Here is a 56,858-nt window from a genome sequence, read left to right as displayed (position 1 = left end):
GGCGGCCGGTCAGGGCCTGCTTCATATGGAACAGGTGGGACTGGAACTGGCCACGCCGGTGTTCACCTGGCCAACGCTGTCGTGGGCAGCGGTGTTCGGCATCGCCCTGCCCCTGTTCGTGGTCACCATGGCCTCGCAGAACATCCCGGGCGTCGCGGTGATCCGTGCCTCCGGGTATGACACGCCCGTCTCGCCCGTGATCGGCTGGATCGGCGTGGTCAATACGGTGCTCGCCCCCTTTGGTGCCTATGGGCTCAACCTGGCCGCGATCACCGCCGCGATCTGCATGGGGCGCGAAGCGCACGAGGATCCGGCCCGCCGTTACACCGCCGCCGTGGCCGCGGGCGCCTTCTATATCGTGGTCGGGCTGTTCGGGGCGACGGTGGCCGCCGTATTCGCTGCCTTCCCCAAGGAGCTGGTCGCCTGCGTGGCCGGCATCGCGCTGTTCGGGACGATCGCCAACAGCCTGGCCACGGCGCTGCGCGAGGAGGCCGATCGTGAAGCGGCGCTGGTGACGTTCCTGGTCACCGCCTCGGGCCTGTCGCTGGCCGGGATCGGTTCGGCGTTCTGGGGGTTGGTGGCTGGCGGGATCTGTCTGGTGGCATTGCGGCCGCGCCCGGCCGCACACTGACAGGTCACGCGCCTTACAGCCGCCTCAACACGACGGATGGCGGTCTTGCACCGCCACGGCGGCATCGATCTCGGCGTCGATGATCACCTCGTGCGTGGCGGCGCTGGGCGCGCGATCAGGATCCTCGGCCGTCTCGCCCGGCCGGGCCGGGGACGGAACCGTACTCATAGCGGGCGAACCGCCAGGGTCTGCTGCAGCACATGCTGCGCGCCCGGCGCCAGGGTCACCACGTCCGGACCGGCGTTGGCCGCCTCCAGGCACACATAGTTGCGCCAACCGGCCCCGACGTCGGCCATCTTGCTGGCACCGGCTTCACCCGGGTTCCACGCCACCAGCGAGCGGCTGCCGGTGGTGGTGATCTCGATGCGGCGCTTCAGGCCCGGGTCCTTGAGCAGGTAACGGCCGCCGGCCTGCGTATAGATGCGGTCGCTGCGGCCCGGATCGCGCGGGTCGCGCAGGCTCCACTCGCCCTGCTGCGGGCGGGGGGCGGCGTAATTCTCGAACTTGTCCAGGTAGGACAGTCCCTCCAGCCCTTCCACGCTGACCTGCATCGCATCGCTGACATGGAAGTAGTTGTGCAGGGCCTGGGTGAAGGCGACCGGTTGGCGGCCGGTGTTCTCGGTGATCAGGCGCTGCTCCAGCGTGCGGCCGATCCGCAGCTCCATGCGCAGGCGCAGGTCCAGGTTCTCCAGCACCGGTGGCGACAGGGTCAGCACCATGGTGCCATCGGCCTCGCGGCGGGCCTGCTGCAGCGTCCATGGCACGTTGCGGACGAAGCCATGCGAGGGCACGTCGTTGCCCTGCCCCTGGCGGCCGAAATACGGCCAGCACACGGGGGTGCCGCCACGGATCGGGGTCGGCAGTGGCTGGGCACTGGGCGAGAGCCACATCACGTCCTGCCCGCCCTTGGGCACATAGGACAGGAGCTGGCCGCCGAACACGCTGATCGCGGCGGTGGCGAACGGCGTCTCGACCTTCCAGGCAGGGAAGCCCTGGATGTCGGCCAGGCTGAGCCCGGGCACCTTGGGCAGGGCAGCGCGCGGCGCGGCCGGCGACTGGACGTACTGGGCGTGGTTGGGCGGCAGGGTGAACACGGTGGAGGTCGGCATGGTCGATGTTGATGAAAGAGGAGCACCGCGCAGGGCGGTGAGGATGCGCTGGCCGGCACGGCCATCGGCGGGGGTCCAGCCCAGGCGCTGCTGTTCGGCCTGGATGGCGCGCCGGGTGGCGGTGCCGATCATGCCGTCGGCTGTGCCGATATCGTGGCCGCGGGCCAGCAGCAGGGTCTGCAGTTCACGGCGTTCGGTACGGCCGATGCCGGGATCGTCGGTCGGCCAGGCGGCCACGATGCCCTGGCCACCGCGCAGGCGGTCGGCCAGGGTGGCGATCGCCAGGGCGTAGCTCTCGGCGGCGTTGTACGCGTAGATCGCGTCGTAGTTGCGGAACACCAGCCAGGCCGGGCCCTTGATCCCGGTGGGCAGCAGCAGCGCGGCACTGCTGTCGGCGGGCAGCCCGGCCGGGGCCAACGCGCCGCCGGCCACCGGGACGATGCCCTGTGCACGCCAGTCGGCCAGTGGCCTGCGCTGGGTGCGGCCGGCCTGGCCGGCGTTGAAGCCGGCCGGAACCGTCACTTCCATCCCCCAGGGCTGGCCGGTGCGCCACCCGGCCTTCTTCAGATAATTGGCGGTGGAGGCCAGCGCATCGGGAATCGAGGCGACCAGATCGCGACGGCCATCGCCGTCGCCATCCACCGCGATGCGCGCATAGGTGGAGGGCATGAACTGGGTATGGCCGAACGCGCCGGCCCACGAACCGGTCAGGCCTTCGGCGCGCAGGTCGCCGGCATCGATCAGCTTGAGCAGGGCGAGCAGTTCGCCGCGGAAGAAGGGCTGGCGGCGGCCTTCGCAGGAGAGCGTGGCCAGCGACTGCAGCAGCGGGCGCTTGCCGAACACGCGGCCGTAGTCGCTTTCCACGCCCCAGACCGCCACGATGGTGGCCGGATCAACCCCGTACTCGGCCGAGACCCGGGCCAGCAGGTCGCGGTGCTCGACCAGGCGGGCACGCCCGTCCTCGACGCGCTGGGTATCCACCAGCGCGGCAAGGTAGTCCCACAACGGGGTAGTGAATTCCGGCTGCGCGTCCAGCAGCGGCAGCACGCTGGGATCCGGGGTCAGCCCGGCGGTGAGCACATCGAAGCGCTCGGCGCCGATGCCCTGCTTGCCGGCCTGCGCCTTGAGCGTGGCCAGACAGGTGGAGAACGCATCCGGGGCGGCCACCGCCAACGACGGTGCGCCGAGCCACAGCCCGGCCAACAACAGGGGCGACCATCGCATTGGCGGAATCCTTGCAGCCAGTGGACCTGCATCATAGCGGCAATGCTGCGCAGGTCAGACCGGCTGCAGCAGGCGGAGGCCGAAGGCCGGATCGGTGGCGTTCCAGTGGGCCGTCACGCGCAGGCCCGCGGCCGCGGCCATCGTTGCGAACACCACGTCGGTGTACTTGTGGCTGTACTCCACCGTCATCGCCTCGCCTGCGGCGAAATCGAAGCTCTGCCCGTCCACCTGCACGCGCTGCTCGCGCTGGCTGACCAGTTCGGTTTCGATGCGCAGGCGCGGCACGCTGTACCGCGCGCGATGACGGAACCCGTCGAGATCGAAATCACTGCCGATGTCGCGGTTGAGCCGGCGCAGCAGATTGAGGGTGAAATCGGCCGTGACGCCGGCGGCATCGTTGTACGCGGCTTCGATCAGCCCCGCATCCTTGTGCAGGTCGATGCCGATCAGGGCCATGCCGTCGGGGCCCATGGTCTGGCGCATGGCCTTCAGCAGCGCAATGGCCTCGTCCTGCGCGAAGTTGCCCAGCGTCGAGCCCGGGAAGAACACCAGGTGGCGCGCCGGCTCGCGCTGCGGCGATGGCAGCTGCACCGGCTGGGTGAAATCCGCGCAGACCGGCAGCATTTCGATCTCCGGCAGCAACGGGGCCAACCGGGTGATGCTGTCCAGCAGTGCGGCACGGGAGATCTCGATCGGGGTGTACGCCACCGGGTCACGCAGTGCCTGCAGCAGCAGCTCGGTCTTGCGCCCACTGCCGCTGCCCAGCTCGACCACGTGCAGGCGGGGACCGACCACCTTGGCGATGTCACGCGCGCAGTCCTGCAGCAGCTGCAGCTCGGTGCGGGTCGGGTAGTACTCTGGCTGCTGGGTGATCTGCTCGAACAACGCCGAGCCGTGGGCATCGTAGAAATACTTGGACGGCAGCTGCCGCGGCGTGGCGGAGAGGCCACGCAGGATGTCGGCGGTGATCTGGTCGCGGTCCGGCTGCAGATCGGTCAGCGCCTGGAGTGCATCACGGACCGAACTCATGCGGCGTCCCGGGCCAGGCGCAGGCCGGCGAACTGCCACCGGGCCGACGGCGCGAAGAAATTGCGGTAGCTGGCGCGCAGGTGATCGGCAGGCGTGGCACAGCTGCCGCCGCGCAGGACCCATTGCCCGCACATGAACTTGCCGTTGTACTCGCCGAGATTGCCCGGGAAGGTGCGGAACCCCGGATACGGCCCGTAGGCGCTGCTGGTCCATTCCCAGACATCGCCGAACAGCTGGACGATATCGCCTGATTCTTCCGCCCCGCCGGGGTGAAGCTGATCGCAATCGGCAAAACGACCCCGCAGCGGGCGGCCCGCGGTGGCCGCCTCCCATTCGAATTCGGTGGGCAGGCGGGCCTCCTGCCAGCGCGCGTAGGCGTCGGCTTCGAAGTAACTGAGATGGCAGACCGGGGCGTGCGGATCGAGCGGGCGCCACCCGCCGAGGGTGAACTCGCGCTCCAGTGCGTCATCCCAATACAGCGGATGCTGCCAGCGCTGGTCCTGGCACAGGGTCCAGCCTTCGCTCATCCACCAGCGCGGCTCGCGGTAGCCGCCGGCCTGGACGAACCGGCGATACTCATCATTGCTGACCGGGCGATTGGCCAGCGCATGCGCCGGGACCAGGGCGCGGTGTACGGGCGATTCGTTGTCGTAGGCGAATGTCGGCTGGGTAGGCCAGACCGGCGCGCCGATCTCCACGATCTGCTCGGGACTGCTGAGCCACTGCAGGGGCAGCGCACAGGCCGGCGCCACCGCAAGATCCTCACGGTAGGCCGGCTGCAGCGGGTTGGACCAGAACGCATGCTTGATATCGGTCAGCAGCAGTTCCTGATGTTGCTGTTCATGGTGCAGGCCGAGCAGCAACTGGTGCCGGGCCTGCTCGCTGAGGCTGCCGGCCTGCAGGGCGGTGATCACGCGCTGGTCGATCCGGGCACGGAACTCCAGCACCTCCTCCAGCGACGGGCGCGAGAGCAGGCCACGCTGCGGACGTGCATGTGCCGGACCGATGCTCTGGTAATAGCTGTTGAACAGGTAATGCCAGTCCGCATCGATCGGTGCGTAACCGGGCCGGGTGGCCAGCACGAAGCGCTCGAAGAACCAGGTGGTGTGGGCCAGGTGCCATTTGGCCGGGCTGGCATCGGCCATGCTCTGCACCATGGCGTCTTCGGCGCTCAGCGGGGCGGCCAGTGCGACCGTGCGGGCCCGCACGCCGGCGTAGCGGGCGGCCAGCGACGACGGCGGGGCGGCAGTGAGCGGTGGTGCGGCAGCAACGGCGGTATTCATTGCGATCAGGATCGACCAGCCGGAGTGAGTGCCACGTCATGGCACGGCATCGGTCTGGTGACAGCGTTCAAGTTGAATACGCGATCCCCGTACGCGCCCGGGCGACGACGCTGCGGGAGTGCGTGCGGCCGCGCTGGGTCAGGGCAGCGCGTCGAGATAGAACCAGCGCCCCTCTTCGCGCACGAAGCGGCTGTGCTCGAGCATCTTCACCGCACTGCCGCCGCCCACCTTGTAACGGGCAAGGAACCGGACCTGGGCGTGGTCCGGATCCGACTGGGTGTGGGCCTGGATCGTCAGCCCCAGCCAGTGGGTGCGCTGGCCGGGCGCTTCCTCCAGCGACAGCTCGGCCGGGCGCGTGGACGGGTGCCAGCTGGCCAGCAGGTAGTCGGCCAGGTGGCGCACGTAGGCGCTGTAACGCGAACGCATCAGCGCTTCGGCATCCGGGGCGGGCGCGCCGGCGTGATAGCGGCCGCAGCAGGCGGTGTAGGCCAAGGGGCGGCCGCAGGGACAGGGATCGGAGTTGGCGGTGGTCATGGGGGTATTGTCGCGCGATGACCGGGCGTATGCTGGCGCGCCTTCTGCCGCGATGTCCCGCCGTGCTTGAGCTGGTTCCCCCTGAGCTGTTGTGGTTGGTGGCGATCGCCTTCATCGCCGGTCTGGTCGATGCCGCGGTCGGCGGCGGCGGGCTGGTGCAGTTGCCCGGGTTGTTCACCGTATTGCCGCAGCACACGCCGGCGATGCTGTTCGGCACCAACAAATTCAGTTCGATGTTCGGTACGGCAGCGGCGGCGTTCCGCTATGCACGCAATGTGCGCTTCCCGTGGCGGCCAGTGCTGTTCGCCGCGGGCACGGCCTTCGTGTTCTCCTTCGCCGGCGCCACGGCGGTCAGCCTGCTGCCCAAGGACGCGGTGCGCCCGCTGGTGCTGGTGCTGCTGGTGGCGATGCTCGGCTACACGCTGTGGAAGAAGGACTTCGGTGCCCTGCACCGCCCGCGCGAGATCGGCCGCAAGGAGCTGGTGACCGCGCTGGCGATCGGTGCGGTAATCGGGTTCTACGATGGCTTCTTCGGGCCGGGCACCGGCAGCTTCCTGATCTTCCTGTTCGTGCGTTTCTTCGGGCTGGACTTCCTGCGCGCCTCGGCCGCCTCCAAGGTGGTGAACCTGGCCACCAACGTGGCGGCGATCTCGTTCTTCGTGCCGACCGGCAACATCCTGTGGCTGTTCGCGCTGCCGATGGCCGTGGCCAACATCATCGGCTCGGTGGTCGGCACGCGGATGGCGCTGCGCGGTGGCACGCCCTTCATCCGCAAGCTGTTCGTCGGCCTGGTGGTGGTGCTGATCGCCCGGATGGGCTGGGATACCTTCGCCGGCTGACAGGACGGGCCAACCCTGGGGGCTGACCCGTCGATTGCTCAACGCTTGGGCTTGACCGGCTTCTTCGCGGCGGTCCTGGGTGCCGGCCTGGCCGCCGCCTTGCTGGCGGCCTTCCTGGCCGGCGCTTTGGCGGGTGCCTTGGCCGCGGCTTTCTTCGGGCGCGATGCCGGTGCCGGTGCATCCGGCGTCGCCGTGGCGGCGTCGGCCTGCCCGGCAGCCGGTTCGGCGATCACGGCATCGGCGGCCTGCCCTGGCACCTCGACCTCCGCCGGCGCTGCGATCACGGCCGCTGCCGATACCGGCGCCACCGCGGCCTCACCGCCGGCGCGGGCGCGTTCGGGCAGCTTCAGGCGCTTGCCTTCCTCGTCGTACTCGATCAGCAGCACGCCGGAGTCGTGGCGACCGCTGATCTCCACAAAGCACGCACCGCCGATGAACGGCTCCAGCGTCATCACCGACTTCAGCGGCGTGGCCACGACCATCTGGAACCCGAAGTTGTCGAAGATGTTCATCGCCAGCGCGGTGAACTCGTTGTCGGCCTTGTCGAAGGCTTCATCGAGCACGACTGCCGCGTAGCTGGGCAGCTGGCCGTCGGCACCGCCGAGCTGGTAGCGCAGCGCGGCCGCCAGGCAGGTGGTGGCCAGCTTCTGGCGCTGGCCGCCGGATTTGCCCGCGCCGCTGCGGTAGATCTCGACCTGCTGGCGGGTGGCGGCATCGAGCTCGACGCCGACAAATTCCACATGCAGGCGCACGTCGAGTACCAGCTCGCGCCAGCGCTTGTCCTCGCCTTCCTGCGAGCCGAGCTTGGCGACCAGTTCACGCAGCACCGCGAACTGCGCTTCGGCCAGTTCGCGCTGCTCGGTCTGCTGCTGGGACAGGACATCGCGCAGGCGCTGGTGGAAATCCAGCACCTCGGGCAGGCGGCGGTCGGTGAGTTCAATGGTCAGCAGCGTGCCGCGGTTGAACGGCACCTGCTCCAGCGAGGCATTGACCTCGTCCAGGCGCTGGGCGATCGACTTGCGCGCCTCGGCGGTGTGGCGCTGCAGGGCCAGCAGGTTGTTCTTGCTCTGGCTCTGCAGCAGATCGAAGAAGCGTGCCTCGTGCTGCGGCAGGCCATCGTTCTCCAGCCGCTGCAGGCGGGCCAGGAAATCGTCGGCGCTGGACAGGCTGACGGTGAAGTCGCCGCTGTCTTCCGGCCAGGCCTGGCAGTAGCGGCGGAAGCAGCCCAGCAGCAGGTTCTCCAGCCGGTTGTGTTCGGCCTGGGAGCCGCCGAGCTGTTCGTTGAGCGTGTTGCTGATCTGCCGGAAGTGCGCTTCCAGGTTTTCCAGGCTGAGCACGCCGAGCGCTTTGAGGCGTTCGTCCAGGCCCTGCTGCTGCAGGGGCGTGACCACGCGCTTGGCCAGCGGCGCGCACTGCTCGTGCAGGCGCGCCAGGCGTTCGTGCTCACGGCCGAGCTGGCCGCGCTCCACGCGCACGTCTTCATAGGTGCGCTTGGCCTGGGCCACATCGGCCCGGGTCTTTTCGATCTGTTCGCCGAGCCTGCGCAGGTCGGCATTGCCTTCGCGCAGGTCGTGCAGGGCCTGGGCGATGTCGTCCAGGCGCTGCAGCGGCGCGGCCACATCGATCTCGTCCCAGCCCAGCGTGCACAGTTGATGGCAGGCCAGGCGGGCCTTGCCATCCTGTTCGCGCTGCGCGCGCAGCCCGGCCACGTCGCTGTCGCAGGCGGCGATGCGCTGCGCCAGTTCGATCGCTTCGCTCTCGTACAGGTCCAGTTTGTCGCGGTTGTTGAAGCCGAGCAGCCAGCGGCGGCGGTCGCTGATGTTGTGGCGATCGTCCTTCTCGAAACGCTCGCCCGGGTGCTTGACCTGGCCTTCCTTGGTGATGCCGCGGTCGGTATCGCGCAGGTGGCGCGCATCGACGCATTCGTAGTCGAAGCGCTTGCCCAGCTCGCGGCGCAGCCAGCCGGCATAGCCGTGCTCGCGCAGCACCAGCTTGTGCAGCAGCGAGCGTGCACCGGGCTCGCGGCCATGCAGCGCATCATCGTTGCGGCGCACGCGGTAATACACCAGGCGGGTACCGAGGTGGGTCTGGTTGATCCACTCCGAGACCTGGGCATGGTGGCGCTCATCGACCAGCAGCGACTGCGCGAAGCCGTGCAGCACACGCTCGATCGCGCCCTGCCATGCGGCGTCTTCATCGCGGACCTGCAGCAGTTCACCCACGAACGGCAGCGCCGCCTCGGGAATGCCGGTGTCGCTGCTCAGGCGCGCGCGCAGCTGCTGCATCGGCGCCGGAATGCTGGACGGGGTGCGCTTGAGCGCCTCCAGTTCCGAACGCACCTCGGCAAAGCGGCGCTCGTCGTCGCGCTTGCCGCCCATGCGCTCGGCGATGGCTTCATCCAGCTCGGCCGCGGCACGCTGGCCGTCGTCCAGTCTGGCCTGGGCGCGGGCCAGCTGTTCGGCGAAGCCGTGCGCGGTCTCGGCCAGGGTTTCGCCGAGCTCGCGGCTGGCATGGTTGGCCTGGTTGCGCTTGGCCAGGCGGCGGTCGCGTTCCTGGGCGACACGGCCCTGTTCGCGCTCCAGCTCTTCGATGCGCTCGCCGCCCTGCTGGCGACGCTGCGCCTCCAGTTCGGCGAGGTGGCTTTCATGGTTCTCCAGCGCGCTGCGGCGCTGGCCTTCTTCACCGGACAGGCCGCGGTCGCGGGTGTCCAGTTCCAGCAGGCGCGCCTCGAGCAGGGCCAGGCGACGCTGCTCGCGCACACCGTCGATGCCCAGCTTCATCTCGTCCAGGTCTTCACGCTGGCGGCGCAGTGCCTGCAGATCGGCGTAGTGACCGCGCGCCGGCAGCAGGGTTTCGACCTGGCGGCGCGCGGTGACCACGGCCTGGTGGGCGCCATCGAGTTCGGCGAAATCATCGACCAGGCGCTCGGCGGCATCGAAGGTGCGCGGCGCATCGAGCATGAAGTCGCGCAGGAACACGTTCAGATCGCCGAGGTTCTTCGCCGACTGCGTCTTGTGCAGCAGGCGCAGCGCCATTTCGTTCTCTATCCCGAGCACGTGGCGGAACCGTTCGGCATAGCTGGCGAAGCTGTCGAAGTGATGCACATCGCCCAGGCGCTGCTTGAGCTTGCGCAGGTCCAGGTCGAAGCCGCCGAGGTCGCGCGCGATGTCGAAGCTGCGCTCTGCGACCATGTAGTGCTTGCGCACATCGGCCGCGGCGGCGCCGTTGCCGGCGATCCAGAACAGCCGCACCAGGCTGACGATGCGGCCGTCGTTGCTGCGGTACTCCAGCACCAGCGCGGTCCAGGTGGCGCCCTTGCGCAGGTACTGGGTGGCGATCTCGCCGGTGCCGCTGTCCTGCTGATCAGCCCACGCGCCACGCACATAGGAGACCAGGTTGCGGTCGCGGCCACTGCGTTCGGCTTCGCGCGCGGCGGCGTTGAAGTCGACCAGGGCCGGCGGCACCAGCAGCGCGGACATCGCATCGAGCAGGGTCGACTTGCCCGAGCCGGAGCGGCCGACGAACAGGAAGCCACGTTCGGCGATCGGCACTTCGGTCAGGCCGGAGAAGGTGCCCCAGTTGTGGACCTGCAGGCGGCGCATGCGGAACTGCTGCGCGCGCGGGTCGGGCTGGTCGCCGGGGAACAGGGCGGGTGCGGGAATGTGGACGGTCATGGCAGGGCTAGCAATCCAGGCAGGGCAGCGGCGCGCGGGCGCGCGCTCAGGCGTCGAGGTCGGCCGGCGCTTCGCGCAGGCGGCGGTACACCTGGGCCAGGGCGGCGACATCTTCGGCGGAGAACATCAGTTTCAGTGCCGGCGAGACTTCATGACGCGCATCGTCACCGCCAAGGCGGGTGAGGATGTGGTTGTCCTTCATCTTCTGCACGGCACTGGCGACGCGGCGGTTGAAGCCGGCGCGGTCGGTGGACAGGTGGCGCTCGTACACGGCCAGTGCTTCGGCCAGCTCGCCATCTTCGACCACCGCGCGCACGCCGCGTGCATCGGCTTCGGCCAGCTGCTGGCGCAGGTGCAGCAGCAGCACCGAGTCGATGAAGGTCAGCGGCGAGGTACGCAGCAGCACCGGCGCGTCGATATCTTCGGTATCGGCCTGGCGGGTGAAGGCCACCCCGCTCTCGCGGTCCAGCACCAGCTCCAGGAACAGGTCCGAGAGCGCTGAGCGGATCGCCGCTTCACTGCGGATCAGCGCCGGCCACAGCTTGGCGTGGCGCAGCTGGTCGATGCTGGGGCCGATCAGCAGCTGGCACAGCGCACGGCGGCCATCGAGCGGCAGCCGGCCGGTATCGCCCATGTAGAAGACATCGTTGCTGCGTCGCAGGACCGGCGTCACCACGACCGGCTCGTCGTCATGCTCGTCGGCGCCGCCGTCGATCGGGGTGTCGGTGGATTGTTCATGCCAGCTCATGGCGTTTCTCCTGGGTGAACCAGATCAGCGGAATGCGGGCGCGACGCCATTGGCCATCGCCGCCGCGCCATTGCGCGATCTCCTGTTGATCGGTGGCGACCTCGCCATGGCGGGTGCCGAGGGAGAGGTAACCGATGATGCTGCCCAGCCCCTGCGGGGCCTCACGGTGGTCGAGCACCTGCGCGATCGACAGCCGCGGCTGCTCGCCAAGCAGGTCGTGCAGATCGCGGCGCAGGGTGCGGAAGTCGATTTCCGAGGCGGCGACGAGATCGCCGACGCTTTCCAGCGAGATCGCGGCGGTGTCGTTGCGCTGCACGCTGCCATCGACCTGCGCCTGGCGCGGGTCGTGCAGCTTCCACTGCGACAGCGAGCGCAGGCGGCTGGTGGTCAGCTGCAGGTCGCGGCCGATGCTGCGCTGGGCCGGGATGTGGTCGCGAAGGCCCAGCGCCTCGCCCTGGGCCTGCTTGAGCAGCTGGTTGAGGCGGCGCTGTTCCAGGTAGCCGCGGCTCTGCACGAAGCCACGCAGGCTGCGCGCGAAGTGCTGCAGCACATCGTGGACCTGGCCACCGCGCTCGAGCATGGTGGTGGTGAAGCCGCGCAGGAAGGTGCGTTCGTTGCGGTCCAGCTTGCGGGCAAAGCCACGGGCAAGCACGGTCTCCAGCGCGGCGTCGAGCTGGGCGCTCTGTTCGGCATCGTTGAGCAGGCGCCAGAACGCCTCGAAGCTGCGCCCGGCATCGCTGTCGCCGATCACGTCCACGCCTTCGAACAGCTTGGAGAGCACGTCGCCGCGCTCGCCTTCGTCATCGATGATGCGTTCGCGGAATTCGCGGTTGAGGCGTTCGAAGTCGTCACGCACGCGGCGGAAATCTTCGGTCAGTTCGTCGGCCAGGCCGATGATCTGGCGGGTCCGTTCCAGCGCGCGCTTGCCATCCAGCGAGGACACCTTGCCGCCGCTGACGCGGGCGATCTCGGCATCGATGCGGTCGCGCTCGTCGCGCAGCGCGGACAGGCGTGCGTCCGGATTGGATTCGGTCAGCGCAGCCAGCTGCGAGAGCTGCTCGATCACCAGTGCCAGGCGGCTCTCGGTGGCGGCAGCGCGCGCCTGCTCCAGGCTGTCGGCGAAGCGGATCGCCTGCGCGGCCTGGGTGGACAGTTCGTACTGTTCCTGGTCGGCACCCTCGGGCAGGCGGCGTTCCAGCCAGCCCTGGGCCAGCCAGTGGGCGATGTAGGCCTGCGCGGTGCGCGGCAGATCGCGCGACAGTTCATCGGCCTTCAGATCATCCAGCGCGCGCTGCAGGCGTTCGTGCAGCACCGCGGTGGACAGGGTGCGCTCGTCCTGCATCAGCAGGCTCTGCAGCAGGCCGATGATCTCCGGCGCGTGATCGGCCGCCAACAGCTTCCACTGCGACTGTTCGCGCAGGTGGCGGTAACGGGTAATGCGCTCGCGATGCTTCATTCGAGACCGGGGACAGGAAGACGGGCCGCGCGGGTCGCAGCGGCCGGGAGGGAAACGGGACGCGCACGCACCCGCAGGGCCGGGCCGAAGCCCAGCACCTGCCGGCCGCGCGCGACGGCGCGGGGAATCAGCGCTTGCCGCCCACTTCGATGAAACGCAGGAATTCGGCGCGGGTACGCGCGTCCTCGCGGAAGCTGCCCAGCATCTTGGAGGTGACCATGCTGACGCCACGCTTGTGGATGCCGCGGGTGGTCATGCACTCGTGCGCACCTTCCACCACCACGCCCACGCCGACCGGCTGCAGCACGTCCTGGATGCACTGGGCGATCTGCGCGGTCATCTTTTCCTGGACCTGGAAGCGGCGTGCGTACGCCTCGACCACGCGGGCCAGCTTGCTGATGCCCACCACCTTGCCGGCCGGCAGGTAGCCGACGTGCACGCGGCCGATGATCGGCGCCATGTGGTGTTCGCAGTGGCTTTCGTACTCGATGTCGCGCAGCACGATCAGTTCATCGTAGCCGGCCACTTCCTCGAAGGTCCGCTCCATGTAGGCGCGCGGGTCATCGCGGTAGCCGCTGAACCAGTCGCCATAGGCTTCGGCGACGCGGCGCGGGGTATCCAGCAGGCCTTCACGGGTCGGATCTTCACCGGCCCAGCGCAGCAGGGTGCGCACCGCCGATTCGGCCTCGGCCTGGGTGACGGGGTTGGCGTCGTTGTCTTGCTTGCTCATTACATACAGCACCCGAAGGGGGGCGAGCATCGTACCCGACAGACCCCTCGGGCGTCCTGCGCTGGGGCTCGGTGGCCCTGCCCGCGCAGGCCCTCGTTGGGCGACGGTTGTGCCGGAGGTATTGATAGGAGGGAAATTAGTAGTATCCTATCTATTCTGATGAACCGATCCTTCGACGAACGCACCCAGCTGCAGATGCAGCTCAGCTCCGGCCTGCTGTACGCAGGGCGGCAGTGGCAGCGCCTGGCCGACCAGGCCCTGGGCAGCTACGGCATCTCCGCCGCGTGCACCATGCCGCTGCTGATGATCGGGCGCGCCGGCGGGGGTATCCGCCAGGTGGCGCTGGCCCATCAGCTGGGCATGGAAGGCCCCTCGCTGGTGCGCCTGCTGGACAAGCTGGCCGCCAGCGACCTGGTCCGCCGCGAATGCGACGCCAGCGACCGCCGCGCCAACCTGCTGTGGCTGACCGACAAGGGCGAGGCCCTGGTCAGCGAGCTGGAAACCCAGTTGATCGGCCTGCGCCAGGACGTGTTCGGCGAGCTGTCCATGGATGAACTGCGCACCGTGCTGAAGCTGTGGCAGCTGCTGGCCGACGCTGCCGACCGCGTGACGTAAGCCTGTCCCCCCGTTGTGCCGCCCGGTGTCGTCCCTCGACGCCGGGCGATCCCCTTTCCGCTCCCCTGCGAATCCTTTGCCTCGATGTACGGTGAATTCAGTCTCTATGGTGTGTTCGTCCCGACCCTGCTCGGGCTGATGCTGCTTGCCTACCTGCTCAAGAGCGGGTTGCGCGTGGTCCTGCAGCGCACCGGCGCCTACCGCCACATCTGGCACCCCGCCCTGTTCAACCTGGCCGTGTACGTGATCGTGCTCGGCGGGTTGTTTTCCCTGATGCGTTGGATGCAATCGTGAACAAGATCCTCAAGCAGACATTCCCGGTCGTGTTGACCGTCGTGGCCGTGGTGGCCGCCGTGCTGGTGCTGCGCCACCTGTGGGCGTACTACATGGACGAACCGTGGACGCGCGATGCGCACGTCAGCGCCGACGTGGTGCAGGTGGCGCCGGATGTGTCCGGGCTGGTGGAGGCGGTGAAGGTGGCCGACAACCAGCCGGTCAAGCGCGGTGAGGTGCTGTTCGTGGTCGACCGGGCGCGCTATGAGATCGCGCTGGAGCAGGCCCAGGCCGCCCTGGGCGAGCGCCGCGCCACGCTGGACCAGCTGCGCCGCGAGATCGCGCGTGACCGCAGCCTGCAGGATCTGGTCGCCGCCGAGGATGCCGAAGTGCGCCGCGCCAAGCTGCTCGCCGCGCAGGCCTCGATGGCGACCGCACAGGCCGCGGTGGATCTGGCCAAGCTCAACCTGGCGCGCACTGAAGTGCGCAGCCCCAGCGATGGCCACGTCAACGACCGCACCGTGCGTGCCGGTGACTATGTGACTGCCGGGCGCCCGGTGATGGCCGTGCTCGATACCGGCTCGTTCCGCGTGGACGGCTACTTCGAGGAAACCCGCCTGCAGGGCGTGCATGCGGGCCAGAAGGTCGACATCCGCCTGATGGGCGAGGCGCAGCCGCTGCAGGGCCACGTGCAGAGCATCGCCGCCGGCATCGAAGACCGTTACCGCAGCGAAGGCAGCAGCCTGCTGCCGAACGTGACCCCGGCCTTCGACTGGGTGCGGCTGGCCCAGCGCATCCCGGTGCGCATCCATATCGACCGCGTGCCGGCCGGGGTCAACCTGATCGCCGGGCGCACCGCCACCGTTACCATCCAGCCGGACACCGCGCCGGCCACGCCGGCACAACCGGCACGGACGGCGCTGTGAACCGCCCGGCGCTGCACCGCATCGCGCTGGGGCTGGCGCTGACCACGCTGGCCGCGTGCCGCACCGTCGGCCCGGACTACGCGGTGCCGGCCGGCTCCGCGTTCCAGCGGCCGGAGGCCAATGCCGCCTTCCTCGACACCGGCAACCCGCAGGTCGCCGCTGGCGCCACGCTGCCCGCACGCTGGTGGGAGCTGTACCAGGACGACACCCTCAACGCGCTGGTGCAGCAGGCGCTGCGCGACAACGTGGAACTCAAGGTGGCCGATGCCAACCTGCGTCGCGCTGCTGCCGTGTACGAGCAGGCGCTGGATGCCGGTGGGTTCGAATACGAGGCCGAGGCCGGGGTGAGCCGCGCGCAGCTGTCGGCCGAATCATTCCTGCTTGAACACGAACTGCCGCCGATCAACCTGGCCGACGGCAAGTTCGCGGTGTCCTATCAGTTCGATCTGTTCGGCAAGCTCAAGCGCGCCTCCGAAGCCGCGCATGCCGACGAGCAGGCCACCGCCGCCGCGATGGACCTGGCGCGCGTGTCGCTGGTGGCGCAGGTGGCCGGCAGTTACGTCGACATCTGCCACGCCAACCACGAACTGCATGTGGCCGAGCACTCGCTGCAGCTGCAGCAGCGCAGCCGCGAGGTCACTCAGCGCTTGATCACCGCCGGCCGCGGCACCCCGCCGGAGCTGGCGCGTGCCAACGCCCAGGTGGCGATGCTGCAGGCCGCGTTGCCGCCGCTGCGCGCGCACCGGCAGGCCTCCGAATACCAGTTGGCCGCCCTGCTCGGCCGCACCCCGGGCCAGCTGCCCGACGGCGTGAGCGACTGCAGCCAGGCCCCGACCCTGGCCCAGGCGCTGCCGATCGGCGATGGCCGCGCGCTGCTGCAGCGCCGCCCGGACATCCGCCAGGCCGAGCGCAAGCTGGCCGCCGCCACCGCGCGGATCGGCGTGGCCACCGCCGAGCTCTACCCGGACATCCGCCTCGGCGCCTCGGTCGGTGCCGCCGGCCTGCTGGAGGATTTCGGCACGCCGCTGACCCAGCAGTGGTCGATCGGCCCGCTGATCTCCTGGACGCTGCCCTCCTCCGGCACGCATGCACGCATCCACGCCACCGAAGCCGGTGCCGATGCGGCGCTGGCCGAGTTCGACCACAGCGTGCTGCAGGCCCTGCGCGAAACCCAGACCGCGCTGAGCCGCTATGCCCAGGATCTGCAGCGCCTGCAGTTCCTGCAGCAGGCGCAGCAGCAGGCCGACCTGGCCGCCAGCCAGAACCGCCGCCTGTACCAGGGCGGGCGCACGCCCTACCTGGCCAGCCTGGACGCGGACCGCAGCCTGGCCAGCGCCGATGCGACGCTCGCCGAGGCGCAGGCGCAGGTCTCGCGCGACCAGATCCAGTTGTTCCTGGTGCTCGGCGGCGGCTGGAACGCCGACGCCGTCGCCACCGGCACGGCCGCGAGGTAAGCCATGCTGCTGCTGGACAGACAGGCCTGGTTGTTCTCGGTCAAGACCTTCCTGGCGGCGCTGGCCGCGCTGTACATCGGGCTGGCCGGCAATCTCTCGCGCCCGTACTGGGCGATGGCCACGGTCTACATCGTGACCCAGCCGATGCTCGGCCCGACCCGTGCCAAGGGCGCCTACCGCATCCTCGGCACCCTCATCGCCGGTGCGGCCACGCTGTGGATGCTGCCGCACCTGGTGGAAACCCCGCTGCTGCTGAGCGCGGCGATGTCGCTGTGGCTGTCCACCTGCCTGTTCATCGCCCTGCTCAACCGAGGCCCGCGCGGCTACGCGTTCCTGCTGGCCGGGTACACCACCGCCTTCATCGGCTTCCCGGCGGTGACCTCGCCGGACACCATCTTCGACACCGTGGTGGCGCGCAGCGAGGAGATCATCCTCGGCACCGTGGTGGCGGTACTGTTCGCCTCGCTGTTCTTCCCCGCCTCGGTGCGGCCGATGCTGCGCGCGCGGATCGGCAGCTGGATGGGCGATGCCGCCGACTGGTGCCGGCAGATCCTCTCGCGCGGTCACGCGCATGGACCGCGCAACCGCCTGGCCGCCGATCTGGTGCAGTTCGAAGCGCTGATCGAGTTCATGCGTCGCGACGACCCGCGCCACGCCGGGGCGGCGGTCTCGATGGAGCGCCTGCGCGAACGCATGCTGCTGATGCTGCCGGTGCTGTCCTCGATCGCCGACCGGCTCGGTGCGCTGCGCGCGGGTGGCCGCGCGCTGCCACCGGGGCTGGAGCCCTTGATCGCCGATCTGGCGCAGTGGCTGGAGCAGCCGGGCCGCTCCAGTGCCAGCGCCTACGCCACGCTGCGCGCGCGCATCGTCGCGCTCAAGCCGGCGGTGGATGGCGAGCTGGATCACCTGCTGCTGGTCACCCTGCTGCTGCGCCTGGAAGAGCTGGTCGATCTCTGGCAGGACTGCACCACCCTGCACGCCGCCATCGACGCCGGCACCGCGCCGAGCAATACCGCGCACTACCGCGTGCGCACCCAGCGCGTGGACCACGTGCGCCATGTGGACTACGGCATGGCGCTGTTCTCCGCGGCCAGTGCCGGTGTCGCCCTGATGACCTACTGCGTGCTGTGGATCGGGCTGGGCTGGGAAGGTGGTGGCAACGGCGCGATGATGGCCGCGGTGGCCGCCGCGTTCTTCGCCGCGCAGGATGATCCCGCACCGAGCATGCTGTCCTTCCTGCTCTGGGCCATCGTGGCCAGCCTGGTGGCCGGCGTGTACCTGTTCGGGATCTTCCCGGCCGTGCACGACTTCGGCAGCCTGGCTCTGGTGCTGGCGGTGATCTTCCTGCCACTGGGCCTGCTGCTGCATCGGCCCAAGACCGCGTTGATCGGCTTGCCGCTGACGGTGAACCTGGTGGCGCTGCTGAACGTGCAGAACACCTACAGCGCCAACATCCAGAGCTTCATCAACTCCGCCGTGGCGATGTTCATCGGCATTGGCTTTGCGGTGGTGATGACCCGGCTGTTCCGCTCGGTGGGTGCCGAGTGGACCGCGCGCCGGCTGGTGCGCCAGGGCTGGACCACGCTGGCCGATGCGGCCGAGGGCCGCGGCCAGCAGGATCGCCAGCAGTTCGCCGCGCGCATGCTGGATCTGCTCGGCCTGCTCGCACCGCGCCTGGCAGCCACGCCGGAAGGCAGCGACATCGCCTCGGTGGACATGCTCACCGAGGCGCGCATCGGCCTGAACATCCTGCAGCTGCGCCGCTCCCGGCACGGCCTGCCGCCGGCCAGCGTGGCCGCGATCGAGGCCATCCTGGACGACATCGCCGCGTACTACCGCGCGCAGGTGGACAAGCGCCGCCCCCTGCCGGCACCGCCCGGGCTTCAGGCACGGCTGGAGGCCTCGCTCAAGCGCGTGCAGACCGTGGAGGCGGGCAAGGCCCGCGACGAGGCCCTGATGGGGTTGATCGGGCTGCGCTATGCGCTGTTCCCCGAGGCACCGGTCATCGAGGCCGCCGCCGACCCCGCCGCGGCAGCACCGGGCCTGCCGGCGCCGCGCTGAACCGGCCCCGGCGCGCGCCGGCCGGTCCGCGCCGATCAGGGCTATCCTGACGCATGCATTTGCGCATGGATCAAGGTGATTCCCGATGAGTTACGACCTGATGGTGTTCGACCCCGCCGTCGCCCCGCGCGAGGCCGAGGCCTTCCTGCAGTGGTACGACGCGCAGACCGAGTGGAACGAGACGCACGATTACGACGACCCGAAGGTGTCGGTGCCGGCCCTGCAGGCGTTCTTCGCCGCGCTCGCCGAGCATTACCCGCCGATGGACGGTCCGCTGTCCGATGAGGAAGACGACCGCCCGGAAGTGACCGACTACAGCATCGGCCAGCACGTGGTCTACGCCTCGTTCGATGACGAGGTGGCCGAGAACGCGCACGGCCTGGTGCAGGTGCTGGCCAACACCCACCAGCTGGGCTTCTTCGATGTCAGCGGTGACGGCGCCATCGTGTTCCCCGATGGCACCGTGGTGATTCCGGAGTAAGACCGGACACGGGGCTAGAACAACTGCCCCTGCGCCGGCGCCGTCACGACGGCGTCGGCCACTGCGTTCCCCTCGCGGCCCTGCAGGCGAGCAGCCAGACCCGACAGCCGGCTGGCGTGCCGCGCCAATGCGGCCTCCAGCACCTCCGCACTGCCCAGCACATGCAGCGCCTGCCGCGCGCGGGTCATGCCGGTATAGATCAGCTCGCGCGACAGCACGCGATTGTCGCGTCGCGGCAGCTGCAACCAGACCTCATCGAACTCCGAGCCCTGCGCCTTGTGCACGGTCATCGCGAACGCGCTTTCGTGCGCCGGCAATGCACCCGGGTGGAAGCCACGTGGTTGATCCGGCGTTTCGCCGGGGAACCACGCGGTCACGCTGCCGTGGCGATCGATCAGGCAGATGCCGATGTCGCCGTTGAACAGGCGGTGCCGGTAGCTGTTCTCGGTGATCAGCAGCAGCCGGCCGTGGAAGTAACCCGGCGCCATGCCCGGCCGCGGCACACCTGCCAGCAGCGCTTCGATGCGGGCATTGAGCCCGCGCGCGCCCTGTGGGCCTTCGCGCACGGCGGTGAGCAGGCGGATGCGGCCGGCATTGGCCAGCGCAGCGCCGGGATCGGCGGCTTCGCCGAGGCCGCGCCAATGCCCGAGCAGCTGCTCGCGGTGATGCTGCAGCGGATCGCTCTGGTCTTCGTGGAAGTGCACACCGGCCAGCGTGCCCGTCCTCAGCAGTGCCAGCGCGGTGGCGCTGTTGCCGTCGCGCACGGCATGCGCCAGCGGTGCCAGATCGAGCGCGTCGGTCTGCCGGTAGCCCCGCTGCAGCTGCACGCGCCGGCCGGCGAACCGGCGTGGCGGTGCCAGCGGTTGCAACGCATCGGCAGCAAGCAGCACGCGCAGCGCCTGGGCATCGTCAGCCTGGGTACCCAGGCCATCGCCGCTGGCACGGAGGATGGCGCTGAGCACATCGCCGGCTTCCACCGAGGGCAGCTGGTCCGGATCACCGAGCAGCACCAGCCGGGTGCCATCGGCGATCGCCTCGACCAGCTTGGTCATCAGCGGCAGGTCGATCATCGAGGCCTCGTCCACCACCACCACGTCGTACGGCAGCGGGTTGTCGGGGTGATGCCGGAAGCGTGGCGAATCCGGGATCACCCCGAGCAGGCGATGCAGGGTGGTGCCGGTGCTCGGCATCGCGTCGCACAGCGCCGGTGCGATGCCCACCAGGCGCAGCCGCTGCACGGCCAGGCGCAGGCTCTCGGCCATGCGCTCGGCGGCGCGGCCGGTGGGCGCGGCGAGCGCGACCCGTGGCAATGCCTGGTCGGCCTGCACCGCCTGTGCGGCAAGCAGCACCAGCAGCCGCGCGATGGTGGTGGTCTTGCCGGTGCCGGGGCCGCCGGTCACCAGCACCAGTGGATGGCGCAGCGCGACGGCCGCGGCGCGGGCCTGGTGATCGATCCCATCGTGGGCCTGCGGGAACAGTTGGCCGAACAGCGTGGCCAGGGTGCCGGGATCGGCGTCGGGCAGCGGATGCGTGGCGATGCGCTGCAGGCCCTCGGCAAGCCGACGTTCGTATTCGCGGTAGCGACGCAGATAGAGCAGGCCGTTCTCCAGCACCAGCGGTGCATCGCCAGCGACCACGTCCTCCGCGCCGGGTACCTCCACCCACGGCGACGCCTGCAGCTGCGCCAACCACGCCTCGGGTGCCGGCCAGTCGACATCGACCTCGATCAGGCGCTGCGGCTGGGTCGGATCCAGGCCGGCGTGTCCTTCCGAGACCGCCAGCGAGGCCAGTGCGGCACCGACCAGCACCGCGTCGGGCGTGTCAGGGCGCAACCTGCGCAGGCTCTGCGCCAGCGCATGGTCCAGCGTGCGAAGCACGTTGCCACGGTAGAGCGTGGTGAGCAGGCTCATGCCTCCCCCCGTGCGCGCGCGGCCATGCGTGCCTGGGCGTGTTCGCCCCCGGCGAAAAGGGCATCCAGGGCATCGACCAGGGCCGGATCGAAGCGATGCGCATACAGGCCCGGGCTGTCGTCGCGGCGGGCATCCAGGCCGCGGCAGAACAGATAGCGGATACCGCCCATGTCGCGCGCATAGTCGTACTGCGCGCCCAGCCGGAAACGCAGCCACCGGTGCAACGCGACGGTGTAGATCAGCGCCTGCAGGTCGTATTCGCTGTGCTGCATGGCGCTGGCCAGACGGGCCGCGTCGTAGCCGGGCAGGCGATTGGATTTGTAGTCGAGCACGTACCAGCGGTCCGCACGCACGTAGGTGAGATCGATCTTGCCCGTCATCAGCCCCTCCAGCCGCCGGCGGGTGCCGAAGCCATGGCGGTCGCGCACCAGCCCGTGCGCGTGCAGCAGGCTCAACAGCGCTGGAACGGCGGTCGGCTGCATCGCGAAGTGGAACTCGATCTCGGCACGGCGTGCATCGGCCGGCAGGTCGTGCAGTGCGCCGCCTTCCGGCAGGGGCACGGTCAGGGTCTGGCCGACCAGCCCGGTCAGCATGGCCACGCCATCGTCCAGGTCTTGCTCGGCATAGCCTTCCGCGCGCAGCGAGGCGCGCAGGACCTCGGCTTCCTCGCCGGGTGCGGTCTCGCCGGCCTGCCAGCCGCCCCACTGCGCGAAGTCGGTGTTTTCCAGCGCATCGTGCAGCACGTTGCCGAAGCGGCTGCCCATGAAGCGCGGGTCGCTCTCTTCGCTGGCCACGGCCGGTTGTTCTGCTTCCAGGGTGAGGTCCACGCCGGCCGGCTCATCGGCTGCGGGTGCCGGCACTTCGGTCGCGGCCGCATCGGTGTCGTGGCCCGCGTCGGCATGCGCCAGCTGGGTGAAGCTGTACACCCACCAGTCGTGCGGCACGCGGCGGGTCAGCGCGCGGACCGGTGGCAGTTCGCCGTCGCGCTCGAAGGCGAGCTGCGCCGGGCGGGGTTCCACCGGGCCCTCGATCACGGCGATGTCCGGATGCGCACGCAGCGCTTCCAGGTCCGACAGCATCGGTGCCAGGCGGGTCTTCGCCAGCCCGGCCAGATCACCGGCGGCGATCCACAGGGCGTGCTCGGCCCGGGTCAGCCCGACGTAGAGCAGGCGCGCGTCTTCGGCGTCCTGTTCCTGGGTGCTGCGCGTGCTGGCCGCATTCCAGCTGTCGTCCTTGTCCAGTTTCCAGTGCAGCTCGCGGCGGCCGTTGGCGTACACCGTGCAGTTGGCCTCGGTGTTCGGTGCGCCCCCCCCGATGCCGACGAACGGCAGGAATACCAGCGGATACTCCAGCCCCTTGCTCTTGTGCAGGGTGATGATCTGCACGCGGCGCGCATCCGATTCCAGGCGCAGCAGCTGCTGTTCGTCGTTCTGGTCGGCATGCGCCATCTGCACCTGCAGCCAGTCGAGCAGGCCGTGCATGCCCAGCGTCTGCCCGGCCGCCTGCTGCAGCAGTTCACCCAGCTGCAGGTAGTTGGTCAGGCGGCGCTCGCCATCCAGCAGGCCCAGCAGGCGCTCGGCGTGTTCGGCGCAGAGATCGGCGATCACCGCGAACGGGCCGCCGCGCTGCCAGCGCTCACGCCATTCCAGCAGCCGCACCTGGAAGGAGCGCTGCGCATCGCCTTCGCGCTCCAGCGCATCGATCGCCTCGGCATCTTCGCCGAGCAGTACGGTGGACAGTGCGGCGCGCAGCCGCCCTTCGTCGGCCGGCTGCAGCAGCGCCAGCAGCAACAGGCGCAGGTCGTGCGCTTCGGGCGTGGCATACAGGCTCTGCTTGCCCGCAGCGACGGCGGGAATGCCTACCGCACCGAGCGCCTGCTGGATGCGCGTGGCCTCCTTGTGCGAGCGCACCAGCACCGCGATGTCGCCGGGTTGCACCGGCACGTCGCGCAGCAGCGCGCGCCCTTGCCGGGCTTCGCTGAGGATCTGGTGGATCGCGGCCACACAGGCATCACTGGCCTGCTGCCGCGAGGGATCGGCCTTGAGGTCGCCGCCCTCGGTATTGTGCAGCACGCGCACGGTCAGGCCAGGTGCGGGGAGACCGTCGCGCAGGAAATCCGCATCCATCCGGGTGCTGCCGGGGTGCACCGGTTCGAAGGCGATGTCAGCTTCGAGGAAGGCGCGCTCACCGGCGTTGGCGTACAGCGCTTCGATCGCGTGCAGCACCGCCGGACGCGAGCGGAAATTGCGGTCCAGCGCGGGCGCGGCATCGGCCTGGCGCTTGGCCTTGAGATAGGTGTGGATATCGCCGCCGCGGAAGCCGTAGATCGCCTGCTTGGGGTCGCCGATCAGGAACAACGCCGGTGCCAGGCCCGCGTCCCGGGTCTCCTCCGAGTCGCCAAACACACGCTGGAAAATGCCCCACTGGCGGTCATCGGTATCCTGGAACTCATCCACCAGCGCGATCGCATACTGCGCGCGCAGCTGCTGCACCAGGGTGGCGCGGTGCGGGCCTTCCAGGGCATCGGCAACGCCATCGATCAGGTCATCGTAGGTCTGCACGCGGCCGATCCGCTTGAGCTCGGCCAGCCGCGCACGCGCTTCGTCGCGCAGATCATGCAGGAACGCGGTGGCCTGCTGGCGCAGCCACTGCTCGCGCGCATCGGCGGCATGCCACCAGGCCTGCAACGCGTCGAACAGTGGCGAGGCCGGGCACTGGCCTTCCATGCCGTCCTTGCAGAAGGCCAGCAGCTGCACCGGCAGCAGTTTGCCCAGGTGGCTCTTGTCGCCACGCGGCCAGTGCTGCGCGCTGCGGCCGGCCAACAGCTCGCCGAAGGCCTTGTCGAAGCTCGGCCGTTTGGCACGACGGCCGTCGAAGACCTTGCGGTCGAAGGCCACGGCGATCTGCGCCTGGGCGTCTTCGACGTGCGTCTGGATCGCCTCTGCCAACGCAGCCGCGGTGAGCCGCAGTTGCGGGGCGGGATCGTCGAAGGTACGCGTGGGCCGCGCTGGCAGCAGCGGCAACGGCTTGATCAGCGTGGAGAGATCGCCTGCCAGCGCCTCGGGCGAGGACCACAGCCAGGTCAGCGCATCGACCGTGGCCGGGTCGTTGGCATGCACGCGCCACAGGTCGGCGGCCAGTTCTTCGTGCAGCTCGCGTTCGCTTGGCAGCAGGGTCGGCGGATCGAAGGTATGCCCGCTCTCCAGCGCATGTTCGCGCAGTACGCGGGTGCAGAAGCCGTGGATGGTGAAGATCGAGGCGAGGTCGATTTCATCAGCGGCGGTCTGCAGCCGGCGCGCCAGCGCGGCGGGTGTCTCTTCACCGAGGGCGAGCTGGCGTTGCAGGATCACCCGGGTCAACGCGACCTCCGGGCTGTCCTGTTCGCCCGGCGCGCGCTCCACCAGTTGCGCGGCCAAGGCCAAGCGCTCGCGGATGCGCTTGCGCAGTTCCTGCGTGGCGGCATCGGTGAAGGTGACGGCCAGGATCTGGCCGATGCGCCATCCCTTCTCCACCACCAGCCGGGTGAACAGCGTGGCCAGGGTAAAGGTCTTGCCGGTGCCGGCGCTGGCCTCGATCAGGCGCACGCCGTCCAGCGGCAGCGCCAGGTAGGGATCATTGAGCAGGTCGTGGTCGGTCATCGCAGGGCTCCTTCCTCGTCAAAGCCCGGGAACACCCGGCCTTCGCGCACCGCGGTGAACACCACGAAGCTGTTGTGCAGCAGTTGCCGGTAACTGTCGGCACTGGCGAAGGGGTCGTGGCCGCGCAGCGCGAGCTGGTAGCCGGCGCCGGTGGACTCGCCCCAGTTGCGGTCGCTGCCGTGCCACTTGGCGCGGCCCTCGGCCTCGCGCCTGGCCTCGGCGGCGGTGTAAAGCACCCAGCCGGTGGACGGGCCGTACAGCAGCGGCGCGCGCAGCCCTTCGCTGCGCAGCTGCAGCAGGCGACGCAGCACCTGCTGCGCGCGCTCGGCGCCCAGCGGCGGCAGCGTGTGCGGACCCAGCCCGTCATCGCCTGCCTCGTGGAACTGCACCAGCGGCAAGGCCTCGCCCGCGGCATTGGCCAGCAGCCAGTCCAGGCCCTGGCGGATCGCGGCACGACCGTTGAGCGGACCCGGGCGCAGGCGCACCAACCCGTGCGGATGTACTCCGTCCACGCGGCCGTGCAGGCGAACCCCGTCGATATCCACTTCGTAGCGGCGGCTGTCGGCCGTGGTACCGGCCTGCCACTGGGCCAGCGCCTGCGCGTAAGGCTCGGTCTGCGCCTGCAGCAGCGCGAACTGCCGTTCGCCCAGGGCGCCGGAGGGCAGCAGCGCCCGCGCACGCAGCCGTGGGTACAGCGGCGTGTCGTCCTGCCCGAGGGTGGCCTCGATCACGGCCTGCTGCAGCAGCACCGTGTCGCCACCGCGCGCGGCCATCACCAGCGGCTCGACGTCGTCGGCGTTGTCCACGTCATCGGGCAGGCGCAGGCCGAGCCGTTGCGAGAGGAACTGGCTGGCCGGATCGGTGAGGAAACGACGCAGCGCATCTACGCTCAGTTCCGGCTCGGCAGCGCTGCTCTCCATCGGCGGCAGCGGCGTGGCGAACCACGGCGCCAGCGCGCGACGTGCACCGCCGAGCGAGCCGGCAGCGGGGTGCCATTGGCGGCGGTAGCTGAAACGCCGCGGCTCCTCGCCACCGCCGAACGCGGCCGGAGCGAACGGCTGCAGCGAATGGCGCACGGTCATCCTGCGCGCCGCCGCCGGGGGATCCAGGTGGTACTCGGCCGCGGCATCGATCAGCTCGCTGACCAGCACCGAGGGTTCGCGCACGCTGCCATCGCGCGGATCGGCGCCCAGATAACTCAGGTAGAACACGTCCTGCGCCGAGGCGAACAGCTGCAGGAACAGGAAGCGATCATCCTCGCGCAGCGAGCGGTCGCCATGCCGGCGCTTGTCGGTGCCCAGCTCGGCGGTGAGCTGGTTGAGGCCGGCTGCCGGATCGCGGCGCGGGAAGTCGCCATCGTTCAGGCCAAGCACGCAGATCACCCGGAACGGCAGCAGGCGCATCGGCACCATCCGGCCGAAGCTGACGCCACCGGTCAACAGCGGTGCACGCGTATCGGCCTGGGCGAGCACGCCGGCGAAATGGGCGCGCAGCACCTCCGGTGGCACGTCGCCTTCAAACCCGGCGGTCTCCGCATCGCGGGCGAACTCGTTGATCAGTTTGCGCAGGCGCTCCAGCGCGCGCTGGCTGCTGGCCGCCTGCGGCGGTTCGGGCAGCAGCGCATCGAGCAGGGCCAGCAGGCGCTGCCGCCACTGCCCGGGCGACATGGCCTCACCGAGGGCCTTCTGGTAGCGCGCCAGCACGCGCAGCAGCCCCAGCAGGCGGTCCAGCGCGTCCAGCGCACTGCCTTCCAGCTCCGGCCATGGCGCGACCCCGGCGATATCGCCGTCGCTGCCGCTGGCGTGGCCGAGCAGCAGGCGATCCAGCGCGAACTGCCAGGTAAACGCATCGTCCACCGGGGCCTGATGCTGGCCGCGATGGGCCGCATCCAGCCCCCAGCGCGCGCCGGCGGCCTGCAGCCAGTCGTGCAGGCGGTCGAACGCCGCGGCGTCGAGGCCGGCGGCGTCCGCCAACGGTGCACTGGCGAGCAGATCGAGCACCTCGTTCAATCCGAAGCGCGAGACCGGCAGCCCGAGCAGGTGCACGAACACATCGGCCAACGGCTCGCCGGCCAGCGGGCTGGTATCGGCCAGCGCATAGGGAATGTGGTCATCGCCGCCGCTGCGGCCGCCGAACACCGCTTCCAGGTATGGCACGTAGGGATCGATGTCCGGTGCCAGCACCGCGATGTCGCGCGCCTGCAGCGGCGGATCGAAGCGCGGATCCTGCAGCAGGCCGCGCAGCTGGTCATGCAGCACCTGCAGTTCGCGCAGGCGGGTGTGGCAGGCATGAACCTGCAGGCTGGGGTCGTCGTAGCGCAGCCCCTCGCGCAGCTCCCCCGCCGGCTGCCCGCGGCGGTGGAACAGATCGCGCTGCAGGCGGTGCAGCAGGCTGTCGGACAGCCCGCCGTCGGCCATGTCCGGGCGCGCATCCTCTTCGGGATCGTCGTACGCGGCGATCTCACCGGAGGGGTGCACGACCTCGTAGCTGCCCAGCACCGCCATGAAATCGCGACCCGCCGCGCCCCAGGCCTGCAGCAGGCGGTTCTCGCCGGCCGCCTCGCCGAACGGATCGGGCGCGCCGCTGCGCAGCTTCTCGCCCAGCGTTTGCAGATCACCCCAATAGGCCTGGGTCGGTGTGGGCAGATAGAAGTGCATCGTGCCGACCCGCGCCTGGGTGGCCAGCACCCGCAGCACGTCCGGGGAGATGTTGAGGGTGGCGAAGGCGAACACGCGCGTCGGCAGGCCCTGCGGCAACGGCTGCCCGGCACCCTCGAAGCGGGCCAGGTAGGCATCGATGCGGCGCGCACGGTACTGCTCGCCGCCGGCGATGCGCCGCCACAGGATCGCCTGCGGGTCGTTCGGCGCTGCGCCCGCGTCCCAGCGCAGCAGCCAATCGCGACGCCACGCCTGGTACTTCTCGAACACCGAGGCCAGTTCGGCCGCCAGCGCCCATGGCTTGAGCGGATCGGCCGCGGACAGATACGCCTGCAGCGCCGCCATCGGCGGCTGCGCCATCAACACCGGGTCTCGCAGGGCGGCATACAACCGCCAGCGCAGCCCCTCGGCATTGAGATCGTCATGTTCCCCGGGCACGTTGGCATTGAGGGCGCGGGCGACCAGCTCACCCGGCGTGAGGAACGCGAGGTTGGCGGCAATGCCATACTCGGCCGCCAGGGTCGATTGCAGCCAGCGGCGCATCGCAACCTGCGGGATCAGCACCACCTCCGGCACCAGGATGGATTGGCCCGGCACCGGCGTGCGCAGCGTCGTGGCAAGCAGCGCGGCCAGCACATCGAGCGAGTTGGAGTGGTACAGGCGAAAGTCTGAAGCAGCGTCGGTCATCGCAGGAGTGTGCCGTAGCCGACGCACGAACGCAGCGCTGCTGGCGGTGCGGACGGGGAAAAGGCGCGGGCCACCACCGGCCCGACACGCTGTGTTGCAGGTGACGGCATGCCCGCCGCGGCACTGCCCTCACCCGCCCGTGCGACATACTGCACGGTCCAGTTCGGTTATGTTCAGCCGTTCACCACGATCTTACAACGTTGGAATTTTGTTAATGGCGCCCATGACGGTTTCCGAAGAGAGTCTGGTGCAGTTGTCCAACGTCCGCATCGACCGCGGCGGACGTACGATCCTGCGCGACGTTTCGCTGACCGTTCCGCGCGGCAGCATCACCGCCGTGCTTGGCCCGTCGGGCAGTGGCAAGTCCACGCTGCTGGCGGCGCTGACCGGTGAGCTGCGCCCGGTGGCCGGCGAGGTCACCCTGTTCGGCCAGCCCATTCCGACCGGCGCACGCGCGCTGTTGGAGATGCGCAAGAGCGTGGGCGTGCTGCTGCAGGGCAATGGGCTGCTGACCGACCTGACCGTCGCCGAGAACGTGGCCCTGCCACTGCGCACCCATACCCGCCTGCCGAAGCCCGTATTGCGCCGCCTGGTGCAGATGAAGCTGCACGCAGTGGGCCTGCTGGCCGCTGCCGATGCCTGGCCGCGCGAGCTGTCCGGCGGCATGGCGCGGCGTGTGGCCCTGGCCCGTGCGCTTGCGCTCGACCCGCCGCTGATGATCTACGACGAGCCGCTGACCGGGCTGGACCCGATCGCCTCGGGCGTGATCATGAGCCTGATCCAGCGCCTCAACCACAGCCTGGGGCTGACCAGCATCATCGTCAGCCACCACGTGCACGAGACCCTGCCGATCTGCGACCAGGTGATCGCCATCGCCAACGGCGGCATCGTATTCCAGGGCAGCCCGGCCGCACTTGAATCCAGCCAGGACCCGCTGCTGCGGCAGTTCCTGCATGGTGAGCCGGACGGCCCGATCCCCTTCGATGCCGCACCACGTGCGAGGGTTGCCTGATGCCGTTCGTTGACGCTACCCGCTCGCTCGGTCGCGCCGGCCTGTTCTCGCTGACGGTACTGCGCGGCTCGCTGCCGACCGCCGATTTCCTTGCCGAGCTGACCCGCGAGATCTACAAGATCGGTGCACGTTCGCTGCCGATCATTGCCGTAGGCGGCGCGTTCGTGGGCCTGGTGCTGACCCTGCAGGGCTACCGCACGCTCACCACCTTCGGCGCCGCCGATGCGTTGTCCACGCTGCTTGGCCTCTCGCTGTACCGCGAACTGGCCCCGGTGCTGACCGCACTGCTGTTCATCGGCCGCGCCGGCAGCTCGATCGCCGCCGAACTGGGCCTGATGCGCGCCACCGACCAGATCAAGGCGCTGGAGCTGATGGCCATCGACCCGGTGGCCAAGGTCGTCGCCCCGCGCTTCTGGGCGGCGGTGCTGACCGTGCCGCTGCTGACCGGCATCTTCTGCTCGCTGGCGATCAGTGCCAGCTACTTCGAGGCCGTGCATGTGCTCGGCCTGGACAACGGCGTGTTCTGGTCGGCGCTGAGCAACAGCGTGGACTTCTGGGACGACTTCGGTGTGGCGATGCTGAAGTCGGCGATCTTCGGCGGCACCGCGGCCCTGGTCGCTTCCTATGTCGGCTTCCATGCCGAACCCACGATCGAAGGCACGTCGGTCGCCACCACGCGCGCGGTGGTCAACGCCTCGCTGCTGGTGCTGGTCTTCAACTTCGTGCTGTCCGCCATGATGTTCCAGTAGGTACCGACCGTTGGTCGGTACGGCCGTTGTCCCTGGCCAGCACCCCCGCTTGAGTACGCAAAGACTTCCCGCCCGGACACCTGTCCAGGCACCTGACAAAGAACAGTGAGATATCCCATGGCCATCCGCGGTCCCAGACTCGAATTTTCCGTCGGCGCGTTCCTGCTGCTGGCGCTGGCCTCGCTGCTGGTGCTGGCCGTGGCCTCCACCAATCAACGGTGGGGCACCGGCGGCAGCGGCTACGAACTCAAGGCGCGCTTCACCCAGATCGGCCAGCTGCGCAAGCAGGCGCCGGTCAAGATCGGCGGCGTGACCATCGGCCAGGTCTCGGGCATCGAACTGGATCCCCAGAAGTTCGACTCGATCGTGACCCTCAAGCTGGACGGCAAGTTCAAGGATCTGCCGGCCGACACCTCGGCCGGCATATTCACCAGCGGTTTGCTCGGCGAGAGCTATATCGGTCTGCAGCCGGGCGGTGACCCGGATGTGCTCAAGTCCGGCGACGAGATCGTCTTCACCCAGCCGGCGGTGGACCTGCTCCAGCTGGTCGGCAAGTACATGTTCAGCGGTCCGGCCAATACCGGTGGCGCTGACTCCCACGATGGCAACGGCGCGCCTGCGCCTGCAACGGAACCGCAACCATGAAAAAGACCCTGATCCCGGCGCTGCTGGCCTCGGCCCTGCTCGCCGCCACGCCCTCGCTCTCCTTCGCCCAGGCCGCTCCCGCTGCCGCTGCCGCCCAGCAGGGCCAGGCCAGCAAGGCGGTGATGGACGCCAGCACCCGCATCCTGACCTCGCTGCAGCAGCGCCGCACCGAGTTCCGGGCCAACCCGGCGGTGCTGCGTGACTTCATCAACAGCGAGCTCAACAAGACCTTCGACCGCGACTACGCCGCCCGCCTGGTGCTGGGCGTGCACGGCCGCGGCGCCTCCGATGCCGACGTCAAGCTGTTCGCCGATGCGATGGCCGACAACCTGATGCAGCGCTACGGTTCGGCCCTGCTCGAGATCCAGGGCAAGCCGACCTTCCGCCTGAAGAGCGAGTCGCCGCTGCCGGGCAACCGCGGCGTGCGCGTGTCCACCGAGCTGATCCGCGCCGGCAACGAGCCGACCCCGGTCGACTACCTGATGCGCAACGTCAACGGCCAGTGGAAGATCTTCGATGTGATGATCGAAGGCATCTCCTACGTGCAGACCTTCAAGACCCAGTTCGACGCCCCGCTGCGCCAGAAGTCGATCCAGCAGGTCGCCACCGAACTGCGCAACGGCAGCATGCAGGCCGGGCAGGCCCCGCGTGGCAAGTAACAGCGCCAGCGTGCAGCGCAACGGTGCCTCGCTGGTGTTCAGCGGGGTGCTCGACCGCGCGGCGGTGACGGCCCTGTGGCCTTCGCTGGCCGCGCTGGACGGCGTGCAGCAGTTGGATCTGGCGGCGGTGACCGGACTGGACAGTGCCGGCCTGGCCCTGCTGGCCGAGCTGGCCGCACGCCTGCGTGCAAACGGGACCGCGCCGACGATCATCGGCAGCCCGGACGGTTTCACCGACCTCAGTGCCGCCTACCGGCTGGCACCCACCCTGGATTTCCATGCCCTTTCTGCGGCGAGCTGACATGAACGTCATACGCACCCTCCCCCTCCTCGTGCTGGCGCTGGCCCTGAGCGCCTGTGCTGGCAAACCCGCACGCGACAGCGCACCGGTCAGCGTCGAGGTCGCCCCTGCGGCGGCACCGGTGGCCGATGTGGCCGACACGCCCGTGGTACCGGCCGACGCCGTCGCCGACAGCACGGCCCCGGCCGCGCAGGCCGGTACCGACCCAGCGGCGGCCCCGGCCACGGCCGGCACCGCGCCGACCAACGCCGAGGACGACTTCGCTGCGTTGTACGGCGGGCCCGCCCCGAGCGCGGATGGCACCGAGCCCAGCGGCACCCCGTACGATCCGTGGGAACCGTTCAACCGCAAGGTGCACAGCTTCAACAACGTGGTCGACCGTGCGGTCGCACGCCCGCTGGCGGTGGCCTACACCAATGTGGTGCCGCGCTTCGCCCGCACCGGCGTAAGCAACTTCTTCAGCAACTTGCGCGCACCGGTGACGATCACCAACCAGCTGCTGCAGGGCCGTCCGGACGATGCCTGGGACAGCCTGGGCCGCTTCCTGATGAACTCCACGCTGGGTATCGGCGGGCTGTTCGATCCGGCCAGCAAGGCCATGGTGCCGCGTCGCAAGGAAGACTTCGGTCAGACCCTGGGCACGTGGGGCTGGCGCCGTTCGCGCTACGTGGAGCTGCCGTTCTTCGGCCCGCGTACCGTGCGCGATGTGTTCGGCCTGGCCGGCGACATGCCGCTCTCGCCGATCCGCACGATCGAAGAGGACAAGATCCGCATCGGCCTGCAGGGCCTGCAGCTGGTGGACATGCGTTCGCAGCTGCTGGCGGTCGATGACATGCGCGACAACGCCGTGGACGAGTATTCGCTCGTGCGCGATGCATGGCTGCAGCGCCGCAACTACCAGATCGAGAACGACCTGCGTGGCAAGCATGCGCGCGGCAAGGACGATCCGGACGCCCCGATTCCGGTCGATGCGATGCCGATGCCGAACTGGGGTAACTGATCCCCCACGAGAAAGCCCCGCCGAAGCGGGGCTTTTTTTGTTCCCGCGTCAGCCGATCAGGCCGCCAGCGCGGCGTCGATCGCGGCCACCAGGCGGGCATCGTCAGCCGGCACGTCCGGGGCGAAGCGCGCGATGACCTGGCCATCGCGGCCGATCAGGAACTTCTCGAAGTTCCACAGCACGCCCGGGGCGGCATTGACCACCAGCTCGGGGTACTTGGCCACGGCGCCCTGCAGCTTCTCGCGCATCGGGCCTTCGCCGGTGGCGCTCGGCTGCGCGGCGGTCAGCTGCTGATACAGCGGATGGGTGTCCTCACCGGCCACGCTGATCTTGGCGAACATCGGGAAGCTGACGTTGTATTCGAGCTGGCAGAACTGCTGGATGTCCGCTTCGCTGCCCGGTTCCTGGGCCAGGAAGTTGTTGGCCGGGAAGCCCAGCACTTCCAGGCCGGCGGCCTGCTTGTCGGCGTACAGCGCCTGCAGACCTTCGTACTGCGGGGTCAGGCCGCACTTGGAGGCGACGTTGACCACCAGCAGCACCTTGCCGCGGTAATCGGCCAGCGAGGTCGGTTGACCTTCGATGGTGGTGACGGGGATGTCGTAGACGGTCTGGCTCACGGCAGGTTCCTTGCGTTGGATCAGGGGAGGCACAGCATAGCCGTGCCGCGGGAAGGTCAGTCGACGCAGATCGTGCCCAGTGCCACGCCGCCATCGATGCGCTGGCGGCAGCCGAAGTTCTGGCTGACATCACGCTGGCAGACGCCGCGCGCGGCCGTTCCCGGCGCGACATCGCTCGTGGCCAGGCATTGGCCGCTGCAGTCGGCCTTGGCGCTGCAGACCTTGCCGGCATCGGCGTAGGGCACCACGCACTGCACGCGCTGCAGGCGACCCAGCGGCTGCAGGCTGCCACCGGCGGCGGCGCATGCGGCGGCGCTCGGTGGGGCGGAGGTGGTCGCCGCGGTGTCGGCAGGGGTATCGACAGGTGGCGTACTGCTGCACCCGGCCAAGGCGAGCAGGAGGGACAGCATCAGGGTCAGGCGCATCGGCGTTCCTTGGAAGGCGGAAGAGAGACAGGGCAGAGCGTGTGCCGCGCAGCATGCGTGATCGCCTGCATGCATGGCGTCGGCGCTCACTCCTGCGCGGCGCTGGTCTCGTCGCCGGCCACGTCCTCGTCCTCGCCGCTCATGTCGCCGAGCAGGTCCTGGGTCTGTTCGCTGCCGAGCGTTTCCACGCTGCGCAGGCGGCGCTCGATGGTGCGCGTCTTGCGGCTGGCTTCACCGAGGCTGCGGCCCACCGTGCTGATCTGCTTCTCGGCTTTTTCCAGGATGCCGGCGAACTTGCCGAACTCACTTTTGACCGCACCGAGCAGGCCCCACACTTCGCTGGAGCGCTGTTCGATGGCCAGCGTGCGGAAGCCCATCTGCAGGCTGTTGAGCAGCGCGGTGACGGTGGTCGGGCCGGCCACCACCACGCGGTGGTCGCGCTGCAGCAGGTCGATCAGGCCGGGGCGGCGGATCACTTCGGCGTACAGGCTTTCGGTCGGCAGGAACATCACCGCGAAATCAGTGGTGTGCGGCGGGGCGATGTACTTGTCGCAGATCGATTTGGCCTGGATGCGGATCGCGCGCTCCAGCTGCGCGCCCTGCACGCGCACCCCTTCGACATCGCCCTGTTCCTGCGCATCGAGCAGGCGCTCGTAATCTTCGCGCGGGAACTTGGAATCGATCGGCAGCCACACCGGGGTGTCTTCGTGGCCACGGCCCGGCAGGCGCACCGCGATATCCACGATCTCGTTGCTGTCCGGGCGCACTTTGACGCCGCGCCCGTACTGCTCTTGGGTCAGCGTCTGCTCGAGGATGTTGTCCAGCTGCACTTCGCCCCAGCTCCCACGGTTCTTGACGTTGGTCAGCACCCGCTTGAGGTCGCCCACGCCGGTGGCCAGCTGCTGCATTTCGCCGAGGCCACGCTGGACCTGCTCCAGTCGTTCGGAGACCAGCTGGAACGAAGCACCCAGGCGGGTTTCCAGCGTGGTCTGCAGCTTCTCGTCGACGGTCACGCGCATCTGGTCGAGCTTTTCGGCGTTATCGCTCTGCAGGCTCTTGAGCTGCTGCTCGAGCGTGGCGCGCATCTCGCCGATGCGCTGCTCGTTGCGCTGGGTCATCTCCTGCAGGCGCAGGCCCAGCGATTCGGCCAGGCGCTGCTGCGACTGCCCGGTTTCCTCGCGGCCCAGGCGTGCATCGTCGGCCAAGGCCTGGCGCAGCGCGGCCATGTGGCTGTCGGTGCGGGTGGTGAGTTCCACCAGCTGCTGGCCGAACGCTTCGATGCGCGCCTGCTGCTGGTGCCCGAACGCTTCCAGCTGCGCGCGCACGTCCTGCATGCGCAGCGCCAGCAGCTCGCCGGTGCGCTGCTGGCTGAGCGTGCTTTCCTCGCGGGCCTTGCGCGCGTCTTCACCCAGCGCGTCGCGCAACAGGTCCAGGCGCTGATCGGTACGGGTGGACAGATCGGTCAGCGCGCGCGCGAAGCTTTCCAGCCGGGCATCCTGCTGGCGGCCCAGGCCTTCGAGCTGCTCGCGCAGTTCGCTGCGGCCGACCCGGGCCTCCTCGCGCAGGCTCTGTTCGAGGTCGCCATGGCCGGAACGCCGCAGCAGCGCGAGCAGCTGCAGCACGAGGACGGCACACACCAGGGCGCCGAGAATGAGGAATTCGGTTTGCATGCGGCAAGTGTAGGCCGCGGCGGTCTCATTGGCTGCGTCAGAAACCTTCAAGCACGAGCTTGCCGCGGGCGCGGTGGCTTTCGATCAGGGCATGCGCCTGGCGCAGGTTGGCGGCGTTGATGCGGCCGTAGTGCTCGCCCAGCGTGGTGCGCAGTACGCCGGCATCGATCAGCGCCGCAACGCGTTCGAGCAGCTCGTGCTGGCGCTGCACGTCGGGGGTGTTGAAGCTGGAGCGGGTGAACATCGATTCCCAGTGCAGCGACAGGCTCTTGCGCTTGAGTGCCATCACATCGAGCTGGCCCGGGTCGTCGATCAGCGCCAGCTGGCCCTGCGGGGCGAGCGCGGCGACGATCTGGTCGTAGTGCTGGTCGGTATGGGTCAGGCTGGCGACGTGGCTGACCTCGGCGATCCCCAGGCGCTGCAGGCCTTCGCCCAGCGGCTGGGTATGATCGATCACATGGTGCGCGCCCAGCGCGTAGACCCAGTCCTGGGTGTCCGGGCGCGAGGCGGTGCCGATCACGGTCAGGCGGGTCAGCTGGCGGGCCAGCTGGACCAGGATCGAGCCGACGCCACCGGCCGCGCCGATCACCAGCAGGGTCTGGCCTTCACCGCCGTTCTCGGGGATGCGCAGGCGGTCGAACAGCAGCTCCCAGGCAGTGATCGCGGTGAGCGGCAGCGCCGCGGCGGCAGCGTCATCCAGGCTCGACGGTTTGTGCCCGACGATGCGCTCGTCCACCAGCTGGTACTCGGCGTTGCTGCCGGCACGGCCGATCGCACCGGCATAGAAGACCGCATCGCCGGGCTGGAAAAGCGTCACCTCGTCACCGACCGCATCCACGATGCCGACCGCGTCGAAACCGAGGACGCGCGGCTCGGTCACCGCCACGCCGTTGCGGACCTTGGTATCGACCGGGTTTACCGAGATCGCCCGGACCTCGACCCGCAGGTCGCGTGGGCCAGGCGTGGGGATCGGCAGGGTGATGTCCACCAGCGCGGCGGGGTCGCTGATCGGCAGGCCATGCTGGGTATAGGCGACGGCTTTCATCGGGGGGAGATCCGTTGGGGAAGACGGACAGACTGCGCTTCTCCGCCAAGCGGAGAAAGGCGCAAAATCGGGCAGCACTTTCACTCCAGGAATGAAAATGGTCCGGTTTGACGATCTCGCCCTGTTCGTCCGCACGGCGGCGCTGGGCAGCTTCTCCAACGCCGCGCGCGAGGCCGACCTGCTGCCCGGCCAGGTCGCGGCGGCGGTGGCGCGGCTGGAGCGCGAGCTGGACCTGCGCCTGTTCGTGCGCTCCACCCGCAGCCTGCGCCTGACCGCCGAGGGCGCGCTGTATCTGCCCTACGCGCAGGAGGTGCTGGCTGCGCTGCGCGAGGGCGAAGCCCGGGTGCGTGGCGAGGATGCCGAGCTGCGCGGCACTCTTCAGGTGGCGGCGCCATCGGACCTGGGCCGCAACCTGCTGCTGCCGTGGCTGACCGAGTTCCGCGCCGCGCACCCGAAGCTGCAGCTGCGCCTGCAGTTGTCCGACCAGGTGGCGGATGTGTTCCGCGATCCGGTCGACATCGCCTTCCGCCTGGGCCGGTTCGACAACGCCAGCTATGTCGCCCTGCCCCTGCTGCCCGGCAATCGGCGGGTGCTGGCCGCCTCACCGGACTACCTGGCCCGGCACGGCACGCCGGACAGCCTGGACGCGTTGAAGGAGCACCACTGCCTGCTCTACCAGCTGGCCGGGCGTGCGTATGACCGCTGGAGCTTCGAGGCCGATGGCCGGCGCACGGTGATCCCGGTGCGCGGCAACATGGTCTGCGACGATGCCGACGTGGTCCGCCGCTGGGCGGTGGCCGGGCAAGGCATCGTGTTCAAGTCGTGGCTGGATGTCTGCGCCGACGTCCAGGCCGGGCGCCTGCAGGTGCTGCTCGATGGCCTCGGCGACAGCCTGCCGTTGAACCTGGTGTGCCCGCACCGCAAGCAGTTCTCCCCGGCGATCCGCCAGCTGCATGCAATGTTCGAACAACGGCTGCAGCCCCTGCTGGCCGGCTTGCCGGACGGCGCGCGCTGACGCTATCGCCCGGGGCGCGGCTGCCGGACAATGCCTCTCCCCCGTTGTCGAGTCGCCGCCATGCCGTGGATGGGCATCCAGGATCTGTGGACCTTTGTTGCTGCCGTGCTGGTGTTCCTGGCCCTGCCGGGCCCGGGCACGTTCACCCTGCTCACCGCCACCGGCCGCGGCGGCGTGCGTGGCGGCTACACGGCGTTGTTCGGCCTGCTGCTGGGCGATCAGATCCTGATGTGGCTGGCGGTGGCCGGTGTGGCTGCATTGCTCAAGGCCAACCCGCTGGTGTTCCACGCGGTGCAGTACCTGGGCGCGGCCTACCTGGTATGGATCGGCATCGGCCTGTTGCGCCAGCCGCGCGCCCAGGGCGAGGAAGGCGGGATCCGCCTCACGCCGGGCCACTACTTCCGCCAGGCGGTGCTGATCAACCTGCTCAACCCGAAGGCGATCATCTTCTACATGGCTTTCCTGCCGCTGTTCATCGATCCAGCACGCCACCAGGGCGTGGTGACGTTCGCGACCATGGCACTGATCATCTTCGTCATGGGGCTGGCGTACTGCTCGGTGCTGATCGGGGTGGGCAACCTGCTGCGCCGTCGGATTCTCCAGCACCCGCGTGTGGGGCTTTGGCTGAGGCGGGTGGCAGGGGTGTTCCTGATCGGGTTCGGTGTGCGCTTGGGCGTCAGCGGCTGAGGCCTTGGCCGCCGTCTGTCGGCGTGCCGCGACAGCGCGCGTCGCGTTCGGCTGCAGATAGACGCCGTCATCGCGACGGTTGCGTTTCATTCAAACATTGAGATTCCCCCGTGTCCCGGGGCAGTGTTCAATCGGCGCCATCGCCGTGTCGCGAGGATCCGATGGCCGCCCCGATCTACTTCGTGCAGCACCTCAGTGGCCATGACGAGCGCCTGCTCGGCATGCACACCCGCCGCATCGATCTGGCCCACCCGGCCGTCACCCGCATCCTCGCCGGCCTGCACCCGGTGGACCGGGTGGAACTGCGCGCCTGCCTGTTCGACTGCCAGGCCAGCCTGATGCTCGCGCTTCGCGATCGCATCGCGCGGGCCGAAGCCGCCGCCCAGGGCTGGCGGGTGTTCGATGCGCGCGGCGTGCTGTGCTGCAAGCGCTTCCCCGAGGATACGCAGGTGATCTATCCACAGGGTCATCCACCACTGGATGGCTGGGCCGGCGCGCTGCTTTCCCCGGTGCGCTGACCCGCCGGCGTCAGCGCCGCATCGCCTCGCGCAGGTAATCGATGAACACCCGCAGCTTGGGCGCCATCTGCTCGCGCGCCGGGTAGTACAGATGGAAGCCGGCGAACGGCTGCTGCCAGTCCTGCAGAACGCATTGCAGGCGGCCGGCCGCCACGTCGCCGGCGTACAGCGCCTCGAACCCCTGCGCCAGCCCCACCCCTTTGCGCACCGCCGCCTGGATCAGGCCGGCATCGTTGAACACCAGCCGCCCGGCGACCTCGACCTCGAAATCGCGACCGTCGCGGGTGAACTCCCATGCCATCCGCCGGCCCGTGCTGAGCCGGTGCACGATGCACTCATGGGCGACCAGATCCGCCGGGGTCGCGGGCACGCCGTGCGTGGCCAGGTACGCCGGGGTGGCCACCACCACCTGACGCTCCAGTGGCCCGATCGGCACCGCGATCATGCCGCGCGCCAGGCTTTCGCCCAAGCGGATGCCGGCGTCGAAACCGCCGGCGACCAGATCGGTCAGCGCGGTTTCCACGAACAGCTCCACCTCGATCTGCGGGTAACGCGCCAGGAAACCGGGCAGGTGGGGCAGCACCAGCAGTTCGGCGGCGATTCGCGGCACGTTGATGCGCAGCTTCCCGGCGGGCACATCGCGCTGCTGGTCCAGATCCTCGAAGGCCGCATCGATGCGGGCCAGGCCCTCGCGCACCTGCGCCAGGAAACGGGCGCCCTGCTCGGTCAGGCCGACCCGGCGCGTGGTCCGCTGCAGCAGCCGCACGCCAAGGTGCGCCTCCAGCGCGCGGACCGTCTGGGAGAGCGCCGAGGGCGACACCCCCAGCTCATCGGCGGCCCGGGTGAAGCTGGCATGGTGCGCGACGCGGGCGAAGGCGACGACGGCGGGCAGGGGGCGCTGGGCACTCATTGTGAAGGCTGGCTTCAAGGATGATGCAGGAGCGGCCAGTTTATCCACATAGTCCGCAGGAGGATGCTGGTCCTGTTCCTTCCCTTCCCCCGGAGTACTTCATGCAGACCCGCACCCTTGGCCATGATGGCCCCACCGTTTCCGCGCTCGGCCTGGGCTGCATGGGCATGAGCGCCTTCTATGGCGGCCGCGGCAGCGATGCCGACGCCACCGCGGTCATCCACCGCGCGCTGGAGCGCGGCGTCACCCTGCTCGACACCGCCGACATGTACGGCCCACACACCAACGAGGTGCTGGTGGGCAAGGCGATCGCAGACCGCCGCGACCAAGTGTTCCTGGCGACCAAGTTCGGCATCAAGCTGGAGCCGAGCGACACCGCCGCACGCAGCGTCGATGGACGCCCCGAGTACGTGATCGCCGCCTGCGAGGCCAGCCTGCAGCGGCTGGGCGTGGACCACATCGACCTGTACTACCAGCACCGCGTGGACGGCGAGGTACCGATCGAAGACACCGTGGGCGCAATGGCGCGCCTGGTCGAGCAGGGCAAGGTGCGCTTCCTCGGCCTGTCCGAAGCCTCGGCCGGCACGATCCGCCGCGCCCATGCGGTGCATCCGATCACCGCGGTCCAGACCGAGTACTCGCTGTGGTCGCGCGATCCGGAAGACAACGGCGTGCTGGCGACGGTGCGCGAGCTCGGCATCGGCTTCGTGCCGTACTCGCCGCTGGGCCGTGGCTTCCTGACCGGCGCGATCCGCAGCCCGGCCGATTTCGACGCCGATGACTACCGCCGCCAATCGCCGCGCTTCCAGGGCGAGAACTTCGACCGCAACCTGGCGCTGGTCGATGCGGTTACGGCGATGGCCAACGCCAAGGGCGTGAGCCCCGGGCAGCTGGCCCTGGCCTGGGTACTGGCGCAGGGCGAGGACCTGGTGCCGATCCCGGGTACCAAGCGCCTGGCGTATCTGGACGAGAACCTGGGCGCGCTGCAGGTGCAGCTCAGCGCCGACGAGCTGGCCCGCATCGACGCCCTCTTCCCGGCCAATGCCGCCGCCGGCCCGCGCTATGCCCCCGCGGCGATGGCGACATTGAACCGCTGAGATCCACCGGCCGGATCGGGAGGCTCGATCCGGCCGATGCGGCAAACAGTGTGCGCGGCAGCCAGACCGCGTTCGGCGACGATACCGGGGCCGTGACCGATACCGGATGCCACAGGGATGGGTGCCCGGACTTTGTGCTGGTTTCGTCACCTTCGCCCCAGTCATGGCGACCGTGCAGCCGCTTACGACGCTTGGCAGTAGTAATGCTGCGCCGCGTTCGGTAAAACTCGCAGACTTGTCGTTCACAGTCATCCACCGCGAGGCCCCATGTCATTGCTCCGGCGCAAGTCCCTAGACACTGTCACCGTCCATGAAGCCGGCAGGCAACTGATCCCGACCCTGAGTTGGCCGCACCTGATCGCGCTGGGCATCGGCGCCATCGTCGGCACCGGCATCTACACCCTGATCGGTGTCGGCGCGAACCTGGCCGGGCCGGCGGTGTTGATCTCGTTTGCCATCGCCGGCGCGGTCTGCGCCTGCGCGGCGCTGTCCTATGCCGAACTGGCCACGATGATGCCGGCCGCCGGCAGCGCCTACACCTACAGCTATACCGCGCTCGGCGAGATGGTGGCCTGGGTGGTGGGCTGGAGCCTGATCCTGGAGTACTCGCTGGTGGTCAGCACGGTGGCGGTGGGATGGTCCGGCTACGCGGTCGGCTTCCTGCACGGCTGGGGCATCGACCTGCCCTTGATGCTCACCGCCGGCCCGCACGTGGAAGGCGGCTTCATCAACCTGCCGGCCGTGCTGATCACCTTCCTGGTGGCCGGCATGCTGATGGCCGGGACCAAGGAGAGTGCGACGCTCAACGCAGTCCTGGTGGTGGTCAAGATCATCGCGCTGACCGTGTTCGTGGCGATCGCCCTGCCGCACTTCGATACCGGCCACATGGAGCCGTTCATGCCGTTCGGCTTCGTCAAGTCGCTGGGCGCCGATGGCGTCGAGCGCGGGGTGATGGCGGCCGCGGCGATCATCTTCTTCGCGTTCTACGGCTTCGATGCGATCTCCACCGCGGCCGAGGAAACCAAGAAACCCGAGCGCGACCTGGCGATCGGCATCATCGGCTCGATGGTCGGCTGCACCATCATCTACGTGCTGGTGGCGCTGGCCGCCGTGGGTGCGATGAGCTACACGATCTTCGGCCAGAGCGCCGAGCCGCTGGCGCTGATCCTGCGCGAGCTGGGCAGCCCGGGCGCGGCCAAGTGGATCGGCGCGGCGGCGGTGATCGCCCTGCCGACCGTGCTGCTGGCCTTCCTGTATGGCCAGAGCCGCATCTTCTTCGTCATGTCGCGCGATGGCCTGCTGCCGCGTGGCCTGTCCAAGGTCAGCGCGCGCACCGGCACCCCGATCGCGACCACGCTGTTCACCGCAGTGCTGGTGGCCGCGCTGGCCGGCGTGGCACGCCTGGATGAAATCGCCGCACTGGCCAACGCCGGCACACTGGCCGCGTTCACCGCGGTGGGCCTGTGCCTGGTGGTGCTGCGCAAGCGCGAGCCCAACCGCGTGCGCAAGTTCCGCACGCCGCTGGCCTATGTGGTCGGCCCGCTGGCGGTGATCGGCTGCGTGTACCTGTTCTTCAGCCTGCCGAGCACCACGCAGTTGTACTTCCTGGCGTGGAACGTCGTGGGCCTGATCGCCTACTTCGCCTATGGCCGCCGCAATGCGGTGCTGGGCAAGGGCTGAGCGGGCCTGCCGGCCAAGGGCCGGCTGCGCGTCAACATGAAAAAGGCAGGCCCAAGGGTCTGCCTTTTTCTTTGTCGGTGCCGGTGCCGGTGGGGGTGCGGGACATCCACCGCCAGCGCGCGAGGCAACGCCGGTACTCAGGGCTTCGCGGCGGCGGCGACCTTGCTGGCGTGATCCTGCGCCTGCTGCATGACGCGCAGCAGGTTGCCACCCCAGATGCCGGCGATCTGCTTCTCGCTGTAACCCTTGCGCAGCAGCCACGCGGTGATCTTCGGCAACTGGCTCACGTCGGGCAGATCGGCCAGGCCACCGCCGCCATCCCAGTCCAGCCCGATGCCCACATGTTCCGGGCCGACCACCTTGAGGATGTGCTCGAAGTGGGCGAAGAAATCGTCCAGCGTGGCCTTGCGCAGCGGGATGCGCTGGTCGATCTCCTCCAGCCCCTTCTTCAGCGCAACGCCCTGCTGGATGCTCATGCCGTCGTAGTCGGTGCCCAGCTGCGTCATCAGCGCTGTTTCGGCCGCCTTGCGCGCGTCGCTCTTGCCGATGTCGATGAGATAGCCACCATAGGCGTTGACCTGGATGACCCCGCCCGCCTTGGCCAGCCGCTTCAGGCGCGCATCGTCGAGGTTGCGCGGATGGTTGTAGATTGCCTTGGCCGAGCTGTGCGAGAGCACGAACGGCACCGGCATGCGCTCGATCAGATCATCGAACACCGCATCGGAGGCATGCGATTGATCGATCACGATCCCCAGCCGCACCGCTTCATCCACCAGCGCCTTACCGGCCGGGCTCAGGCCCTTCCATTCGGCGCCCTTGGGATCGGTGGCCGAATCGCCGAACTCGTTGTTGGCGAAGTGCACGGTGCTGAGCAGGCGCAGGCCGGCCAGGTGGTAGTAGCTGAGCAGCGTGGGATCGTCGACCAGCGGGCTGGCGTTCTCCATGCTGATGTAGACCACGCGCTTGCCGGCGGCCTTGATGCGCGCGGCATCGGCGGCGGTCAGCGCGAGCTGGAAGGTATCCGGATGCGCGGCGAGCAGCTCGCGGATTTCCGTCAGCCGCAGCAGGCCGGCATCGCGGTCGTGCTGGTGCGCCTGCGCACTGCGGTCGCCCTGGTCGGTGTAGATCGCCCAGAAGCCGCCATCGAGCGCGCCTTCCACCATGCGCGGGTAGTCGACCTGCGACAGCGCGTTGTGGTCGTGCCGCTGGGTGATGTCGAAGCCGTCACGGTGGAAGTTGGCCGGTGTATCGAGGTGGCTGTCCAGGGTCAGCAGCCGCTGCTGCAGCGTGGACGCCCTGGCCAGTTCCTGCGGGGTGAATTCGATCGCGTGGGCGGCCAGTGGCGTGCACAACGCCAGCGAAACCAGCAAAGACAGACTGCGCAACGTCATGACGCCTCACCTTGGATTGTAGAGCCACGCCATGCGTGGCTGGGCTTGATCTGGCCCGCGAAGCCACGCATGGCGTGGCTCTACGGTCCCGGGTTCAACGGATCTGGCCCGGACAGACCTCAATCCACCACGCGGCAGAACACGGCCTTGAGGTAGCGCGATTCCTGCACGTGCGCCATGAACGGATGATCCGGACCGGCGCCAGCCACTTTCAGGATCTGGATGGTGCGGCCGGCGTAGAACGCGGCGCGGCGCAGCATGTCCAGGAACTGATCCTCGGCCACCAGGCCGGTGCAGGAGAACGTGGCGAGCAGGCCACCGGGCTTGACCACGCCGAGCGCCAGCTTGTTCATGTCCAGGTATTTCTTCAGCGCGGTGATGACCTGGTCGCGGTCGCGGGTCATCTTGGCCGGGTCGAGGATCACCACGTCGTACTGCTCACCGCGGTTGGAGGCATCGCGCAGCCACGGGAAGATGTCGGACTGGATGAACTTCGGGCGCACGTTGTTGAGCTTGGCGTTGCCCTTGGCGATGGCGATCACGTCTTCATCGATATCGATGCCGACCACTTCGGCCGCACCGCGCGCAGCGGCATACACCGCAAAGCCACCGGTGTTGCAGCACAGATCGAGCACGGTCTTGCCTTCCACCTGCTGGCTCAGCCACTGGCGGTTCTCGCGCTGGTCAGCGAAGAAGCCGGTCTTGTGCGCACCGGCCGGGTCGGCGCGGAACTTCACGCCGTACTCGGTGATCACCGACGCTTCGGTGGTGGTGTTGCCGTGGAAGTCGAAGCTTTCCTGCTTCTGCACGTGCTCGTCGGCAAAGCTGTGGAAACGGCAGCCCGGGAACTGTTCGCGCAGCGCCTCGTAGACCCATTCGCGGTGGCGGAACATGCCGGCGGCAAAGAACTCGACCACCACCAGGTCGCCATAGCGGTCCACGACCAGGCCGGACAGACCGTCGCCCTCGCTGTGGACCACGCGCCAGGCATCGGAGACCTGGTCCAGCTTGAGCACCTCACGACGCAGCGACACCGCCTGGGCGATCTTGCGCGAGAACCAGCCGGCGTCGACCGGGATGGCCTGATCGGTCTCCAGGATGCGCACGGCGATGCGCGAGTGACCGTTGTAGAAGCCACGCCCGATCCACTCCCCGTCGACGCCGACGACGTCGACGATGGCACCGGGTTTGGGACGGACGGCCGGCTTTTCGACCAGTTTCTGGAAGATCCACGGGTGGCTGGAGCGCCAGGCGTTCTTGAGGCGGACAACGGGGGCTGGGGTATTCATGGGCGTATTGTAAACGGGAAGCCTGCAGCCCTCGGCGCTCGGAGCGACGCCGCTGGCGCTCTGGTAGTGACGGCCGCTGGCCGTCAGCGCGGTAAACCCGGCCGCTACGTGGTTGACGGCCAGCGGCCGTCACTACCGGTTGGGGCGTTTCGTTCAGCCGCACCGGGGCATGGAAAGGATTTGACGCCGGCCCCGCCACCCCGCAGAATCGGCCCCAGAAGGGGAGTAGCTCCCAGACGTTGTCGCCGTCAATTCGAGCCCGCAGGCTCCGGTGCAACGGCAGTCCCACCCATCGGGACTGCGAGCGAGACCTTCGCCGTATGGCGAAGCTCTGTCCCCGGATCCCCCCGATCCTCCGTTGCAGATCCTCGCCGTCCGGCTTGAGGCATTCTATTTTTCCAACGGACAAACCCAATGCAGACGATCGGTAATGTGTGGTTGTGGGGCGGCTTCGGCGCGGTGGTGATCATCGCGCTGCTGGTCGACCTCGTATTGATGCGACATGGCGGACCGCACAAGGTCACCTTCAAGGAGGCCCTGTGGTGGTCGATCGGCTGGGTCGTGCTGGCCCTGGCCTTCAACGGTGGCCTCTGGTACTACCTCAATGAGACCGCCGGCCAGGTAGTGGCCAACAAGGTCGGCCTGGAGTTCCTGACCGGTTACCTGGTCGAGAAAGCCCTGGCCGTGGACAACATCTTCGTGTTCCTGATGATCATGGGCTACTTCGCGGTGCCCGAGGAACAGCGCCAGAAGGTGTTGATCATCGGCATCCTGGGCGCGATCGTGCTGCGTACGATCATGATCTTCGCCGGCAGCGTGCTGCTGACCAAGTTCCACTGGCTGCTCTATGTGTTCGGCGCGTTCCTGCTCTTCACCGGCTGGAAGATGTGGTTCTCAGCCGGCAGCGAGCCGGATCTGGAGACCAACCCCGCCCTGCGCTGGATGCGCAAGCACCTGCGCCTGCTGCCCGACTACGCCGGCAATGCCATGAGCGTCATGCGCGATGGCAAGCGCTGGTTCACCCCGCTGTTCGTGGTGCTGATCCTGATCGCGGTCACCGACGTGATCTTCGCGGTGGACTCCATCCCGGCGATCTTCGCCATCACCACCGACCCGTTCATCGTGCTGACCTCCAATGTCTTCGCGGTGCTGGGCCTGCGCGCGATGTTCTTCCTGCTGGCCGGCATGGCCGATCGCTTCCACCTGCTGCCTTACGGCCTGGCCCTGGTGCTGGCCTTCATCGGCATCAAGATGATGCTGATCGACATCTTCAAGATCCCCACCCCGATCTCGCTGGGTGTGGTGGCGGTGATCATCGCCGCGACCGTGGTGCTGAGCCTGAAGAATCCGCCGAAGGAAGGCGGCCACGCCTGACCGACCGTGCCGCCTGCGGGATTGTCCCGCAGGCGGTACCTCTCTCTCCCACGGCGTTGCCCTTGTGTTCATCCGGGGCGGCGCCATCCCTAAGGGTATGAACGCCAACCTGCCCCAGCCCACCGGCGCGCCGCCGGTCCCCTCCCGCAACGACCGTGGTGGTGTACTGCGGGCGTTCAACCTGAGCCTGGCCTTCGTGCTGCTGCTGGTGGCGGTGTATACCGCCCAAGGCCACTTCGACTGGCGTCCGTGGGCGGTTGCCCCGCTGGACAAGGCCGGCCTGCTCGGCATTCTCGGTGCACCGCTGCTGCACGGTTCGATCCAGCACCTGGGTGCCAATGCGGCGGCCCTGCTGATCCTCGGCACCCTGGCCGGCAGCGTCTATCCCAACGCAACGCTGCGGGCGCTGCCCCTGCTGTGGCTCGGTTCGGGACTCGGTGCCTGGCTGCTCGGCGATCTGGGCAGCCGCCATCTCGGTGCCAGTGGCATCACCCACGGCCTGATGTTCCTGGTGTTCGTGCTCGGCCTGCTGCGCCGCGACCGGCCGGCCATCGCCGCCGGGCTGATCGCGTTCCTGTTCTACGGCAGCATGCTGCTCACCATCCTGCCGCACGAGCCGGGCGTGTCCTGGCAATCGCACATGGGCGGTGCCTTTGCCGGCATCATCAGCGCGCTGCTGTTCCGCCTCTCCGACCCGATGGCGCCGCGCAAGCGCTACAGCTGGGAAGATGAGGAAGAGGACGACATCGAGGCGGCGCGCGACGCCGATCTGGAGCCGCCCTCCCCGACCCGCGTGCCGGTGCTGTGGCAACCACGCGAGGGCCGCGACTTCGTGGTGCTGCCGTTCCGGCGGCGCGATGGAGGGTCATCGCTGGATTGACCGGCAGCGCCATCTGATTGCCTGCCACGGTAGAGCCACGCCATGCGTGGCTGCCGTGCGCCGGATACTCCGATATCGCGCCCACCGAGCAAGGTCGATGCGCGTAGCACCGATCATGATCGTACCGACCAACGGTCGGTACCTACCGGGTCGCCGGTGTCCCGTCCCCATCCACCGCACGCCGGCCCAGCGCCGGGTCATCGGTGAAGAACGCATCGATGCCGGTGGCCAGATAGGCCCGCATTTCGGCGACCGAGCCGTCGGCATTGCGGGCATTCGGCTCGCCCTTGCGGAACTCCGCCGCCTGGAATTGGTTCTCCGGCCGGAACGTATACGGCACCACCATCAAGCCGGCCGCATGCGCATCACGCACCAGCGAGGTCGGGGTGCCCAGCTTCCCCTGCGCGTCCAGTGGGATGACCATGCGCAGGCTCGGGCCGATGCCATCGGCATAGGTGGCCACCTCGCGCAGCCCGGCCGGAGTGATCAGATCGGCATAGCGCTGGCGGCCCTTGGCGGCCAGCACGTCACCGGGCTGCTGCGTGGGATCGCCTAGCAGCTGCAGCAGGCGGATGTTGCTGTCGCGGCCGAGCTTGCCACGCAGGTAACGCAGGTTGCCGACCTCGAAGGACTGGATCGTCACCGGCGCCACGCGCGTGTAGGCGTTGCCCTGGAGCGCGGTGACCACCTTGTCTTCCATCGGCAGGCCGATGCTGGTGAAGTAGGTGCCGTGCTTGATCTCCGGCACCAGCCCGATGCCGCGGTTGGCGCGGCCGGCCTGCTGCACCAGGAAGGCGATGATCTCGTCCAGCGTGGCGATGCGGAACTGGCCGTCGAAGGCGGTGCTGCGCAGCTGCGGCAGGCGCTCGCGGGCGTACAGCGTTTTCAGCTCGGCCAGCGTGAAGTCTTCGGTGAACCAGCCTTCGATGCGCTCGCCGTCGATGGTCTTGACGGTCCTGCGGCTGGCGAACTCGGGGTGCGCGGCCACATCGGTGGTGCCGCCGATCTCGTTCTCGTGGCGCGATACCAGCACGCCGTCCTTGGTCATCACCAGGTCCGGCTCGATGTAGTCGGCGCCGTCGGCGATGGCCTGCGCATAGGCGGCAAGCGTGTGCTCGGGCAGCAGCGCACTGGCGCCGCGGTGGCCGTAGACGGCGGCCTTGGCCGGCGTAGGGGAAGACGATTCAGCGCTCATGGCCACCGATGGTGCCACGGCGAGCGACACCAGCAACACACACCCCCACAACGGCTTGGACACTTCAGATTCCTGTCGATAAAGAACCGGGTCAGTCTGCTGCAGGGGTGTGACAGCGCGAAGAAAGGCGCCGCCTACTTCCCGATGCAGAAGCTGGAGAAAATGCGCCCGAGCAGATCATCGGCGCTCATCCGCCCGGTGATCTCGCCCAGCGCCTCATGGGCCAGGCGCAGTTCCTCGGCGGCCAGCTCCAGGTGCTCGTGGACCAGCTCCGATTCGGCGCGCTCGGCATGGCCGATGGCCTGGCTGATCGCCTCCACATGGCGGGCACGCGCGGAGAACTCGCCGTCCACGCTGTCGCCGGCACTGCCGCTGGCCAGCGCGCGCAGGCGCGCGTGCAGTTGATCCAGGCCCAGGCCAGTCGCAGCCGAGACATGCAGAACGTCCGCAGCGGCATCAGACGGAATCGCGTCCAGCAGATCGCTCTTGTTGTGGATCCACAGCTGCTGCGGCACCTCGGCGATGCTGTCGCCCACCGCGTCGCGGCCCGCCTGCGGGTCGCGCGCATCGACCACCACGATGGCCAGGTCGGTGCGCTGCATTTCCTCGCGCGCCCGGCGCATGCCTTCGCGCTCGATGGCATCCCCGCCTTCGCGCAGGCCGGCGGTGTCGACCAGGGTCAGTTCCAGCCCATCGATACGGATGGTTTCGCGCAGGGTGTCGCGGGTGGTGCCGGCGATGTCGGTGACGATCGCCCGCTCGCTGCCTGCCAACGCGTTGAGCAGCGAGCTCTTGCCGGCGTTCGGCGGGCCCACCAGCACCGCGTGCAGACCATCGCGCAGCTTGCGCCCGCGTTCGGCATCGTCGCGCAGCCGGATCAGTGCCTGCAGCGCGGTGACCAGACCGCTGCGCACCTGGGCGCCGCCGAGGGTATCCAGGGGTTCGTCGGCGAAATCGATCGCCGCTTCCACGTGGATCCGCAGCAGAACAAGCTGTTCTGCGACATCGTCCACGCGGCGCGAGAACACGCCATCCAGCGAGCGGCGGGCCGCGCGCGCTGCGCGGGTATCGCTGGCGGCGATCAGGTCGGCGATCGCCTCGGCCTGGGCCAGGTCGAGCTTGCCGTTGAGGAAGGCGCGCTCGCTGAATTCACCGGGCCGCGCCTGCCGCGCGCCCAAGGCGATGCAACGCGCGACCAGCTGCTGCAGCACCACCGGGCTGCCATGCCCCTGCAGCTCCACCACTTCTTCGCCGGTGAAGCTGTTCGGGGCCGGGAACCACAGCGCGATGCCGTCGTCGATCACCTCGCCGGCCGCATCGCGCAAGCGCGCGTAGTGCGCATGCCGTGGCTGCATCGCGCGCACGCCGATCGCCTCGGCGATGGGCCGCGCCTGCGGGCCGGACAGCCGCAGCATGCCGACGCCGCCCGCGCCGGGCGCGGTGGCGATGGCCACGATGGTGTCGGGGGCATGGGTCATGTCGGGCTCACTGCGGCGTGCGGGGAATCAGGGGGCATTCTACGGACCGCAGGATGCGCGGGCCGCAGATGCAGGAAACCCGCCTTGCGGCGGGTCTCCTGTGCAGCTTACTTCTTGGCGGTGACGACCGGCAGCGGGTCGCTGCCGTGGCGCTTGGTCATCCACCACTGCTGGAGCAGGCCCAGGCCGCCGTTGACGACCCAGTACAGCACCAGACCGGACGGCATGAAGGCCATCATGACGCCGAACACCAGCGGCATCAGCTGCATCATCTTGGCCTGCATCGGGTCCATGCCCGGCGCCGGGGTCAGCTTCTGCGTGGCCCACATCACCGCCACGTTGATCACCGGCAGGATGAAGTACGGGTCACGTGCGGTCAGATCCTGGATCCAGCCCAGCCAGGGGGCCTGGCGCAGTTCCACCGATTCCACCAGCACCCAGTACAGCGCGAAGAAGATCGGCATCTGGATGAGGATCGGCAGACAGCCGCCCATCGGGTTGATCTTCTCTTTCTTGTACAGCTCCATCATCGCGGTCTGGAACTTCTGGCGGTCATCGCCATAGCGTTCCTTGAGCTGCGCGATGCGCGGCTGGAAGCGACGCATCTTGGCACCGGACTTGTACTGCACGGCCGAGAGCGGATACAGCACCAGCTTCAGCAGCACCACCAGGCCGACGATGGCCCAGCCCCAGTTGTCGACCACCTTGTGGACCTGGTTCAACACCCAGAACAGGCCCTGGCCGATGATCGCCATCAGCGAGAAGCGGCTGTAGTCGACCACGCGGTCCAGGCCCTTCACGTCTTCCTTGGCGATCAGGTTGACCAGCTTCGGTCCGACCCACAGGCGGGCTTCGGTGCTGACCTGCTGGCCCGGGGCCACGGTGAAGGCCGGGCCGCGCGCTTCGATCTGGTCACGGCCGTTGTTCTGCGCCAGCGAGTACTGCGCGGCCTGGTCGGCCTGCGGAATCCACGCGGTGAAGAAGTGGTGCTGCAGCATCGCCAGCCAGCCGCCGGTGATGGTGCGGTTGAGGTGGCCGTCGTCCAGGTAATCCTTGAACGCGCGGCGCTCGTAACCGTCCTGCGGGCTGAACCAGGTCGCGCCGTTGAAGCTGAACGAGTCCGGGTTGGTCATGCTGCGCGAGAGGATGGTCGGGGTGCGGTCCAGGGTGCGGAACACGTAGCCGCTCCACGGGGCGCTGCCGCCGTTGACGACTTCATCCTTGACCGTGATCGCGTACTCGTTGCGACCCAGCGAGTAGGTGCGGCGGATGGTCACGCCGTTCGGGCCGGTCCATTCGAACGGCACGGTGACCTCGTCCTGGCCCTTGGCCAGCACGAAGTCGTGGTTGTCGCCGACCAGCTTGAAGCCGTTGGCGGCCGGCACCGGCATGGTCTTGTCTTCACTGATCCAGCCACTGACCGCGCGGTACGGGTGGGTGGCTTCTTCCGTCAGCAGGCGGACCGGCGGGCTGCCTTCTTCCTTGGTCTGCGGGAACTGCAGCAGTTCGGCGTCCAGCACCGTGCCACCGTCCAGCACCAGACGCAGCACGTCGGTGGTGATGGTCACGCGGGCCGGGCCGGCCTCGGTCTGTGCGGCCGGCTGTGCCGCCGGCAGGGAACCGTCAGCCTGGGGCACCGGTGCACCGGGAATGCTGCCGGCAGCCGCACCCGGCACGCTGGCCTGGGTGGTCTGGGCGGCCACGGCCGGGGTCGGCGGCGCGGCTTTGTCGCGGCCCCACTCCATCCACAGCAACACGGCCACCATCAGCCAGGCAAAAATCAGGAAAACGCGGGTCTGGTTCATCAGCGTGCAGGCTCGACGGGGCCGGCACGCAATGCCGGCTCGGACTGGGAAAGGGGTACAACGCCCAGGGGCGGCGGCATTGTGCCGTCCGCGCCCGGCATGGGCAATGCGCCAAGGCGGCGCAGCAGGCGTTCAAAGGCCTGGCGGATATCTGAATTGCTGGCGGTACGGGCGGCGCTGCGGGCAACGACGACGTAATCGCCGGCACTCATCCACGGCCGTAGGTGGCGTGTGGCATCGCGCAGCACACGCTTCACTCGGTTGCGACCCACGGCTCGGGGATCGACTTTGCGCGACACCGCAAGACCCAACCTGGCTGGCGTATCGCTCTTCAGCCAGTGCAGGGTCATCAGCGGATCGGACACACGGCGGGCGCCGTTGAAGACCGTTGTATATTCGGCACGCGTACGAACCCGCGCAGAGCGAGGAAATCGCTTGCGCGGGTCGGAACTGCTCACAGTCAGGATTGCGTCTGCCGCGGGAAGCGGCATTGCAATCAAGCGCTCAGGACTTTACGGCCCTTGGCGCGGCGACGCGACAGGATCTTGCGGCCGTCAGCGGTCTTCATACGGGCACGGAAGCCATGGTCGCGCTTACGCTTGAGGTTGCTGGGTTGGAAAGTGCGCTTGGTGGCCATGCGGGCCTCTATATGAAGGGGACGGAAAGAACCGGAAATTCTATAGACCTCATCGAGGTCCCGTCAAGTGTCTGTCACTACGGGAATTCACCGGGCTGTGCAATAGCTGTGGATCGTTTTGTGAATAACTTTGGGACAACCATTCCCGGCCCCCCTCGTCGGTGGTAGTCTGCGCCATCCATTCTTCCCCCCTTCCGGCCTGCGGTGCGGCGCTTTTGTTCGCCTATCCGCTGGCCCCAGACGATTATTGCCGATGGATGCCTGGTCTCGTTCCCTCGAACGCCTCGAAGCGGAGTTTCCGCCCGAGGATGTTCACACCTGGTTGAAGCCGCTGCAGGCAGATCTGCGCGCGGACAGCCTGGTGCTTTATGCGCCGAACGCCTTCATCGTCGACCAGGTGCGCGAGCTGTATCTGCCGCGCATCAAGGAACTGCTGGCGCACTTCGCCGGTTTCGGCGACGTTTTTCTTGAAATCGGCTCGCGTCCGCGCCCGGTGGAGGCGCAGATCGCGCCGATTCCGGGCCTGTCCTCACCGGCGGCACCGGCCGAGCCCCTGGTGCCGTTCGCCGGCAACATGGATTCGCACTACACCTTCGCCAACTTCGTGGAGGGCCGCAGCAACCAGCTGGGCCTGGCCGCGGCGTTCCAGGCGGCCCAGAAGCCGGGCGACCGGGCCCACAACCCGTTGCTGCTGTACGGCGGAACCGGCCTGGGCAAGACCCACCTGATGTTCGCGGCCGGCAATGCGATGCGTCAGGCCAACCCGGCAGCCAAGGTGCTGTACCTGCGTTCGGAACAGTTCTTCAGCGCGATGATCCGTGCGCTGCAGGAAAAAACCATGGACCAGTTCAAGCGCCAGTTCCAGCAGGTGGACGCGCTGCTGATCGATGACATCCAGTTCTTCGCCGGCAAGGACCGTACCCAGGAAGAGTTCTTCCATACGTTCAACGCCCTGTTCGACGGCAAGCAGCAGATCATCCTGACCTGTGACCGGTACCCGCGCGAAGTCGAGGGCCTGGAAGCACGGCTGAAGTCGCGGCTGGCCTGGGGCCTGTCGGTGGCGATCGAGCCGCCGGACTTCGAGACGCGCGCAGCGATCGTGCTGGCCAAGGCCCGCGAGCGTGGCACCGATATCCCCGACGATGTGGCGTTTCTGATTGCCAAGAAGATGCGCTCCAATGTCCGCGACCTCGAAGGTGCGTTGAATACCCTGGCCGCACGCGCCAATTTCACCGGCCGTGCGATCACCACTGATTTCGCCCAGGAAACCCTGCGCGACCTGCTTCGCGCCCAGCAGCAGGCGATCAGCATTCCCAACATCCAGAAAACCGTGGCCGACTACTACGGGCTGCAGATCAAGGATCTGCTGTCCAAGCGTCGGACCCGCTCGCTGGCCCGTCCCCGTCAGGTCGCCATGGCCCTGACCAAGGAACTGACCGAGCACAGCCTGCCGGAAATCGGCGACGCCTTTGCCGGCCGGGACCACACCACGGTGCTGCATGCCTGCCGGCAGATCCGGACGTTGATGGAAGCCGACGGCAAGTTGCGGGAAGACTGGGACAAGCTGATCCGGAAGTTGAGCGAATGATGCATGTACGCCGCTAAGGCGTCATCGCATAAAACGGTGCAGAATCCGGTAGTAAGCGAGGTATAGGTTGTGGATAAAAAAGCCGCTCGATTCGGCGGTAAAGTTATCCACACCTTTCCCCACCCCTTGGGGGCTAGTAATGCAGAGGGTTTCGAGGTCAAAAACCCTTTTGTTTACAAAGGCTTAGTCGTGTTTTCCCGCGATTCTGGCCCTACCAGCACCACCAAGCTTTTGATTTATTCCACATTTTTTTAAAGCATAGGGGCACGGAACCACATGCGTTTCACACTGCAGCGCGAAGCCTTTCTCAAGCCGTTGGCACAAGTCGTCAACGTGGTCGAACGCCGCCAGACCCTGCCGGTTCTGGCTAATTTCCTGGTTCAGGTCCAGAACGGACAGCTGTCGCTGACCGGCACGGACCTGGAAGTGGAAATGGTGTCGCGGATCGCGGTGGAAGATGCCCAGGACGGCGAGACCACCATCCCCGCCCGCAAGCTGTTCGAGATCATCCGTGCCCTGCCCGACGGCAGCCGGATCACCGTCTCGCAGACCGGTGACAAGATCACCGTGCAGGCCGGGCGCAGCCGCTTCACCCTGGCAACGTTGCCGGCCAACGACTTCCCGTCTGTCGACGAAGTCGAAGCCACCGAGCGCGTGGCCATCGGCGAAGCGACCCTGAAGGAGCTGATCGAACGCACCGCGTTCGCGATGGCCCAGCAGGACGTGCGCTACTACCTCAACGGCCTGTTGTTCGACCTGCGTGGCGATGCCCTGCGTACCGTGGCGACCGATGGTCACCGCCTGGCGCTGTGCGAAACCGAGCTGGAAAAGGCCAGCGGTGCCAAGCGCCAGATCATCGTGCCGCGCAAGGGCGTGACCGAGCTGCAGCGCCTGCTGGAAAGCGGTGATCGCGAGATCGAGCTGGAAGTCGGCCGCAGCCACGTGCGCGTCAAGCGCGACGATGTGACCTTCACCTCCAAGCTGATCGACGGTCGCTTCCCGGATTACGAGGCTGTCATCCCGATCGGTGCCGATCGCGAAGTGAAGGTCGATCGCGAAGCCCTGCGTGCCTCGCTGCAGCGTGCTGCGATTCTGTCCAACGAGAAGTACCGCGGTATCCGCGTGGAAGTCTCGCCGGGCAACCTGAAAATCAGCGCGCACAACCCGGAGCAGGAAGAAGCCCAGGAAGAGATCGAGGCCGATACCACGGTCAGCGACCTTGCCATCGGCTTCAACGTGAACTACCTGCTGGATGCCCTATCGGCACTGCGCGACGAGCACGTCGTGATCCAGCTGCGTGATTCGAACTCCTCTGCCCTGGTCCGCGAGGCCAGCAGCGAGAAGTCGCGTCATGTGGTGATGCCGCTGCGTCTCTGACCTGGCGCGCTGGTTCCACGTGGAACCGAGTTGTTTGAGAAGCCCGGCACTGCCGGGTTTCTTTTTGGGCGAAAGAAACGATGTTCCACGTGGAGCATCGTCGTAGCGTTGAACCTCGGAGATGCTTGCTTCGTCTGCCCGTCTGCCCGTCTGCCCGTCTGCCCGCCTGCCTGCCTGCTTGTCTGACCGGGTATCCGCACACGCAGGCCTGCTTCATGGGTAGGGGGTGAAGGCCGATCTCCATGGTTACCGGCCACGTGAACCAAGGTCGCCACCGGCACACGCGATTCGCATCCTCGCTGCGCTCACAAACCAGTAGCGATCTTGCGATGGGGTGATCGTTATCGAACGCAGGTGCAAAAGTGGCTCGGTAGCGCCTGCCCGCCGCCAATCGCGCGAATCCTGTTAAGCCGCCACTGCGAACCAGGACAGAGTTCTCTCCAGATCTGGAGCGCCGCGACGAGTCGGCTTTCTGCCGCTGAATCACAGCTCTATGCTTTTAAAAACTGTATATAAATCTAAAGCTAGGTGGTGGTGGTAGGGCCAGATTTGGTTGAAAAGTAGGTTAAATGGTTGGTTACAAAGAGAATTAGGGCCTCGAAACCCCCGGTAAAACAGGGCCTGAGCCTGGGGGTGATCCTGTGGGTATCTTTAAAGCCTGTTCCAAGGCCTCTTTTTATCCACAGATTGCCCTTAGGTTGTGCATAACTCATACATGGGGGATGTGGACAGTCTCGTTTGGGTCTGCGCGAGCGTCCTTCATTTCTGACGGGGTGCGCTTCGGCGACGCGCGCAGAATTCAAACAATCCCGCTCGGACGTACTGATCGGGCTGCTGGGCGCCCTGGAAAACGCCCCGGATTTCTTGAAATCTGCAGCACCATGGGCCTGGACGAGCCTCAGAATTGAAGAAATTGAGCGCGTTCTCGAGCCTCCGGGTGGAGGTCGACGGGCATGTTCCACGTGGTACGGCACGCCTGAGTGAGTCCCCTACGCCGCCTCGTCCGCCTTGCACTGCCCTGCTCCACATCGGGCAGTGGGGTTCGCCATCGTCCGCCGGGGCCCGGCACTTCCTCCCGGGGCTGGGTGAAACGCCGGGGACTGTACGGCGGCGCACTTCCAGGGCTGCTTGCACCACGTGGAACCAGGGCAATGCAGTAAGCTGATCGATTCCCCGCTACCCCTCTGCCGCCCGGCGCGGCGTCGATCTTCCGCATGCATATCCGCCGTCTCTCCCTGCACCAGGTTCGCCGCTTCGATACCGTCGAACTCGCGCCGAAACCGGGCATCAATCTGATCACCGGCGACAATGGCGCCGGAAAGACCAGTGTCCTGGAGGCGCTGCATGTCATGGCGTACGGGCGCAGTTTCCGTGGCCGGGTGCGGGATGGGCTGGTGCGCCAGGGCCGGGAGGCGCTGGATGTCTTTGTCGAATGGGATGAGCAGCGCGAAGGCGCCGAAACCCCGACGCGGCGGAAGGCCGGGCTCCGCCACAGTGGGCAGGAATGGAAAGGCCGACTGGACGGTGAGGATGTCGCCCAGCTCGGCACCCTCTGCGCGGCGCTGGCGGTGGTGACCTTCGAACCAGGTAGCCACGCGCTGGTCAGTGGCGGCGGTGAGCCCCGTCGGCGGTTCCTCGATTGGGGTTTGTTCCACGTGGAACCAGACTTCATGGGGCTGTGGCGGCGGTACTCGCGAGCCCTCAAGCAGCGCAACGCCCTGCTCAAGCAGGGCGGGCATCCGCACGCCCTGGATGCCTGGGATCGAGAGCTCGCCGAAGCCGGCGAACCGCTGACCACCCGCCGGCAGCACTATCTGGAGCGGTTGCAGGAACGCACCGTGGAACTGGCCGCCGT

At 68.3% G+C, this 56,858-nt stretch carries 47 protein-coding genes and 1 pseudogene (2 of these 48 only partly in view); 24 read left to right on the top strand and 24 right to left on the bottom strand.

What is annotated here, in order from left to right; genetic code table 11:
- Positions 1 to 631 carry the 3' portion of a benzoate/H(+) symporter BenE family transporter gene (locus POS15_RS17950; protein ID WP_284128610.1) on the top strand. It extends 560 nt beyond the left edge of the window, so only the last 631 of its 1,191 coding nucleotides appear in the window; its start codon lies off the left edge, out of view; it ends in the stop codon at positions 629 to 631.
- A 24-nt stretch (positions 632 to 655) separates the two neighbouring features.
- On the opposite strand, the gene POS15_RS17945 is transcribed toward POS15_RS17950, so the two are convergent.
- The 5 genes from POS15_RS17945 to POS15_RS17925 all read right to left on the bottom strand — a co-directional run bounded on the left by POS15_RS17945 (position 656) and on the right by POS15_RS17925 (position 5,810).
- Entirely contained in the window at positions 656 to 799 is a 144-nt protein-coding gene (locus POS15_RS17945) for a hypothetical protein (RefSeq protein WP_019183974.1), read from the bottom strand.
- A complete protein-coding gene (locus POS15_RS17940; protein WP_051010506.1) occupies positions 796 to 2,964 on the bottom strand; it encodes a lytic murein transglycosylase in 2,169 nt (722 codons plus the stop codon). The genes POS15_RS17945 and POS15_RS17940 overlap by 4 nt, the downstream gene beginning before the upstream one ends.
- A gap of 54 nt (positions 2,965 to 3,018) precedes the next feature.
- Complete coding sequence (gene egtD / locus POS15_RS17935; RefSeq protein WP_019183975.1) at positions 3,019 to 3,993, bottom strand: L-histidine N(alpha)-methyltransferase; 975 nt, start codon at positions 3,991 to 3,993, stop codon at positions 3,019 to 3,021.
- Positions 3,990 to 5,276 carry an ergothioneine biosynthesis protein EgtB gene (gene egtB, locus POS15_RS17930; protein ID WP_284128609.1) on the bottom strand — a complete coding sequence of 429 codons (1,287 nt, stop codon included), beginning with the start codon at positions 5,274 to 5,276 and terminating at the stop codon, positions 3,990 to 3,992. The genes egtD and egtB overlap by 4 nt, the downstream gene beginning before the upstream one ends.
- A 138-nt stretch (positions 5,277 to 5,414) precedes the next feature.
- On the bottom strand, positions 5,415 to 5,810 hold the full coding sequence (locus tag POS15_RS17925; protein ID WP_019183977.1) for a YchJ family metal-binding protein: 396 nt from the start codon (positions 5,808 to 5,810) through the stop codon (positions 5,415 to 5,417).
- Positions 5,811 to 5,872: 62 nt separating this feature from the next.
- Here POS15_RS17925 and POS15_RS17920 point away from each other — a divergent pair, with 62 nt between their 5' ends.
- On the top strand, positions 5,873 to 6,649 hold the full coding sequence (locus POS15_RS17920) for a TSUP family transporter (protein ID WP_026069903.1): 777 nt from the start codon (positions 5,873 to 5,875) through the stop codon (positions 6,647 to 6,649).
- Between the two features lie 38 nt (positions 6,650 to 6,687).
- Here POS15_RS17920 and POS15_RS17915 read toward each other — a convergent pair whose 3' ends face one another.
- The 4 genes and pseudogenes from POS15_RS17915 to folE form a co-directional block, all read right to left on the bottom strand.
- Positions 6,688 to 10,323, bottom strand: a complete 3,636-nt coding sequence (locus tag POS15_RS17915) for an SbcC/MukB-like Walker B domain-containing protein (protein ID WP_284128608.1) — start codon at positions 10,321 to 10,323, stop codon at positions 6,688 to 6,690.
- Positions 10,324 to 10,369: 46 nt separating this feature from the next.
- Positions 10,370 to 10,969: pseudogene (locus POS15_RS17910) on the bottom strand (DUF4194 domain-containing protein); the annotation flags it as partial.
- Positions 10,970 to 11,057: 88 nt separating this feature from the next.
- A complete protein-coding gene (locus POS15_RS17905) occupies positions 11,058 to 12,527 on the bottom strand; it encodes a DUF3375 domain-containing protein (RefSeq protein ID WP_019183981.1) in 1,470 nt (489 codons plus the stop codon).
- A 127-nt stretch (positions 12,528 to 12,654) separates the two neighbouring features.
- The gene (gene folE / locus POS15_RS17900; RefSeq protein WP_019183982.1) at positions 12,655 to 13,257 is read right to left on the bottom strand and encodes a GTP cyclohydrolase I FolE; all 603 of its coding nucleotides are present in this window, start codon (positions 13,255 to 13,257) and stop codon (positions 12,655 to 12,657) included.
- Positions 13,258 to 13,416: 159 nt separating this feature from the next.
- Between folE and POS15_RS17895 the strand changes: the two genes are divergently transcribed.
- The 6 genes from POS15_RS17895 to POS15_RS17870 all read left to right on the top strand — a co-directional run bounded on the left by POS15_RS17895 (position 13,417) and on the right by POS15_RS17870 (position 19,067).
- Entirely contained in the window at positions 13,417 to 13,872 is a 456-nt protein-coding gene (locus POS15_RS17895; protein WP_019183983.1) for a MarR family transcriptional regulator, read from the top strand.
- 84 nt (positions 13,873 to 13,956) lie between these two features.
- Positions 13,957 to 14,166, top strand: a complete 210-nt coding sequence (locus POS15_RS17890; RefSeq protein WP_019183984.1) for a DUF1656 domain-containing protein — start codon at positions 13,957 to 13,959, stop codon at positions 14,164 to 14,166.
- Positions 14,163 to 15,071: an HlyD family secretion protein gene (locus POS15_RS17885; protein ID WP_070426259.1), complete on the top strand. Its 909-nt coding sequence runs from the start codon at positions 14,163 to 14,165 to the stop codon at positions 15,069 to 15,071. The genes POS15_RS17890 and POS15_RS17885 overlap by 4 nt, the downstream gene beginning before the upstream one ends.
- Positions 15,068 to 16,525 carry an efflux transporter outer membrane subunit gene (locus POS15_RS17880; RefSeq protein ID WP_284128607.1) on the top strand — a complete coding sequence of 486 codons (1,458 nt, stop codon included), beginning with the start codon at positions 15,068 to 15,070 and terminating at the stop codon, positions 16,523 to 16,525. The genes POS15_RS17885 and POS15_RS17880 overlap by 4 nt, the downstream gene beginning before the upstream one ends.
- A gap of 3 nt (positions 16,526 to 16,528) precedes the next feature.
- On the top strand, positions 16,529 to 18,586 hold the full coding sequence (locus tag POS15_RS17875) for an FUSC family protein (protein ID WP_284128606.1): 2,058 nt from the start codon (positions 16,529 to 16,531) through the stop codon (positions 18,584 to 18,586).
- Positions 18,587 to 18,671: 85 nt separating this feature from the next.
- Positions 18,672 to 19,067 (top strand): hypothetical protein, encoded by a 396-nt coding sequence (locus POS15_RS17870; protein WP_088435243.1) that lies wholly within the window; start codon positions 18,672 to 18,674, stop codon positions 19,065 to 19,067.
- Positions 19,068 to 19,081: 14 nt separating this feature from the next.
- On the opposite strand, the gene recD is transcribed toward POS15_RS17870, so the two are convergent.
- The 3 genes from recD to recC are packed head-to-tail and all read right to left on the bottom strand — an operon-like array spanning position 19,082 to position 27,959.
- Positions 19,082 to 20,977: an exodeoxyribonuclease V subunit alpha gene (gene recD, locus POS15_RS17865; RefSeq protein WP_284128605.1), complete on the bottom strand. Its 1,896-nt coding sequence runs from the start codon at positions 20,975 to 20,977 to the stop codon at positions 19,082 to 19,084.
- Positions 20,974 to 24,615, bottom strand: coding sequence for an exodeoxyribonuclease V subunit beta (gene recB / locus POS15_RS17860; protein ID WP_284128604.1), 3,642 nt, complete (start codon positions 24,613 to 24,615; stop codon positions 20,974 to 20,976). The genes recD and recB overlap by 4 nt, the downstream gene beginning before the upstream one ends.
- Positions 24,612 to 27,959 carry an exodeoxyribonuclease V subunit gamma gene (gene recC, locus POS15_RS17855; protein ID WP_284128603.1) on the bottom strand — a complete coding sequence of 1,116 codons (3,348 nt, stop codon included), beginning with the start codon at positions 27,957 to 27,959 and terminating at the stop codon, positions 24,612 to 24,614. The genes recB and recC overlap by 4 nt, the downstream gene beginning before the upstream one ends.
- A 223-nt stretch (positions 27,960 to 28,182) precedes the next feature.
- On the opposite strand from recC, the gene POS15_RS17850 reads away from it, so the two are divergent.
- The 6 genes from POS15_RS17850 (at position 28,183) to POS15_RS17825 (ending at position 32,325) form a co-directional block, all read left to right on the top strand.
- Positions 28,183 to 28,971 carry an ATP-binding cassette domain-containing protein gene (locus POS15_RS17850; protein WP_019183992.1) on the top strand — a complete coding sequence of 263 codons (789 nt, stop codon included), beginning with the start codon at positions 28,183 to 28,185 and terminating at the stop codon, positions 28,969 to 28,971.
- A complete protein-coding gene (locus tag POS15_RS17845; RefSeq protein WP_019183993.1) occupies positions 28,971 to 29,720 on the top strand; it encodes an MlaE family lipid ABC transporter permease subunit in 750 nt (249 codons plus the stop codon). Before POS15_RS17850 ends, POS15_RS17845 begins: the two co-directional genes overlap by 1 nt.
- 117 nt (positions 29,721 to 29,837) lie before the next feature.
- Positions 29,838 to 30,365 (top strand): outer membrane lipid asymmetry maintenance protein MlaD, encoded by a 528-nt coding sequence (gene mlaD / locus POS15_RS17840; protein ID WP_019183994.1) that lies wholly within the window; start codon positions 29,838 to 29,840, stop codon positions 30,363 to 30,365.
- The gene (locus POS15_RS17835; RefSeq protein ID WP_019183995.1) at positions 30,362 to 31,024 is read left to right on the top strand and encodes an ABC transporter substrate-binding protein; all 663 of its coding nucleotides are present in this window, start codon (positions 30,362 to 30,364) and stop codon (positions 31,022 to 31,024) included. Before mlaD ends, POS15_RS17835 begins: the two co-directional genes overlap by 4 nt.
- Positions 31,014 to 31,325, top strand: coding sequence for an STAS domain-containing protein (locus tag POS15_RS17830; RefSeq protein ID WP_070426264.1), 312 nt, complete (start codon positions 31,014 to 31,016; stop codon positions 31,323 to 31,325). Before POS15_RS17835 ends, POS15_RS17830 begins: the two co-directional genes overlap by 11 nt.
- 1 nt (position 31,326) lies before the next feature.
- Positions 31,327 to 32,325 carry a VacJ family lipoprotein gene (locus POS15_RS17825; RefSeq protein WP_019183997.1) on the top strand — a complete coding sequence of 333 codons (999 nt, stop codon included), beginning with the start codon at positions 31,327 to 31,329 and terminating at the stop codon, positions 32,323 to 32,325.
- Positions 32,326 to 32,381: 56 nt separating this feature from the next.
- On the opposite strand, the gene POS15_RS17820 is transcribed toward POS15_RS17825, so the two are convergent.
- The 4 genes from POS15_RS17820 to POS15_RS17805 all read right to left on the bottom strand — a co-directional run bounded on the left by POS15_RS17820 (position 32,382) and on the right by POS15_RS17805 (position 36,082).
- Positions 32,382 to 32,942: a glutathione peroxidase gene (locus tag POS15_RS17820; protein WP_261997932.1), complete on the bottom strand. Its 561-nt coding sequence runs from the start codon at positions 32,940 to 32,942 to the stop codon at positions 32,382 to 32,384.
- A gap of 56 nt (positions 32,943 to 32,998) precedes the next feature.
- Positions 32,999 to 33,367, bottom strand: coding sequence for a hypothetical protein (locus POS15_RS17815; protein WP_284128602.1), 369 nt, complete (start codon positions 33,365 to 33,367; stop codon positions 32,999 to 33,001).
- A gap of 86 nt (positions 33,368 to 33,453) precedes the next feature.
- Positions 33,454 to 35,037, bottom strand: a complete 1,584-nt coding sequence (rmuC, locus tag POS15_RS17810; RefSeq protein WP_019184031.1) for a DNA recombination protein RmuC — start codon at positions 35,035 to 35,037, stop codon at positions 33,454 to 33,456.
- A 37-nt stretch (positions 35,038 to 35,074) separates the two neighbouring features.
- Positions 35,075 to 36,082 (bottom strand): zinc-binding alcohol dehydrogenase family protein, encoded by a 1,008-nt coding sequence (locus tag POS15_RS17805; protein ID WP_284128601.1) that lies wholly within the window; start codon positions 36,080 to 36,082, stop codon positions 35,075 to 35,077.
- A 97-nt stretch (positions 36,083 to 36,179) separates the two neighbouring features.
- Between POS15_RS17805 and POS15_RS17800 the strand changes: the two genes are divergently transcribed.
- From POS15_RS17800 to POS15_RS17790, 3 genes are all read left to right on the top strand, one after another.
- Positions 36,180 to 37,097, top strand: a complete 918-nt coding sequence (locus POS15_RS17800; RefSeq protein ID WP_284128600.1) for a LysR family transcriptional regulator — start codon at positions 36,180 to 36,182, stop codon at positions 37,095 to 37,097.
- A 60-nt stretch (positions 37,098 to 37,157) separates the two neighbouring features.
- Positions 37,158 to 37,784: a leucine efflux protein LeuE gene (gene leuE, locus POS15_RS17795; protein WP_284128599.1), complete on the top strand. Its 627-nt coding sequence runs from the start codon at positions 37,158 to 37,160 to the stop codon at positions 37,782 to 37,784.
- Between the two features lie 161 nt (positions 37,785 to 37,945).
- Entirely contained in the window at positions 37,946 to 38,302 is a 357-nt protein-coding gene (locus POS15_RS17790; protein WP_019184035.1) for a hypothetical protein, read from the top strand.
- Positions 38,303 to 38,312: 10 nt separating this feature from the next.
- On the opposite strand, the gene POS15_RS17785 is transcribed toward POS15_RS17790, so the two are convergent.
- Positions 38,313 to 39,212 (bottom strand): LysR family transcriptional regulator, encoded by a 900-nt coding sequence (locus tag POS15_RS17785; protein WP_284128598.1) that lies wholly within the window; start codon positions 39,210 to 39,212, stop codon positions 38,313 to 38,315.
- 101 nt (positions 39,213 to 39,313) lie between these two features.
- Here POS15_RS17785 and POS15_RS17780 point away from each other — a divergent pair, with 101 nt between their 5' ends.
- Positions 39,314 to 40,309: an aldo/keto reductase gene (locus tag POS15_RS17780; protein WP_284128597.1), complete on the top strand. Its 996-nt coding sequence runs from the start codon at positions 39,314 to 39,316 to the stop codon at positions 40,307 to 40,309.
- A 267-nt stretch (positions 40,310 to 40,576) separates the two neighbouring features.
- Complete coding sequence (locus POS15_RS17775; protein ID WP_019184038.1) at positions 40,577 to 41,989, top strand: amino acid permease; 1,413 nt, start codon at positions 40,577 to 40,579, stop codon at positions 41,987 to 41,989.
- A 137-nt stretch (positions 41,990 to 42,126) separates the two neighbouring features.
- Here the strand turns inward: POS15_RS17775 and POS15_RS17770 are convergent, their stop codons facing one another.
- Together POS15_RS17770 and POS15_RS17765 are read right to left on the bottom strand one after the other, a co-directional pair.
- Positions 42,127 to 43,380 carry a dipeptidase gene (locus POS15_RS17770; RefSeq protein ID WP_284128596.1) on the bottom strand — a complete coding sequence of 418 codons (1,254 nt, stop codon included), beginning with the start codon at positions 43,378 to 43,380 and terminating at the stop codon, positions 42,127 to 42,129.
- 119 nt (positions 43,381 to 43,499) lie between these two features.
- On the bottom strand, positions 43,500 to 44,669 hold the full coding sequence (locus POS15_RS17765; RefSeq protein WP_019184040.1) for a class I SAM-dependent rRNA methyltransferase: 1,170 nt from the start codon (positions 44,667 to 44,669) through the stop codon (positions 43,500 to 43,502).
- Between the two features lie 414 nt (positions 44,670 to 45,083).
- Between POS15_RS17765 and POS15_RS17760 the strand changes: the two genes are divergently transcribed.
- The gene (locus POS15_RS17760) at positions 45,084 to 46,043 is read left to right on the top strand and encodes a TerC family protein (RefSeq protein ID WP_019184041.1); all 960 of its coding nucleotides are present in this window, start codon (positions 45,084 to 45,086) and stop codon (positions 46,041 to 46,043) included.
- A 97-nt stretch (positions 46,044 to 46,140) separates the two neighbouring features.
- Positions 46,141 to 46,923 carry a rhomboid family intramembrane serine protease gene (locus tag POS15_RS17755; RefSeq protein ID WP_019184042.1) on the top strand — a complete coding sequence of 261 codons (783 nt, stop codon included), beginning with the start codon at positions 46,141 to 46,143 and terminating at the stop codon, positions 46,921 to 46,923.
- A 142-nt stretch (positions 46,924 to 47,065) separates the two neighbouring features.
- Here POS15_RS17755 and POS15_RS17750 read toward each other — a convergent pair whose 3' ends face one another.
- The 5 genes from POS15_RS17750 to rpmH all read right to left on the bottom strand — a co-directional run bounded on the left by POS15_RS17750 (position 47,066) and on the right by rpmH (position 52,038).
- Positions 47,066 to 48,118, bottom strand: coding sequence for a glycerophosphodiester phosphodiesterase (locus tag POS15_RS17750; RefSeq protein WP_046272266.1), 1,053 nt, complete (start codon positions 48,116 to 48,118; stop codon positions 47,066 to 47,068).
- Between the two features lie 134 nt (positions 48,119 to 48,252).
- Entirely contained in the window at positions 48,253 to 49,596 is a 1,344-nt protein-coding gene (mnmE, locus tag POS15_RS17745) for a tRNA uridine-5-carboxymethylaminomethyl(34) synthesis GTPase MnmE (protein WP_046272261.1), read from the bottom strand.
- A gap of 107 nt (positions 49,597 to 49,703) precedes the next feature.
- Positions 49,704 to 51,401 (bottom strand): membrane protein insertase YidC, encoded by a 1,698-nt coding sequence (gene yidC / locus POS15_RS17740; RefSeq protein WP_019184045.1) that lies wholly within the window; start codon positions 51,399 to 51,401, stop codon positions 49,704 to 49,706.
- Positions 51,401 to 51,892, bottom strand: a complete 492-nt coding sequence (rnpA, locus tag POS15_RS17735) for a ribonuclease P protein component (RefSeq protein ID WP_019184046.1) — start codon at positions 51,890 to 51,892, stop codon at positions 51,401 to 51,403. Before rnpA ends, yidC begins: the two co-directional genes overlap by 1 nt.
- A gap of 5 nt (positions 51,893 to 51,897) precedes the next feature.
- Positions 51,898 to 52,038 carry a 50S ribosomal protein L34 gene (gene rpmH, locus POS15_RS17730; RefSeq protein WP_006404565.1) on the bottom strand — a complete coding sequence of 47 codons (141 nt, stop codon included), beginning with the start codon at positions 52,036 to 52,038 and terminating at the stop codon, positions 51,898 to 51,900.
- 253 nt (positions 52,039 to 52,291) lie between these two features.
- Between rpmH and dnaA the strand changes: the two genes are divergently transcribed.
- The 3 genes from dnaA to recF form a co-directional block, all read left to right on the top strand.
- A complete protein-coding gene (gene dnaA / locus POS15_RS17725; RefSeq protein WP_019184047.1) occupies positions 52,292 to 53,626 on the top strand; it encodes a chromosomal replication initiator protein DnaA in 1,335 nt (444 codons plus the stop codon).
- Positions 53,627 to 53,902: 276 nt separating this feature from the next.
- Complete coding sequence (gene dnaN / locus POS15_RS17720) at positions 53,903 to 55,003, top strand: DNA polymerase III subunit beta (protein ID WP_019184048.1); 1,101 nt, start codon at positions 53,903 to 53,905, stop codon at positions 55,001 to 55,003.
- A gap of 1,214 nt (positions 55,004 to 56,217) precedes the next feature.
- A protein-coding gene (gene recF, locus POS15_RS17715; protein WP_284128595.1) for a DNA replication/repair protein RecF crosses the window boundary here: on the top strand, positions 56,218 to 56,858 show its 5' portion. Its footprint extends 457 nt past the window's final position; the window shows 641 of its 1,098 coding nt (coding positions 1-641); its start codon is at positions 56,218 to 56,220; its stop codon lies off the right edge, out of view.

This window comes from Stenotrophomonas sp. BIO128-Bstrain, from assembly GCF_030128875.1.
In the GTDB taxonomy this organism is placed as follows: domain Bacteria; phylum Pseudomonadota; class Gammaproteobacteria; order Xanthomonadales; family Xanthomonadaceae; genus Stenotrophomonas; species Stenotrophomonas bentonitica_A.
The sequence above is the reverse complement of the archived record's forward strand: the minus strand, read 5'-3'. Positions and strand labels throughout refer to the sequence as shown.

Bases quoted from the DNA above. Each gene is read 5' to 3' on its own strand.
- POS15_RS17945 (WP_019183974.1), bottom strand. From the start codon at position 799: ATGAGTACGGTTCCGTCCCCGGCCCGGCCGGGCGAGACGGCCGAGGAT.
- POS15_RS17940 (WP_051010506.1), bottom strand. From the start codon at position 2,964: ATGCGATGGTCGCCCCTGTTGTTGGCCGGGCTGTGGCTCGGCGCACCG.
- egtD (WP_019183975.1), bottom strand. From the start codon at position 3,993: ATGAGTTCGGTCCGTGATGCACTCCAGGCGCTGACCGATCTGCAGCCG.
- egtB (WP_284128609.1), bottom strand. From the start codon at position 5,276: ATGAATACCGCCGTTGCTGCCGCACCACCGCTCACTGCCGCCCCGCCG.
- POS15_RS17925 (WP_019183977.1), bottom strand. From the start codon at position 5,810: ATGACCACCGCCAACTCCGATCCCTGTCCCTGCGGCCGCCCCTTGGCC.
- POS15_RS17915 (WP_284128608.1), bottom strand. From the start codon at position 10,323: ATGACCGTCCACATTCCCGCACCCGCCCTGTTCCCCGGCGACCAGCCC.
- POS15_RS17905 (WP_019183981.1), bottom strand. From the start codon at position 12,527: ATGAAGCATCGCGAGCGCATTACCCGTTACCGCCACCTGCGCGAACAG.
- folE (WP_019183982.1), bottom strand. From the start codon at position 13,257: ATGAGCAAGCAAGACAACGACGCCAACCCCGTCACCCAGGCCGAGGCC.
- POS15_RS17895 (WP_019183983.1), top strand. From the start codon at position 13,417: ATGAACCGATCCTTCGACGAACGCACCCAGCTGCAGATGCAGCTCAGC.
- POS15_RS17890 (WP_019183984.1), top strand. From the start codon at position 13,957: ATGTACGGTGAATTCAGTCTCTATGGTGTGTTCGTCCCGACCCTGCTC.
- POS15_RS17875 (WP_284128606.1), top strand. From the start codon at position 16,529: ATGCTGCTGCTGGACAGACAGGCCTGGTTGTTCTCGGTCAAGACCTTC.
- POS15_RS17870 (WP_088435243.1), top strand. From the start codon at position 18,672: ATGAGTTACGACCTGATGGTGTTCGACCCCGCCGTCGCCCCGCGCGAG.
- recD (WP_284128605.1), bottom strand. From the start codon at position 20,977: ATGAGCCTGCTCACCACGCTCTACCGTGGCAACGTGCTTCGCACGCTG.
- recB (WP_284128604.1), bottom strand. From the start codon at position 24,615: ATGACCGACCACGACCTGCTCAATGATCCCTACCTGGCGCTGCCGCTG.
- recC (WP_284128603.1), bottom strand. From the start codon at position 27,959: ATGACCGACGCTGCTTCAGACTTTCGCCTGTACCACTCCAACTCGCTC.
- POS15_RS17850 (WP_019183992.1), top strand. From the start codon at position 28,183: ATGACGGTTTCCGAAGAGAGTCTGGTGCAGTTGTCCAACGTCCGCATC.
- POS15_RS17845 (WP_019183993.1), top strand. From the start codon at position 28,971: ATGCCGTTCGTTGACGCTACCCGCTCGCTCGGTCGCGCCGGCCTGTTC.
- mlaD (WP_019183994.1), top strand. From the start codon at position 29,838: ATGGCCATCCGCGGTCCCAGACTCGAATTTTCCGTCGGCGCGTTCCTG.
- POS15_RS17835 (WP_019183995.1), top strand. From the start codon at position 30,362: ATGAAAAAGACCCTGATCCCGGCGCTGCTGGCCTCGGCCCTGCTCGCC.
- POS15_RS17825 (WP_019183997.1), top strand. From the start codon at position 31,327: ATGAACGTCATACGCACCCTCCCCCTCCTCGTGCTGGCGCTGGCCCTG.
- POS15_RS17815 (WP_284128602.1), bottom strand. From the start codon at position 33,367: ATGCGCCTGACCCTGATGCTGTCCCTCCTGCTCGCCTTGGCCGGGTGC.
- rmuC (WP_019184031.1), bottom strand. From the start codon at position 35,037: ATGCAAACCGAATTCCTCATTCTCGGCGCCCTGGTGTGTGCCGTCCTC.
- POS15_RS17805 (WP_284128601.1), bottom strand. From the start codon at position 36,082: ATGAAAGCCGTCGCCTATACCCAGCATGGCCTGCCGATCAGCGACCCC.
- POS15_RS17800 (WP_284128600.1), top strand. From the start codon at position 36,180: ATGGTCCGGTTTGACGATCTCGCCCTGTTCGTCCGCACGGCGGCGCTG.
- leuE (WP_284128599.1), top strand. From the start codon at position 37,158: ATGCCGTGGATGGGCATCCAGGATCTGTGGACCTTTGTTGCTGCCGTG.
- POS15_RS17790 (WP_019184035.1), top strand. From the start codon at position 37,946: ATGGCCGCCCCGATCTACTTCGTGCAGCACCTCAGTGGCCATGACGAG.
- POS15_RS17785 (WP_284128598.1), bottom strand. From the start codon at position 39,212: ATGAGTGCCCAGCGCCCCCTGCCCGCCGTCGTCGCCTTCGCCCGCGTC.
- POS15_RS17780 (WP_284128597.1), top strand. From the start codon at position 39,314: ATGCAGACCCGCACCCTTGGCCATGATGGCCCCACCGTTTCCGCGCTC.
- POS15_RS17775 (WP_019184038.1), top strand. From the start codon at position 40,577: ATGTCATTGCTCCGGCGCAAGTCCCTAGACACTGTCACCGTCCATGAA.
- POS15_RS17770 (WP_284128596.1), bottom strand. From the start codon at position 43,380: ATGACGTTGCGCAGTCTGTCTTTGCTGGTTTCGCTGGCGTTGTGCACG.
- POS15_RS17765 (WP_019184040.1), bottom strand. From the start codon at position 44,669: ATGAATACCCCAGCCCCCGTTGTCCGCCTCAAGAACGCCTGGCGCTCC.
- POS15_RS17760 (WP_019184041.1), top strand. From the start codon at position 45,084: ATGCAGACGATCGGTAATGTGTGGTTGTGGGGCGGCTTCGGCGCGGTG.
- POS15_RS17755 (WP_019184042.1), top strand. From the start codon at position 46,141: ATGAACGCCAACCTGCCCCAGCCCACCGGCGCGCCGCCGGTCCCCTCC.
- POS15_RS17750 (WP_046272266.1), bottom strand. From the start codon at position 48,118: ATGAGCGCTGAATCGTCTTCCCCTACGCCGGCCAAGGCCGCCGTCTAC.
- mnmE (WP_046272261.1), bottom strand. From the start codon at position 49,596: ATGACCCATGCCCCCGACACCATCGTGGCCATCGCCACCGCGCCCGGC.
- yidC (WP_019184045.1), bottom strand. From the start codon at position 51,401: ATGAACCAGACCCGCGTTTTCCTGATTTTTGCCTGGCTGATGGTGGCC.
- rnpA (WP_019184046.1), bottom strand. From the start codon at position 51,892: ATGCCGCTTCCCGCGGCAGACGCAATCCTGACTGTGAGCAGTTCCGAC.
- rpmH (WP_006404565.1), bottom strand. From the start codon at position 52,038: ATGGCCACCAAGCGCACTTTCCAACCCAGCAACCTCAAGCGTAAGCGC.
- dnaA (WP_019184047.1), top strand. From the start codon at position 52,292: ATGGATGCCTGGTCTCGTTCCCTCGAACGCCTCGAAGCGGAGTTTCCG.
- dnaN (WP_019184048.1), top strand. From the start codon at position 53,903: ATGCGTTTCACACTGCAGCGCGAAGCCTTTCTCAAGCCGTTGGCACAA.